Source organism: Corynebacterium sp. HMSC29G08, assembly GCF_001806875.1.
In the GTDB taxonomy this organism is placed as follows: Bacteria; Actinomycetota; Actinomycetes; order Mycobacteriales; family Mycobacteriaceae; genus Corynebacterium.
On record NZ_KV786241.1, the window covers coordinates 1 to 56346 of the forward strand.

Here is a 56346-nt window from a genome sequence, read left to right on the forward strand (position 1 = left end):
CCCCAGCGTCGCCCTGCGCGGGCCGGCGGGGGCGTTTGGCGGCGCCCGGCGCGGCGCCTTTTCCGCGTTTGCAGCTACCTACACCCGGCTACCAAGCGAAAAAATGGCAGGTAGCTGCATGTAGGTAGCTGCATTTGGTGTGGCGGGGCGGTCGGACCGTTTGCGGGTGGGGCCCGGCCCGGCCCCCACGTCAGGGCGCGCAAAAGAAAACCCCCGGCGTTGAAACCGGGGGGAGTGGTGCGCCATGACGGGCTCGAACCGCCGACCTACTGGGTGTAAACCAGTTGCTCTTCCAGCTGAGCTAACGGCGCGCGCTAGGAAAGACTAACAGACGGTATGCGAGAGAACCAAATAGAGGGGGCTTCCTGCGGTCTCTGGGCTAGCACCGGGGTGACGCGTGGAAGCTGTTGAACATGGACTCGACCTGATCAACGGTCGCATTTTTGAAATAGGGAACGGGGATTTTCACGCTGCTGCTTCGTGTGGTCCGGTACGGTTTGCCGCGCCAGTAGGAGGTTGTCTCGGTGTTGCCGTAGAGGCGTAGGAAGCAGGCGACGGGCATTGGGTCGTCGTGCTGCCAGAAATGTGTGGCGTCGATACGCAAAATGCGGTGCTCCTGGCGGTGGAATGGGAACCCCCGAGAGCTGTACGTGAAGGCGTTGTCATGCATTTCAGCGGCCACATCCGTGGCTAGGAGCTTCACTACGAGATACAGCGCTAGGAAGATCAACAGCCCCCCGATGTACGGCATGATGGGACCGCGTCCGGTGTCGGAGCGAAACGCGGTTAAAGACACTATCCCTAAGCCCAGGAGTAGGGGGCCAGCGAACCATGCTCGGATCCATTCGTTGCGGGCTGTCACGGACCATTGATAACCACTGTCGGATACGTGGAGGACTGGCTGTACCGCCTTCAGCGTGTATTTCTTGCCGCTGGAGTTGATCGCGGGGCCGAAGAACGGCGCGATGATGACGTGGACCCCTAGGAAAATAGCGCCCGCTACGCCGAGAACGCCGATGTCCCTGCGCTCACTGATCGCTAGATATACCCCGATGACTGTTGGGACGAGCAGAGACAGCCAGATCAATACCAACTTTATCCAGTGTGATGTACGCATTAGTATCCCAAGCCTTTCTTGGTTATTTCGTTACCCGCATAAGAGGAGAACGCTCCCGCAACCAATAACGCGAGCAACCCTGGTGCGGTGAGAACCGCTGATCCCCCGATTAGAGCCAATGCAGCACCGGTGCCAATTCCTGCACTAGCGCCCACCCCTGCAGCAATGGCAGATGTTTGCTGCGAGTAGCCCTCATTACGCGACACGTTGTAATCAAACAGCGCACCGCCAATGGATGTGACTGCGCCGCCGCCGCGTGCCACAAATTTGCTTAGGTGGTCTGCCTCTGCCAGGTGGGAGAAACGGTTGGCGTGCTTCAGGCTTTCCTTGTGGGAGGCATCGGCCATGTCGAAGCCAAGTGCAAAGGTGCCAACGAATGCGTTGGTGGCCATGCCTTGGCCGTGGCGTGCTGCAAAGGTTTGGAAATTGGCTGGGTTATCCAGCTGCATTGAAGAAAAGTCGAAGGCCGCCGCCTGGTCAGCCGTGCGCACATTGTTCATGAAGCGTTGGGCGTTTTCCTTAAACTCTGTGACAGCTCCTCGGACCAACACCAGGTAGGGCGTCCACTTCTCATCAAAGTCCTGCACGGCTTGGAGGATGTGCTGGCCGCGGATGCTGTCAACCCCGGCGAGCTCTTGAAGCGCGTCTATGGCAGGGGTAAGTGCGTGAAGGGCTGTGGCAAGTTTGTGGATCGCATCCTCAGCGCCAGCTTGATCAACCTGGCAATTTGTGACCTTGTCGGGTGCCTGGAACGCGATGGGGGAGCTGGGGTCCTTAGCTGCGCTGATGTCGTTTGCAATGTCATCAACGGCGTGGGCGTGTTTTTCGCGGGTGCGTTCAACGACACCAAGTGTCTGGTCCCACTCCCTCTGGACTCCCGAAAGCACCTGGGCACAAGCATTGAGGTTAAGCAGTGTCGCAGGGGAGCTCGTTGCCAAGTGGAGCTGGTAGGCAAGGTTGTATGCGTCCACGGCAGCTCTGTGTCGCGCATGGATGCTTTGCGCCAAGCGCCGCAGGTTTTCCAGCTTGCGTTGCGTGCCATCCACTTTGTCGGCGTAGCGGGAGATCTTCTTGCTCAGTACCTGTTGGGCATCACCAACCGAATCCACGGCATCCCGCAGGCGCTTCGCGTGAGCGCGCATGGCGTTGAACACCTCACCGTCGCTGCCACCAAACATGGCGCTGGCAAGGTCATCCTCAACATCACTAAGCCGCTTCTGGCAGGATTTGCGCTGATCCGCACTGCTTTCTATGAGAGCAACCGAGCCGCCGGCGCTAAAACGTGGTGCGAACGCTTCAAAGCCTGGCAGATGTTGGGCCCACCCCATACGTATTTCCTTCCCCCTAAAGGTGTTCAAGTTAGGGAGAAGCTTAGCGGAAGTTAAGCCTTGGCGAACTCGGTTTCAATCGCGTCCATCAAGGCGTTCACACCTGCCGTGTCGGCGTTGGATGGAAGGAACACGGTGACGTCGCGCCCGTCGGGGGTAGGGAAGGTGGCGGCGGTGGCGTCCATAGGCAACACCGCGGAAATTAGGTCGAGTTCGAAAGCGCGGGTGGCGTCCTCGAAGTTGTAGTTGATGTCGGCCACGTCCCAATCGCCGAAACGTACGCGCAAGGAACCGGTTGCGCCACGCGTGCCGGGATCCGGCATGACGGCGATGTCGGAAGCAGTGGTGCCTGCGGCGCGCGCAAGCTGGTGGATAGCGGGGGTGAAGTCCGCAGCACCGGAAAGACCAGCACCGATCACCGTGCCAGCGAGCAGGGGCTCGCCATCCGGGTCAGTCAAACCGGCAAGCGTGGTCAGCGGGAAGCTGCGGAAGCTAGCGGGCTCATCCAACACGGCATCTTCCACGTCATCCGGTTCAACACCAGGCGCAAGCGTCACGCCTGCCTGGGCATACAGGGCCAAAGCATTACGAAGAAGATCAGTCACGCCCCTCATCCTAGGCCCGCTAGCGCTCCTCGTCGCGGTCAGTGGCCCAGGGGTTTCTGCGCCCACCGCCATAGCGACTCCGCGCCGACGCAGGAGCTGGCGCAGAAGCGGCAGCAGCCGACGCAGAAGCAGCTGTGGGGGCGGGGGTGGGGGGCGTTGGGGCGTCGTCAAGCAAAAGCTCCTCCTGCTCCTCGCGGAAGCGGCGGCGCTCACGAGTCTCGCTGACAATGAAATAGATCAGGCCAGCGGGGGCGAGCAGGCCGAACGCGATCCACTGCAAGCCGTAGGACAGGTGGTTGCCGGTCTCGAGCTGCGGCAGCGGGATCGCGTTGATCACGCCGGGGGAGTCGCTGAGGAGCTGGATGTACGGGCTGATCAGGTTCGTGTCGGTGAGCTCGCCGATCTGGCCGGGGCTGATGGAATAGACCATCTGGTGGCCGTGGATGATGTTGGGGTTGGTGGGGTGGACGCCTTCGTCTGCAAGCAGCATGCCCGTGATTGTCACCTCGCCGGTCGGGGCGGGCTCGATCGGCGGTACTTCGGAGGCTTCCTTGGCAGGCACCCAGCCGCGGTTGACCAGGACTGTGCGGCCATCGTTGAGTTCAAACGGCGTGAGCACCTGGAATGTGGCGACGCGATCAACGGAGCGCAGACGCAGCAACACCTCCGCGCCCTCAACGTAGCGGCCGGTGGCGACAACGCGGGACCAATCGGCGCCGTCGTTCAACGAACCGTCCTGGCCAATGCGCGTAGCCAGCGGCACCGGGTCCTGGTCAAAGGCCTCCACAATGTGCTCATTGCGCTGCTCTAACCGCTCATTTTTGCCCAACTGCCAGGGCGCAAGCGTGGTAAACGCGAAGTAAGAAAACAGGATGATCAGCACGGCTGACAGCACCCAACCAGGGGTCAAAAACGTCTTCCACCACGGCTTACCGGAATTCTTCACAGTAACTACCTTAGTGCGGCGCGCACCCAGTCAATAATGCCGTCCGCGGCGGCCTCGATCTGCTGGCGAGTCACCGCAAAGCCCTCCGGGCCGCCGTAGTACGGGTCAGCCACGCCTAGATCATCGGCGCCGGCCTGCGGGTCAAAGGAACGCAGCAGCCGCACCTTGGATTCCGGCACGCCGCGAGCCACCAGCTCAGAGACGTGGTTGTGGTCTAGGGCAACGATCAGATCAGCGTTGAACTGAGCGGCGCCGAATTGCTGGGCGCGGTGGGCTTCACCGTCGTAACCGTGGGCGGCAAGCTCAGCACGTGCACGGTGATCTGCCTGGTGGCCAACGTGCCAGTTGCCAATGCCGCTGGAGGTCACGCGCACGGCGTTGACGGCGTTGTCAGTATCCTCATCCACAGCGAAACCGGCCTCGGCCAGCTTGTCGCGCACAATCACCTCCGCCATGGGGGAGCGGCAAATGTTGCCTGTGCAGACAAAATCAATGTGCAGCATGTGTCCTCACAATCGTGTCCAAATCTTCGGGTGTGCGTGCCACATGCGTGGCACGCGCCCACTCACTTTCATCACCGTAGCCCCACGTCACCGCAACTGAGGGCAAACCGAAGTGCGCCGCGCCATCAAAATCGTGCACGCGGTCGCCCACCATCAGGGGCCGTGCAGGTGTGGTATGTGTGAGCACGTGGTCAATCACTTCGATCTTCGTGGCCCGGCCAACCTCATGGTTGGCGGCGCCTAAGAAATCCACGTGCTGCATCAACCCGGCGTCCTCCAACGCAAGGCGGGCGAAGCGCTCGCTCTTGCTTGTCGCGGTACAAATGTGTAGCCCTAGCATCTTCCACCCTTTGAGTAGCTCATCCACGCCTGGAAACATTGTGAACTCACGCCAGCCAACAGAAGACATGTAGTCCGAATACGCTTCCATGGCACGCTCAACATCCGCCGCCTCTAAACCCGCGGCCGCAAAGGAATCACGCATTGGCGGGCCCGGGATCTTGCGCAGGAAATCCTCACCCGGCACCGCCAACCCGAGGGCCTCCATACCCGTGATAAACCCCGCGCGGATGCCGGGGTAGGAGTCGATGAGGGTGCCGTCTACGTCTAAAAGAATGCTCACCACACCAAACCACCATGCCGGATTTGTAGGCTGGGTGCCATGACTGTCTCAAATACAGCCACCGTGGCTGACTGCGTCCGCGTCCTAGAAACCGCCTACCCGCCGCAGCTTGCAGAAAGCTGGGACAAGGTCGGCCTGATTTGCGGCGACCCCGAAGCCCGGGTAACCAAGGTGGCGTTTGCGCTGGATTGTACGTTGGAGGTGGCGCGGCGGGCCGTCGAAAAGCAAGTGCAACTGCTGGTTGTGCACCACCCGCTGTTGCTGCGCGGCGTGCATTCGGTGGCGGCGAACACGCCGAAGGGCAAGGTGATTCACACGCTGCTTCAAGGCGGGGTGGCGCTGTTTGCCGCGCACACGAACGCGGATTCCGCACGCCCGGGCGTGTCCGACAAGTTAGCTGAGCTGGTGGGCATTGAACCCGGCCGCCCGATTCGCCCGGTGTTGCTGGATGGCATTGACCACTGGGGCATCCACATTCCGCCGGCGGATGTAGACACGGTGATGGGCCCGCTGTTCGAAGCCGGCGCCGGCGAGATCGGCAACTACCGCAAGTGCGCGTTCAGCTTTGAGGGCCAGGGGCAGTTTTTGCCTATCGACGCCGCGTCGCCCACCACCGGCACCGTCGGCGAACTCCACCGCAGCACCGAGACCCGCGTGGAATTCGTCGCTCCGACCCGTCTGCGCCGCACGCTCATTGACGCGTTGCGTGAGGCTCATCCGTACGAGGAACCGGCCTTTGACGTTGTCCAAATGGCCGACACCACCGACTTATCCCAGGCCACGGGGCTCGGGCGTATCGGGGAGCTGCCTGAGGCGATGACGTTGCGTGAGTTCACCCAGCAAGTCGCCGACGCGCTTCCCACCACCGTCTGGGGCGTCCGCGCCGCCGGCGACCCAGACCAGATGGTCAAGCGCGTCGCGGTCTCCTCGGGCTCAGGGGACAGTTTTCTTGACGACGTCTCACGCCTCGGCGTCGACGTCTACGTCACCTCAGACCTGCGCCACCACCCAGTCGACGAACACCTGCGCGCCGGCGGACCCGCAGTCATTGACACCGCCCACTGGGCCAGCGAGTTTCCGTGGACCGAGCAGGCCGCGGGTATCGTGGCAGAGCTAGACGTGGAAACCATTATCCTGCCGGTACGCACCGACCCGTGGACCGTTTCCGCACACCCCACCGCCAACTCAAACGTGGAGGATTAACACCCATGCACCTGTCGCAGGAACTACAACCCGTGCTGCTCAAGCTGGCTACTGCAGAAGCAGCAGCCGCACGCCCGGTCGCCCGACCGGAGGTTGCGGAGCTTCAGCGCGCCGGGAAGGAACGCGAGCGTATTGCCGCGGCCGCCTCTGCCGCACAGATGGCGGTAGATGACATGGAGCTGGAGATCCGCCGTATTCAGGAGGACCAGCGCAAGCTTGAGAGACGCAAGAAGGACAACATTGCCCAGCTTGGTGCGGCAACGGACGTTGAGGTGCGCCGTGATCTGCAGCATGACCTGTCCACCACGGAGGCGCGTCTGACGGATCTGCGTTATGAGCTCAAGGAGGCGCATAACGAGATCGCGGCGCTTCGCAACAACCGTGAGGTCCACGGTGCGCAGCTTGATGAGGCCACGCGCAAACTCGAGCAAGCCCAACGTGCGGTGGACGCCCTGCCGGAGGAAACCCCGGTAGACACCGGCGCGCTGCGGGCTCAGCTGCCGGCAGATATCCTGGCTGTGTACGACAACGTCGGTGCGGCGTCGTTTAACAGCCGCACCTGCGGTGGCTGCTTTTTGCAGCTGCCGCCTTCTGAGCGCGCCGAGGTCATGGCCGTTGCGGACGATGAGCTGCCGACCTGCCCCAACTGCGGCACCCTCTTGGTGCGCGTGACGGAGCGCTAGCCATGCGTGTTTCGCTGTTTTGCGACGGCGGCTCCCGCGGCAACCCCGGCATCGCCGGCTCCGGATCCGTCCTATATAACGAGGCTGGCGACACCTTGGTGGAGATCGCCTACGTAGTCGGCGCCAAGTCCACCAACAACGTCGCTGAGTACTACGGGCTGCTGCGCGGCCTTGAAGCCGCCCGCGACCTGGGCGCGACGCGTGTGGACGTGTCGATGGACTCCAAGCTTGTCGTCGAGCAGATGACGGGACGCTGGAAAATCAAGCACCCCGACATGCAGAAACTGGCCCGTGATGCACGCGACGTAGCCAAGTCCTTTGACAAGGTCACCTACACGTGGGTGCCGCGCGCCAAGAATAAGAAGGCCGACGAGCTTTCCAACGTTGCCATGGATGCCGCCACGAAAGACGGCACGCCGCGCATCCTCGACGGCGGCGTGCCTGCCTCGAAACCTGACGAAAAAACTGCCTCGAAACCTGCCGCGAAGTCGCACGTTGTTGCAAGCCCCGCGCACTGGTCGGGCACGGCCGCGCCGCGTACCCGCTTCGTCCTCCTGCGGCATGGGCAGACGGAGCATTCGGCGCAGCGCAGGTACTCGGGTTCTTCTGACCCTAAGCTGACCGAGATTGGCCGTGAGCAGGCGAAACGCACCGCAGGCGCCATCGCGGCGATGGGCAAGATCGACGTGATCGTCTCCTCCCCGCAGAGCCGCGCTCGCGAAACCGCCGAGTACTGCGCGGAGGCACTCGGCTTGGACGTGGAGATTATCGACGGTTTCCGCGAACTCAACTTCGGCGCCTTCGAAGGACTGACCCGCGCTGAAGCCATGGAGCGGTATGGGGAAGAGTTTGGTCGGTGGGAGGCGTCGTTTAGCACGAGCCCCCCGGACGGCGAATCAACGACTGCACTGCACCGGCGCGTCACCCGCGCTCGCCTGAAGGTGCAGGAGGCGCACGAGGGGAAGACGGTGCTGGTGGTCACGCACATGACGCCGATTAAGTCCGTGATCCGCCAGGCACTCGGTGCGAGTGCGGAGACGTTTCGCCACATGTTCTTAGACCTGGCCAGCATTTCCGTGGTGGAGTTCTACGGTGATTTTGGTGTGGTGCGTACCTTCAACGACGTCGCGCACCACCGCTAAACACACCCCACGGTACGTTTGCAGCTACTTACACCCGGCTACCAAGCGAAAAATCGTTGAGTAGCTGCGTGTAGGTAGCTACAAACACCGATTGGGCGCATGCGCTGACCGCGCACTAGAATGAGCTACCGCGAATGAGTTGGCTGGGTGATCGCGGCGGTGTGAACCGCCCCAAACTTGGGGTAGGCGCAGGTCGAGGAAAGTCCGGACTCCACAGGGCACGGTGGTTGCTAACAGCAACCCGGAGCGATCCGCGGGAAAGTGCAACAGAGAGTAAACCGCCACTGTCCTAAGGCAGGGGTAAGGGTGAAAGGGTGCGGTAAGAGCGCACCGGCGTTTGTGGTGACACAGGCGGCCAGGTAAACCCCACCGGGAGCAAGGCAAGAGCCCCCGCCCGTTAAAAGGCGGAGGTTGTCGGACGCGATGAGGCTGCCCGCCCAGTCCGAAGGTAGCTGCTTGAGGCGCCCAGCAATGGGTGGCCCAGATGGATGATCGCCGCCCGAAAGGGTACAGAATCCGGCTCATAGGCCGACTCATTCGCCCTTGGTCTGGCATGCTGGCAAAGCATGAAGCTCTATGCCGCGCCGCTGAATTTCCGTGCACTTGCGCAAGAGTTCGATGTGCCCACGGATTTCCCGCCTGAGGTGCTGGAGGAGGCGCAGCACCTGCAGTTTTCGCCTGGGCACAAGCGTATGGACGCCCGCGACATCCCCATGGTCACCATCGACCCACCCGGGGCCAAAGACTTGGACCAGGCGTTGTGCATTGAAACGCGAGGGGATGGCTACCGCGTGTACTACGCCATTGCGGATGTCGCGGCGTTTGTGGAGCCGTCTTCGCTGGTCAAGCAGGAGTCGTTGCAGCGTGGGCAGACGATTTACCTGCCGGATGAGCCGGCACGTCTACACCCGGCGCCACTTTCAGAAGGCAGCGCGTCGCTGCTTCCCAATGTTGATCGCCCCGCTGTCTTATGGACGTTTGATCTTGACGCCGCCGGCGAAGTCGAACACGCCCACGTCGAGCGCGCCCTGATCCATTCCGTGGCCAGGTTGGATTACGCGCAGGTGCAGCAGGCGTTTGATAGGGGAGACGCGATGGCGCAGATACGCCTCCTGCCCGAGGTGGGCAAACTCAGACAGCAATCTTCTTTTCGACGCCAAGCCGTCAACCTACGCCTGCCCGCAGTGCGCGTGGTGGAAAACTCCGACGGCACGTTTGAGCTGGTCATTGAGCCCAGGTTCGCCGCGATGGACTACAACTCTGAGCTCTCCCTACTCACGGGCATGGTGGCTGGGCGCATGATGGTGGAGGCGGGCGTGGGGTTCTTGCGCACACTTAAGCCTGCATCCGCGGAGGCGGAAGCGGAGTTTCGCGCGGAGGCGCACAACCTGGGCTTTGACGTGGAGGGGGAGATCGGCGCATTTTTAGCGGGCGTAGATGCAGACACCCCGCGCGGCGCGGCCGTGATGCGTGAAGCACAGAAGCTTTTGCGCTCCTCCGGGTATGTGGATTTGTCCCAGGGTGCACCGGAGGTGCATGCCGGGATTGGCGGATACTACTCGCACGTCACAGCGCCGTTGCGCAGGCTGATTGACCGCTACGCAACCGAAGTGTGCCTGGCTATCTGTGGAGGCTACGAGATCCCAAGCTGGGTGACGGATGACGCCGAGGCAGTCCTGCAAACCATGTCCCGCACCTCACAACTGGCTAACACCGTAGACAAGGCGGCGCTGAACCTCACGGAGGCAACCGTGCTTAAGCCCTGGGTGGGGCACAACTTTGAGGGCGTGGTGCTGCAGCACCGTTCGCAGCGTGCACACATTTTTGTGACGCAGCCGCCGTTGCTCGCGCCGTCGATAGGCGGGCCTGCCGAAGGCACCCAAAGCGTGTTCTCCCTGATTCGCGCGGACCCCGAAGCGCGCAAAGTGGAGTTTGCCTGGCCCGCTGACTAGGCGTTATCTTCCCTAATCGTCCAGCCGTGCGGCCTCACCCGGGCGGATCTCCAGCACGTGGAAGTCCTTGGCAAACACCTTGGCAAACTCGTCTGCCTCCTTAAGCGGCACAAACGCCACCACGGCCTGCGAAGTACCCGCCGCCGCCGGCCGCGCCGCCGTCGCGCCGCGCTGCAGCGCCAGTGCCACCAGCGCGTCCGGGGTTTCCAGATCGTGCGCCTCGTTTGGGGAGTTCAGCAAGGTAAACAGCTCGTTGCCTCGGCGTGAGCGCAGTGCCTTAGCCGCGGCCAGGCTGCGCAGCGTCTCTGTCTCGCAGAACTGCACCCAACGCCGCGCGGTTTGCGGCTCCGGCGCCTTCTCATCGCCCGCGTCGCGCCGCGCCTCCACCCACTCCACTACCCGGTCCACGTTATCGGGCAGTTCGCGTAACGACGCCACGCCAAAGTTCCCCACCGCATCATCAATAAACCCACGCCACGTTGCAATACGCTCTTTTTGCTTGCCGTGCGGCTGTCCCCACGCTTGTGCAATGGAGAAGATACGCACACCCAACCTGCCCGGGTGTGGAGCAGGTGCGACCGAGCCGTCGGCGTAATCCACCACCGTGACCTGCTCAGGCGTGCCGCGAAGCGCCACCGTGTGACGCGCGCGCAAAACCGCAAGCGAGGAATACGTACCAACCGCGTGCGAGCAGATCTCCGCCAGGCGTGTGCGTATCGGCGGATCATTCACCTCCGCGTTGCCCCCGGCAAGGGCCAGCGCAATCGCCGCGTCCGCCGCGTACAACGCGCCAAGACCAGCACCAACCGGGATCTCGGAGACCACCGTGATGTCCAACCCGGCCGTATCGCGCGAAAGCACTTGGCGGGTAATCATCGTCTGCACCAAACCAACCACGCGGCGCATCAGCGGATCCTCGATCGCGCCTTCTGCAAGCTGCACCAGCGTCGCCTCACCCGTAGTCACAGGGGAGTGGGGGCTTTCGGCGTGCAGCGTAATCAGGTCGTCATCACGCGGACTGACCGCAGCCGCCGCACGTAAATCCCCCAACCCAACAACGGTTACGCCCCCGAAGTGATCCACGTTCTCACCGATCAACACCCACGTTGCCGGCGCCGTCGCCACATACGCAGGCTGCACCCCGGTACGCTGCGCATGCTGTGCGCGTACTGCTTTTGCCGCCTCTGCCGCCTCTGTCAGCTTTGCCATGCGGCCTACAGTACCAACTCATACAGGTACACTTTTGGCCATGAGCGACGACAAGTTCTACTACAACCCCGAAACCGGCGAAGTCACCCAAGGCAAGGTTGCCTCCTGGGACAACCGCATGGGCCCGTACGACTCCCGCGAGGCCGCCGAGCACGCCATCACCATTGCGAAAGAACGCAACCGGCTTGCCGACGCCGCCGACGACGCCGACGACAACTGGGGCGAACCCGCCTCCTGGGAGAAGTAAGCCGACCTACTTCGAAATCTTCTTAAACGCCTTCTTCAGCTCTCGCATGGAGGCGTCGTAGGGGGACAACGCGGCATCGCCAAGCATGAGCTCCCGCTGGTAGAGCAAACCGTAAGCGAACGTGTCCTCGCCGCGCTCGCGGGCCTCATCAGTCAGGCGCAAAATACGATCGCGCGAGGTCACAGCGTCCTGGAAATCACCCAACACGGTCTGCAGCGCCTTCGCCGCCTTAGCCAGGCGCCCCGTCTTAATGCCCGCAGCCTCCGCAGCCGCCGTGGCGTAACGCAACTTCTTCACAGCTTTACGCACATCATGCACGTAATCCTCGCGCTTGTGCAGCGGCAAATCCGTGTCGTGGTAATGCTCCGCAACCTTCGCGTCGCGCTTGCGCACCTTCTTAAACGCCTTCTCCAGGTGCTCCATGAGGATCTTTTTGTCCGTCTCACTCTCCTCGGACTCCTCTTCGGGGCTGGAATGCACCGGCGGGGAGGCGAGGAGATCATCGATGGCGTCCAGCATGTTCAAGAAACGCTCACCGTCCAGCATCGCAACGATTTCGGCGTGCGCGGCGGTGTAGTCCGACCGCATGTCGCCGGCGATGTGGGCACGGGTGGCGTCATCGATCAGACCGCTTTCATCGGTCTCCAGCAGCTCAATGAAGCGCTCCTCAACCACCTCGGCATCACGCGCAACGCCCAACACCGCGGCGGTTTCCTTCAACTCCGCCTCAAGCGTTGCAAGCTGCTCGCCTTCGAGGATGCCTTCAAACGTCTCCAACAGCGAGCGCATCTCGCGCGTAGCCACCCGCAGCTGGTGCACCGAATCGAACTCATCCGCGCGCACCTTCGGGTCCCACGCCACGATCTCAGCACGCTGCGCGCGCACTGCCGCGATCACAGCCGCGGCCGGCGAGCCCTCCTCCAACTCCGGCTCCTGCAAATGCGGCGGCAGGGGAGCGGTGTGCACCGAATCGCCCAGCGCCGTGGCCAGTTTCGACGGCGACGACGACTTCCTCGCACCACTATTAATAAGGAAAGACGTGGCCTGACGGATCACCGCGTGACCTTCCTCGGTGCCGGCAATCGACTCCGCCAGCTCAAGCTCCCACTCGCGCCACGAGGTGCGCTCGCCGCCGGGAAGTAGTGACCAGGCGGTGACGTGATCGTCGCAAAACTCCGCGATGACCTCGCCTTCTTCGTTAGCAAGCTTGGACTCCACACGACGGTTGTCCACCTGCGCCACCGGCTCCAACGGCACATTGCGCACAATCGCACGCACCTGATCCAGCAGCTCAGAAGGAATCGTGGCCGGATCTTCCAACGGCGCGCGCAGCTCATGGCGCCCATCACCGTCCGCCGGCAGCTTCATGTGCCAGCCGTCGTCCACCCCTCCTTTACGACGCCTCAACGTAACCTTCTGCCTACTCAACCTGAGATCAGGCGTGTCGTAATACACCGCGGACAGGTTGTGCTCCGTGGTGCCCTTCATTGCGCTCACCCCCGGCAGTTGCGTCAAGTCCGGCACCGCCGTCGAATCATCCACGGCAAGCTTGATCTCCACCTCGAGGTGGCGTTCTGCCTGCTTGTTCTTCTTCTCGCCCATGGGTGGCCTCCTTTAGTTGGGTATTAGTTACAACGATAGTCGCGGGTGTGGCGGGTCGCCCGGGGTGTGCTGTGTGGCGGGTCGCCCGGGGTGCGGGATCACGTTTCACCACGCTCGGTCGCGATGGCTCCCGGCGCTGCCCGCTACACCCCGACGCTGCCCGCTACACCCCGAACACAACACCCCGAACAGACCATGGAAATGTGGTCTATCCGTACTCTTCCGTTCGGGGTTTAGGGAACAACGGCAAAATAGCGGCGCGCTAGGCGGCCTTAGGCGCTGGGCTGGTAGCGCCAGTGCTCGCCGGAGCGTGGGCGTTCGCGTGTTGCTTTTGTCAGCGGTTCGCCGAGCAGCTCGGATCGCGCCTTTATTTCGAGGAGGCGGCGGACGCACGCGGCTTCGTCGCGAAGAAGCTCGGGCACCGTGATGCGGAGAACCTCATAGAGCTGGGAACGAATCCAGTTTTCACGCTGGAGCTGCTCCAGGGCGGCTCGTTTGGGATCTTCGTCAAATTTGACCGCACCATCGATCTCCGCAACAAGCTGGCCCCATACGAAGTCCGGCCGGACGTGCTTACCAATCCACATCTGCTCCTGGACCACAATGCCGCACTCTCGAAGAATGACGCGGAAGAGCGATTCGTACGGCGACTCTGACCAGGTCGAACTCCACTCCAATGCCTGCCTGGCCTTGTTGATGCCTCGTTTTCGTTCCATCCGTCGAATCGTGGCTTCGAGGTCTTCACGCATCTGTTGTTGCTCCCACGGCTTCTGCATTTTGTGGAACAACGAGTCCATAGCCACAACTCCGTGGCGAACCCCGTGGAAACGCGCAATATCCACAGCGGTTCGGACGGGACTGGTCACGCGGAGCTTGTCTGTCGTGCCTGTGGGCGTGAACGCGATGGTATCCATTTCGGGGATGCACATGCCCGTATATCTCACGCCTGGCGGCCAACGCTTTGGGCTCGCGGGTTTCGGGTGAGCGAGATACACAGGAGCGTTGTTGTCGGGAAGCGTCCAAATGCTGTGTATAGCTGCGGCTGAGCGGCCGATCAAGACTGCTCTGCGAGAGGCCGCACCTACGGCATAGCAGCGAAGAAATTCCTGCTCGTGGCGCTTGAGCGCTTGCCAATCCGACGTTGCGATGAACTTCGTCGCTGACAACCTTTCGCACACCTGCTGTTCCGACTGACCGGGACGGATCAGACGGTCAATGAGTGAGTAAATGTCCACAATTTCCCCCCGAAAATGTTGCATGTGTTGAGGGGAGTCTAACGCATGCTGTTGGTTCACACTAGGGGGACCACAGGGCCGCGGTGTCCCACACGCTAGACCCCGAACGCAACACCCCGAATACACCATGAAAACGTGGCCTATCCGTACTCTTCCGTTCGGGGTGTAGCCGCGGCGGCGTTGGGGACGGCCAAACCCGGCGCGTCAAGCCAAACCCGCCAAACCCACCAAACCCAGCACAAAAGCTAAACTGCCACCATGAGCTCTCAAACGGACAACGTGCTGCGCTTGGTGGAGCAGCAGGACATCGCTTTCATTCGTCTGTGGTTTACGGATATTTCGGGGAGTTTGAAGACGGTGATGATGTCGCCTGCGGAGTTGGAGTCGGCGTTTGAGGAGGGGGTGGGTTTTGATGGGAGTTCGATTGAGGGGTTTAGTCGTGTGTCTGAGTCGGATACGTTGTTGAGGCCGGATCCGTCTACGTTCCAGATTTTGCCGTTTGATGAGGATGCGGGCCTGCAGACGGCACGTATGTTTTGTGACATTACGATGCCGGATGGGGACCCGCTCTTCGCTGACCCGCGGCAGGTGCTGAGGCGTCAGATGAATGCGGCGCGTGAGATGGGCTTTGAGTTTTTCGCAAGTCCTGAGATTGAGTTTTATGTGGTCAAGCCGGGTGAGGATAAGATCACGCCGGCGGATAAGGGTGGGTATTTCGACCAGGCGAAGCGTAATGAGGCGCCGAAGTTGCGCAGGCAGGCGATTGCTGCGCTTGAGTACATGGGCATCACTACGGAGTTTTCGCACCATGAGGCGAGCCCGGGCCAGCAGGAGATTGATCTGCGGCATACGGATGCGTTGACTATGGCGGATAATGTGGTCACGTTTCGCTACATCGTGAAGACGGTGGCGGAGGCGACGGGTGTGCATGCGACGTTTATGCCGAAGCCTTTTCCGCATTTGGATGGTTCGGCGATGCATACGCATTTCTCGTTGTTTGAGGGTGAGACGAATGCGTTTCATGATCCGGATGATGAGATCAGTTTGTCGCGGGTGGGGCGTCAGTTTATTGCGGGGATTATTGAGCACGCGCCGGAGATTTCGGCGGTGACGAATCAGTGGGTCAATTCGTATAAGCGTTTGCAGTTTGGTTCTGAGGCGCCGACGGCTGCTACGTGGGGTATTTCGAATCGTTCGGCGATGGTGCGTGTGCCTACGTATCGGCTGCATAAGGCGGATTCGCGTCGTATTGAGGTCCGTTCGTTGGATTCGGCGTGTAATCCGTATTTGGCGTTTGCGGCGGTGTTGGCGGCGGGTTTGAAGGGCATTGAGGATGAGTATGAGCTTGATGAGCCGGCGCGTGATGATGTGTTTGCGTTGACGCGTCGTGAACGTCGCGCGATGGGGTATCGGGATTTGCCGGGTTCTCTTGATCAGGCGCTTCGCCATCTTGAGCGTTCTGAGTTTATGGCGGAGGTGTTGGGTGAGCAGGTGTTTGAGTTCTTTTTGCGCACGAAGTGGGATGAGTGGCATGAGTATCAGTCGCAGGTTACGCCGTGGGAGATTGAGACTGGGTTGGATCTATGATCAGTCCTGCGAAACTTGGTTTAACTAGCCGTCGCGCTGCTGGGGATCTTGAAGAGCTCGGTTTGCACGATGAGGCGTCGTTGTGGACGCTGGCAGGCTCGGCCGATCCTGACCTTGCTTTGAACAATGCGCATCGTTTCGCTCGCGGCAAGAGCCTTTTGCTTGACGACGCCCAGCGCACCCCTTTCTTCGCCCTCATGGGCGGGTCGACCGCGTTGGCGGATCACTTGATTGCACACCCTGAGCTTGTGGAGACCTTGACGCTGCCGTTGCCAAGCGCCGAGGAGGCGGACGAGTTCATGGCGAAGGCTGCTACGGATGAGAAGGCGTTGAAGAACGCGCATCGGTCGTTGGTGATGCGGGTGGCTGCGAAGGATTTGGCGGGTACGTTTTCCGCGGTGAAGGGCTTCGGTGAGGGTGAGCCGTTGGGGTATCGCGCGGTGACGGAGGCGCTGACGAACATTGCGGACGCTGCGTTAAAGGCCGCGCTGACGCTTGCCACTGAGCGGGTGTATGGCGAGGAGGAGCCGGACGCGAAGTTGGCTGTGATCGCCATGGGTAAGTGTGGCGCTCGGGAGCTGAATTACATCTCTGACGTGGACGTCATCTTTGTGGCTGATGAGGTGACAACCAGGATCACGCGGGTTGCGGCCGAGTTCATCAAGATTGGCTCTGCGGCGTTTTTTGAGGTGGATGCGGGGTTGCGTCCTGAAGGAAAGGCGGGCGCGTTGGTGCGCACGCTGGATTCGCACGTGACGTATTACAAGCGTTGGGCGCAGACGTGGGAGTTTCAGGCGCTTCTGAAGGCGCGTCCGATGGCGGGCGATATGGAGCTTGGCCAGCAGTATGTGGACGCGGTGGCGCCTATGGTTTGGGAGGCCTCCCAGCGCGACAGTTTTGTTGAAGACGTCCAGGCTATGCGACGCCGCGTGCTAGCCAACGTGCCGGAAGGTGTGCGTTCGCGCGAGCTGAAGTTGGGCTACGGGGGCCTGCGCGATGTGGAGTTCGCGGTGCAGCTGTTGCAGTTGGTGCATGGGCGTATCGACGCTACGCTGCGCACCCCCGCCACCCGCAACACCATCGACGCTTTGGAGGCGCTCTCACAGGGCGGCTACGTGGGCCGTGAGGACACCAAGGCCCTGATCGGTGCGTATGAGTTTTTGCGCTTGCTTGAGCACCGGCTGCAGTTGCAGCGCTTTAAGCGCACACACCAGTTGCCTGAGGCTGATGATGAGCGTCGGATGCGGTGGTTGGCAAGGTCGGCGGGATTTGTGGCGTCGGCAAGCAAAAGTGTCATAGGGGAGATGGAAGCTGAGCTGAAGCGGGTCCGCGACACGGTATCCACCCTGCATGAGCGGCTGTTCTACCGGCCGCTGCTCGGTGCTGTGGTGGATCTGACGGTGGGCGAGGCGGCGCTGTCGGCGGATGATGTGAAGGCGCGGCTGGCGGCCCTTGGTTACCGCCACCCGGCGCGTGCTTACGATCACTTGGCGGCGCTGGTGCAGGGCACGTCGCGCAAGGCGAAGCTGCAGGCGATTTTGCTGCCAACGCTGATGACGTGGCTGGCCAGTACCGCGGACCCTGGGGCGGGCTTGTTGAACTACCGCAAGCTGTCTGAGGCGGCGGAGGATAAGCCGTGGTTCTTGCGGATGCTGCGCGATGAGGGTGTGGTGTCCATGCGTCTGATGAAGATCCTGGGCAACTCGCCGTACACGTCTGATTTGATCATCGCGGCGCCTGAAGTGGTTAAGCTGCTTGGGGACGGCTCCGCTGGCCCCCGCCTCATCGAACCCGCACCCGACCAGGTGAAGAAGGCGATCATTGCGGCCTCCAAGCGCTACCAGGATGATGCGGATAAGGCGGTGAGTGTGGCGCGTTCGCTGCGGCGTGCGGAGCTTGCGCGTATAGCTTCGGCGGATCTGCTGGGGCTGATGGAGGTGCGCCAGGTCTGCCTGGAGCTGACCATTATTTGGGACGCCGTGCTTCAAGCCGCCCTGTTGGCTGAGATCCGCACTGATCTTGCCCAGCGCGGTGTGACCACGGAACCCGCGCGCATTGCGATTATCGGCATGGGTCGGCTTGGTGGTGGGGAATTGGGCTACGGGTCGGATGCGGACGTGATGGCGGTGGCCGAACCTGTTGAGGGGGCCAACGAGGAAGAGGCGTTGGCGTGGGCGAGCCGCATGATTGAACAGGTGCGTGCGCGCCTGTCCAAACCTTCGGGCGACCCGCCGCTTGAGGTGGACTTGGGCCTGCGGCCGGAGGGGCGCTCTGGACCTGTCGTTCGCACCATTGCTTCCTATGAGCGCTACTACACACAGTGGGGCGAAGTTTGGGAGTACCAGGCGCTTTTGCGCGCGACCGTGATCGCGGGTGATGAGGAAGTTGGTGAACGTTTCCTGCACATGGCGGATGCGTTTAGGTACCCGGAGGGTGGTACCCCGCAATCTGCCGTCCGCGAGATCCGGCGTATTAAGGCGCGCGTGGATGATGAGCGGCTGCCACGAAACGCCGACCGTTCCGTGCACACCAAACTGGGCCGCGGCGCGTTAGCGGACGTGGAGTGGACGGTGCAGCTTTTGACTATGATGCACGCGCACAAACACCCGCGGCTGCACACCACCTCCACACTGGAGGCGTTGGACTATCTGGCGGAGTTGGATGACCCAGATGTGCTTGCCGCCGCCAAAGCCCGGACGCTGCGCACCGCGTGGCTGACCGCCACGCGTGCACGCAACGCGCTGGTTTTGGTTTCCGGCAAGCGCACCGACCAGCTGCCCGCGCCGGGCCCGCACCTGGCACAGGTTGCCGGATCAGCCGGTTATGATCCGGATGATCAGCAGCAGTTTTTAGAGGACTACCTGCGCATTACCCGCCGCGCGCACCGCGTGGTGGAGGAGGTGTTCTGGGGCGAGGCGCCTTCGCTGGAGCACGAGTAGCCTTGTGACATGGCTGTGAATATGACGATTGATCTGGCTGAGGCTACCTACGCCGATTTGGTTGCGTTGGTGGAGGCCGCACGCGTTGCCGGTGTTGCCCCTGACGCGAAGCTTGTGCTGGATGGCGAGACGCTCACGCTGCAGGTAGAGCCTGGTGCCAAGCTGGCCAAGGAGGTGCCGGAGGCGGAAGCGGCGGCGCATCGTAGCTTGCCGCCGCTTGGGGATGCTGCGATTCGCTCCGTGGTGGACATCCTCACTGGCCGCCAAGAGCCACCACGGCACTAGCACCACGTAGACTGTTGCGTTGTGGATTACATCTCAACGCGCGACCCGCACTCGACTGCCAATTCGTTTACTGACATCCTGCTGCAGGGCCTCAGCCCGGACGGCGGGTTGTACATGCCTGCCGCATACCCGCAGATTAGCGGCGACATGCTTGATCAGTGGCGCACGCTGCTGGCTGAAAAGGGCTACGCAGCGCTGGCTGCCGAGGTGCTCAAGCTGTACGTGGATGACATTCCGCCGCACGTCATTGAGCAGCTCACGGCAAAGGCCTACACCACGGAGGCAGGCAAGTTTGCCCACGAAGAAATCGTGCCAGTGACCTGTTTGGAAGATGACAAGCTCTACATCGCGCACCTGTCTGAGGGGCCGACCGCGGCGTTTAAGGACATGGCGATGCAGCTGCTCGGCGAGCTGTTCGAGTTTGAGCTGGGGCGCCGCGGCGAGGAGATCAACATCTTGGGTGCCACCTCCGGCGATACGGGGTCTTCTGCGGAGTACGCCATGCGTGGCCGTGACGGCATCCGCGTATTCATGCTCACCCCGGCGGGCCGCATGACGCCGTTCCAGCAGGCGCAGATGTTTGGCCTGGATGACCCGAACATTTTCAACATCGCGCTCGATGGCGTGTTTGATGACTGCCAGGATGTGGTCAAGGAAGTCAACGGGGACGCCGCGTTTAAGTCCAAGTACTCGATCGGTGCGGTCAACTCCATTAACTGGGCTCGTTTGCTTGCGCAGATTGTGTATTACATCTCCAGCTACCTGAAGGTGACGGAGAACAATGACCAGCAGGTTTCGTTCAGCGTGCCAACTGGCAACTTTGGTGATGTGTGCGCAGGCCACATTGCCAAACAGATGGGGTTACCGATTGACAAGCTGATCGTGGCTACCAACGAAAATGACGTGTTGGATGAGTTCTTTGTCACCGGCGAGTACCGTCCGCGTTCCGCGGAGGAGACGTTTGCAACGTCCTCGCCGTCGATGGACATTTCCAAGGCCTCCAACTTTGAGCGCATGATTTTCGACGCCACACTGCGCAACCCCACCCTTACCGCCGAGCTGTTTGGCACCAAGGTCAAGGAAGGCGGCTTCAGCACTGATGATTTCGGTGCGACAGGCGAGGAGGTTATGGCGCGGATTCGTGATGAGTTCGGCTTCCTGTCCGGCACCTCCACCCATGAGGACCGCTTGGAGATTATCCGCCAGTTGAAGGAAGACTTCTGGATTGTGGTGGATCCCCACACGGCGGATGGCGTGGCGGCTGCCCAGCAGCACAAGTTGGATACCCCGGTGATCGTGCTGGAGACCGCACTGCCGGTGAAGTTCAGCAACACCATCTATGAAGCGATTGAGGAGTATCCGCGGGTGCCGGAGCGGTTCAAGGGGATTATGGACGCGGATCGCCACGTCACCGACCTGCCCAATGATGCGGAGGCGGTCAAGCAGTTCATTGCCAACGCTATTGATACGACGGACACGACAGTTAAGACGGAGGCCTAACCATGGCACAGGAGCAGTTCGCAGGACCGGAGCAGTACACGGAATTTGACCCGGAGAAGTTCATCCGTGACCTAAAGATCCAAGCGGAAGAGGCCGCGAAGGACAAGGCTGCGCAGCAGAACGAGGACAAGGCTGGGCAGTAAGCACGAACCCGCAGGACCCGGGGCAGCGTGATGAGTTCGGCGCTGCCCGGAAATATCAGACTGGCGCGAGCCCTGCGTGGGCATTTCCTGAGCAGGGCCCGCCTCAGCATGCCCAGTCTGCTCAGCCTGCCCAGCACAGGCCGGGTGTGGCGTGGCTGTTTGCCGTCGTCGCGGTTTTAGCGCTGGTTGCGGGTGTGGTGTGGCTAGGGGTGAGCACATCACAGGTGCCAAGCCAAACGGATCAGGAGCGCCAGGCACTCGAGGAGGTCCGCACACCACCTAGTGAGGAACACTCCGAAGGTGAGACTCAGCTGCCGGCGAACAAGGTGCTGGTGCCGGAATATGCGGTGTGGGCGCCGGGCACCAAGATTCAGACCACGGACCATTACCCGGCGCCGGGGGAAAGTTTCACCGCACAGTCATGTACGGTGGCGTTTTCTTTCAGTGACATTCACGGCCGGAACTTCGCGGTGACCGCTGGGCATTGTGGCCACGAGGGAGATCTGGTGTGGCCCACGAATGCCACGTTTGCCTCTGACTATGAGCGCGAGGCTGGGCGTTTCATCTACTCGGGCCTGTTTCTCCCGGGGGCTGAGCGCGTGGACATTGGCATCATTGAGATCACCGACCCACAGCGCGCTATGGAGGTTGTGGGCGATCCTATCCCCACCGGTATTGCGCAGGATATTCCCGCCCCAGTCCGCGTGTGCAAGACAGGCGGGACCACCGGTTATACCTGCGGCGAGTTCCTAGAGACCCAGCGCGTGCAGATCGTAGACACGATGGTGGAAGAACAGCTGCCCACGTTCGGCGATATCGCGGGTGTATGCGTCTCGCCAGGGGATTCCGGCGGGCCTGTGTTTAGTGAGGTCAACGGCCGCGCCGTCATCATCGGCGTGGTCTCTGGCACGGAGGCTGGCCGCTCCGACGAGGAGTGCTTCGAGGGGATGGAGAACCCCAAGCGCATGAGTTACTCCAATATTGAGCAGCTCATGGGCGTGATCCACGCGGTGGTGCCGGAGCCAGCCTGGGTTACTCAGTCGTGGTAAACAGCCCGTCGCGGCGGGTCTCCATGTATTTGCCGCGAACGCGTTGCCCGGCAGCAACCTCCTCGTTGGTGTAGGCACTGGTTCGCAGGCGGTCCAAGCCAGGCTCCAAAGGCAGGCGCTTCCAGGTTTGCTCCAGTTCGCTGAGCTTGCTTTCCGACGCCACGTCCAACCACCCCAACGCCACCTCAACACCAGCCGCACTGTTGTGGTTCACAAACGCCACTGAGTCTGCGTCCTCTTCCGCAGCTAACGTGGTGTATTTCTCAATGCTTGCCGGCGGCAGCGTGGAGAAGCAGAAACCCAAAAAGCTGATGCGCATGTTGTTTGGGGTGGTCAGCACAAGGGTGTCCAGGCAGTTTTGTTCCAAGAGACGGGAGAGGTGACCAGTGAACTCTGTAGTGGAGGCCATTGCGGTCTCGGTGGCTTTTCCACGCACGATGACCCCGGTTTCGCCGACGGCGCTTTTCACATCTGTGATCAAGTAGGGGCGGATGCTGGCGAGTACATTTGCTTCGTCCCGAAGCGGCGGGTTCCACGCCTGGCGCGGATCCTGCTCGGTTGTGGTTGTGGTGCTTGCTGTACCGGTTGCAGCGCTGCCGGCTGCAGCGCTGGTGTCCGCTTCTGCATCCACGTGGTAGCTCACCAGCATGGCCATGGCTACCACGAGGGTGAGCACGATTGCTCCGTAGCCGATGGCAAAAATCGGGGTGGGGAGGCGTTTGTTCGTGCTCATGATTAAAGGAAGTCTACACTTGGCAACCATGCCAATCCCGGAGTTCATTGTTCAGACACGCGCAAAGATCGGTACTGACCTTATGTGGCTGCCTTCAGTGGCCGCGGTGGTGTTGCGAGATTCGACGGATAATTCTGCCTGGGCTGTCCCAGAGGTGCTGTTGGTCAAGCGCGCCGACAACGGCCAGTGGACCCCAATTACCGGCATTGCGGATCCGGGGGAGGAGCCGCATGACGCGGCCGTTCGCGAAGTTTTGGAAGAAACCGGCGTGCGCGTTAACGCAGCCGCCTTGTTGGGTGTGGGGGCGGTTGGGCCCGTCACCCATGACAACGGTGATAAGGCCAGCTACATGTCGGTGCAGATTCGTTGCGAAGCCGAAGATCCGGACCAAGTACCCGTTGTGGGCGATGATGAATCCACCGAGGTCGGCTGGTTCCCGATCTCAAACATGCCGGTGACCGACCCGAAGTGGCGTTTGGTGATTGGGGACGCCGCAGCGCAGCGCAAACACCCCACCTCATTTACCCCCCGCTTTGGTCTGAAGAAGCGCTAGCTACTAACTAACTTATCTGCTAGCAGGCAGCCTGGTTCATGATGGTCTGCTAGCACACAACACAGAAACGGTGCTGTGTCTATACATTCCACCTGGGGTTTTGCAAGCCTGTTTTCGTTATCTGCTAGTAGGCAGCCTGTTTCCGGGGGTCTGCTAGCAATGTCCAAGAACACCATGGATTCCGTGTCCAAAAAGACACCGGACTCCATGTCCAAAAACCCTATGGACATAACAAAGAAGCGCTAGCTACCCCACATAGCTACTTCGCAACGAGGGTGAAGGTGTACACCTCGCCGGTATCCGGGTTGGTCAGCTGCGCGCTGGTAGTGCCAACACCAACCGCGTGGAAGCTGGGGCCCGGTTCAAAGGCTGCCACCGTCTCGTTATCAACACTGCCCTCCGTCCACGCATCTGCATCCAGGTTCTCGCCAACGGGAACAACCAGAGGCTGATGCTTGGTAATGGTTACCTTCGCGCCGTCGAGGCTGTCCACGGTGACATACACCGGCGCTTCAAAGTCCACTTCGGATTCGTTGGTGCAGGCGGTAGGGAGGGTTAACGTGAGCGTCGTTAAGAGTAAAGCCCCAAAGCGCTTCATATTTACCAGCCCCGACCCTGCTGGGGCATTGGCTGCGGCTGCCCAAACGGGGACTGCGGCGCCGGTGCGGGACGCGTGCCCTTGACCAACATCCAAACGGCAATGCCAATGGCAATCAGGGAGCACAGCAGCCACAGGTACCAGCCGGCGCCCAAGGAACCGTACATGCCGTCAATCTGAAACGCGGTGGAGATGGTGGTCAGCAGCTGCGCACCACCGGCAACCGCGGCGACAATCGCCGCAACCTTGTCGCGGCCGAAAAAGCCGAAAACCGTCGCGCCGATGTACAGCAGGATCACCGCGATGGTGCCGATCAGCATGCCAGCATCTGGCCCGCCGAGCCCCTCTCGGAAGTACTCCTCGCCAACAGAGGTCAAGCCGGTGCCTTCATAAGACATCGATCCCCACCAGTTGAAGGTGAGCGCGGCGCTACCAAGACCCTCCCACGCAAAGCCGACCACCGCCACCGGCAGGAAGCTGCTCAACAGCGACACAACAGTCAACGCCAGATACGACCACGTTGGCCAACCCGGACCACGACGCTTCGGCGCCGGCTGGCCGAGCTGCTGACCGGGAAACGGCTGGCCCGCAAACTGCTGGCCTGGGCCTTGAGCAGGGCCAGGGCCTTGCATTGGTCCCGGCCCAAACTGCGGCTGACCCCCAAACTGCGGCTGCTGGTTTGGATTAAACGGCGAAGACATACGCACCCCTCACGTCAAAACTAGCTTGTTAAATGCCCAAAGCTTACAACGGGAGTGCACCGGTTTCTACAGCTGGCTGCCAAACAAGGACCCCACAAGGAAGGTAGCTCCCAGCGCTAGGGTGCCGCCGAGCACTACACGGATAACGGGGCGCCCAACGGCGGCTCCGCCCAGCTTTGCGGACAGTGCGCCGGTCAGTGACAAAGACACCAGCGTCAACGTAAAGGTCGCCGCTACGCGCAGGGATACCGGTGTCAGCACCGCTGCGGCGAACGGTAGCGCCGCACCCAACAAAAACGCCAGGAACGATGCGATTGCTGCGGACCACGGGTTGACCTGGTGCTCGTCTGCAAAACCGCGGACTCTTTCAGAGTCGCGTTGGGAGGACACGGAGACGTACTCACCCAACGCCATCGAAATCGCGCCACCGACAACCGCGGCAAGACCCGCGGTGGCGATAGCGGAGGTGCTGTCGGTGGCACCCGCAACACCCACTACCACGGCGGCGGTGGACACGATGCCATCGTTGGCGCCTAAGACGCCGGCGCGCAGTCGGTTCATACGCTCGCCATGTCCAGCCTCAGACTGAGGCTGAGGCTGAGGCGCAGCGGCAGGCTCCTGCGCGACGTAAGTGCTAGTGGTGGGTTCTACTACAACGGTCATGCGTCCCATGGTGCACGGGATAAAACCCCTGTACAAGCAAGCAAAGGCTGCCTTTGTGCAGGTCAGGGTAGCTTTCCATAGGGCAGGCTCAGCAGCGCTTCGCACATGTTTACACAGCTAGAGCGAGAAATGCGGTTTAGAGCGATTCCGGGCCAAATGAGTAGGGCAGCAGTTCCTCGTTGAATATAAATGAGCGTAAACCTTCCCCGTCTTCCACAATCACGCGCTCGCAGCCGAACTCTCGGAGCACCTGGCGGCACGCGCCGCAGGGGAAGCACGGCTCGCCAGCCTTGCCCACAATTGCTACGGCTTCGATGATGAACCCGGCGTGGGTAACCTCGCGCGGTCCAGAGCCCACGATTGCTCCCGCGACGGCGTTGCGCTCGGCGCACATGCTCAAGCCATAGGAGGCATTTTCGAGGTTGCAGCCGGGGACCACGTGGCCGTTGTCAAGCAGAAGCGCACTGCCAACCGGAAATTTGGAGTACGGCGCGTACGCACGTGCCTGCGCCTTACGTGCGTGCTGGATCAGCTGAGCGTCAGTGACTGCGGAGGTGGCCATGGGAACACCTGGTTTTCTACTACCGTGATGGATTGACACCGAAATCATAACCAGAAGGAATCCACCATGGCCGAGCGTTTTGACGCCGTTGATGTCATCCGCACGAAACGCGACAACCAGCCCTTGAGCAAAGAACAGATCGACTGGGTGATGGATGCGTATACTCGCGGCGTAGTTGCCGAGGAGCAGATGTCGGCCCTGGCCATGGCTATTTTTCTCAACGGGATGAGCCGTAAAGAGATCGCGCAGTGGACCCAGGCCATGATCAACTCGGGCGAGACCATGAGCTTTGCCTCGCTTACGCGCGTTACCGCGGACAAGCACTCCACCGGTGGCGTGGGTGACAAGATCACCCTGCCCCTAGCACCCCTGGTGGCCACCTTCGGTGTGGCGGTCCCGCAGCTTTCTGGCCGCGGGTTGGGACACACCGGCGGCACGCTGGACAAACTGGAATCTATCCCCGGCTGGCAGGCCGCGATCTCAAACGAGCGCATGATGGAGATCCTCGAAGAACCCGGCTGCGTCATTTGTGCCGCAGGCAGCGGGCTTGCCCCGGCAGATAAGAAGCTTTACGCGCTTCGAGACATCACTTCGACTGTGGACTGCATCCCGTTGATCGCAAGCTCCATCATGAGCAAGAAGATCGCCGAGGGTACTGCGAACCTGGTGCTAGACGTCAAGGTGGGAACTGGTGCGTTTATGAAGGATATTGACGCCGCGCGCGATCTCGCCCAAACCATGGTTGACCTTGGAACCGATGCCGGAACGAACACGGTTGCCTTGATTACTGACATGTCCACCCCACTCGGCCGCAAGGTAGGCAATGCGCTTGAGGTGGAAGAAGCAGTTGAGGTCTTAGCCGGCGGCGGTCCGAAGGATGTTGTGGAGCTGACACTTTCGCTTGCCGACGAAATGCTCACTGCCGCCGGCGTCCCCGACGCTGATACTGCAGCGGCGTTGAAGGACGGCCGCGCCATGGACACGTGGAGGAAGATGATCCGCGCTCAGGGTGGCGACCCTGATGCCGCACTGCCCACAGCTGCGCACACGCACACCGTGACCGCGGATGTGGACGGTTATCTTGCGGAGCTGGATGCTTTGGCAGTCGGGGTGGCATCCTGGCGCCTCGGCGCGGGGCGTGCCCGCAGGCAAGATCCCGTGCAGTTTGGCGCCGGCATTGAACTCCACGCGGTGAAGGGCGAGAAAGTTACCGCTGGCCAGCCGCTGTTTACCCTGCATGCTGATGACGAGCGCCGCTTCGAACGCTCCCTGGAAGTTTTGCGCGACGGCTTCACCATCAGCGCCGAGGCGCCCGTACGCCGTGAATCCGTGGTGCTTGAGCGCGTCACCGCACGGTAGCGGGGTCTGACTGGTTTCGGGCTATGAAGTTCGCGGATGAGAAATACCCTGACTAAATAACTCTGAAGTACTGGCTAACTGTAGATACTCATCCAAGAAGCCTTCGCGCAGCTTGGTGGTGAACAGGAAATAATCGAGTGCAACGATCACAGCAAACACTGAGCTTCCTGCGTACGTACCGTTTAACCTTTCTGCGCGCCGTTTTACCCCTTCCGGCACCCGAGGGGGGTCGACGACGAAACAGTTCCAGAGGCGGGAGGAGTGGGCACATTTGTTTCTTATGAACGTGAAAGAACGCAACTGCGGCGACAAGTATGGCTTCCCTACCCCGAGGGCCGTGCAGGTTCCTTGATAAACAGCATTCCCGTCATTGCGGAAACTGATCGCTTTAGACAGTGTCCCTAGAGACAAGGCTTCTACTGCAGCCCATACGGGGACGTCGTCGGTCCACCGCTGGTTTACGTCTGTGCAGCCTTTCCGAAACTTTGCGATATATGGCTCACGTGAGCGGTTCAGCTCGTTGAGTATCAGCTCGTTGGTTGCCTTCATAGCGGGGTTGGGCGGACGCCTGTAAGCATCAGAGTCAAGATACTTTTCATAAGGAGAATGGATATCAGCTTCGCTGTATGCGAAAGCCGTTCTTGCCGATATTTCTGCAAGGTGAATGCCTTCAAGCAACAGAGTACGGAGTTCGATATCGAGGTTATAAATCTCCACTATGTCGTCCCAGTGAATATTGGGTTCGAAGTCTTCATTGCCATGTGAAGGAGCAACCTGGAAGTACCTCATGTAGCCAGAAAAGCGGTAATAATTGTGCTGCTTTAGAAAACTGGCCACAGCTTCTCTAGCGGGGAGCGTCAGACCCCGGCTAGAGAGCAAATCTACTTGACGGGGAATGGGAAGAAAAGGCTTCCGGCGATTCATCGTCTTAGAATAACAAGCCCCCCTCTCATATTTCGCTGATCTTACGAGAAGCTTGGAGGGGGTATCTGTTAAAAACAGAATAGCTTGAGGTGGGTAATTACAGCAACTTTTTGGGCAATTAATTACTCGGGGGTGCACTTTGGCGTCGTGAAGCAAAAGCCCATGTGAGAAACCTGCTGGAGCACAACGCCCAGTGCACGATAAGGAGTGCTGGGATGCTCAGCGCAACTGCGTCGAGCCAGTGTGAGCCGTTGACCTGGGCCACCTGGTGGCCGCCCATGCTGACCGTGCCGGTGGGGAAGGTGCACGACCACCACGCCGGCGAGTAGTCCACCCAGCGTGCCACGTTGGGGTAGAACTGCACCATCGCCCAGATGGCCAGCGGGATGGATAAGGTGAGCGCCACATAGCCGTACCACACCGAAAAGGTGCCCGGGTACATGATCTGGACGGCGGTTGTGGACTGTCCAACCACCCCCAGCGGCACCCATGCGGTAGCGGAGTTGGCGCCGGTTAAGTCCACACGTTTGTGCCACGCAGCCCAGTAGACGTAAGCGAAGGTGGGTACAGCGGTGAGGATGGACATGAAGAACAGTACGGTGCCGACGACGTGGTAGAACTGGCCGTAATCACGAGCCAGCCAACCCGCCACAGACGCGGAGATCATCGGGCCAACCAGGGGAAGGCCCCAGGTGAATTGGGGCTTGCCCTCGAACTTTCTCAGCTGGATGGTGTAGGTAAGGATGGTCAGCGGCGCACCGATCCAAAAGCCGATGAGACGGAATGCTCCGTTGCCGGTAAGACCCGAAAGTGCGGCACCCAAGGCGAGGATGCCGATGAAGTACATTGACCACGCAGCCATCGTGGTTCGCTCGAACCGGGGGAAGTGGTAGCGGAGAAAACCTGCGGTCAGCACGAGCAAAATGGCGCACGCGATTGCGGCAAACACGCCAGCGGCGACCATCATTTCTTCTTCAACCAGCAGGCGGGCGACGATTGAGGTGCCCATGAGGCTGCCGCCCCAAGCGGGGCCGGGTGGGGGAAGTTCGCGGAACTTGTCAGTCACGCCTGTATGGTAATCCCTTTGGCGTGTTCGGGGAACTTCGGGTGCTAGGTAGCGGGTTTGGCCAAAACTCCCGCCCGTACGCAGTCCGGCACCTCGAGTTTGCTTAAAGGTTGACGTTTCTGTGCTCTGGGTGCCTAATGGTCCAATGGGAAACTCGTCCAAGCGACCTACTTCTATGCGCCCTTCTAAGCGCCGCAACACAGCGGCTTTGCTGTCGGCGCCGCTGTTGTTTGCCGCCGTCGTGGCGGGGGCGATCAACCTCCGCGCGGGCATCGCCTCGGTGGGGCCGGTGCTGGAGGAAGCCCTAGCCTCGTTCGGTGCCGGCGCGTCACAGGCGGGCTTGATCACGGCGATGCCCGGCTTCCTCTTCGCGTTGATGGGCTTAAGCGCGGTGCCGATTGCCATGCGTTTGGGACTCACGCGCACCATCGCGCTTGGCGCCACATGCACATTTATCGGTTTGGCAGTGCGCCCGTGGGTTGGCCAGATGGCAGTATTTATCGTGCTCACCGGCCTTGTCGTTGCCGGCATCGCTGTGGCCAACGTGCTGCTGCCAGCCTGGATTAAGCAGCACGGCGGACGGCACGTGGTGGCGTTGATGACGGTCTACGGTGCACTGCTCGGCCTGTCCGGTGCCGTGGGCCCGTTGAGTGCGCTGGTGTTTTCTGGCAACGGCGCCTGGTCGTGGGCACTCGTCGTCTGGGCTGTGCCGGCAGCCGTGCAGGTTGTGGTGTGGACCGTGGTGGTAGCCAAGCTTGGTAATGACGCACCCCAGCACAACACCAACGGCGCTGAGCATGACCATGTCCTCGATGTTCCCCTGTGGCGTTCCCGAACGGCACGGTTCCTGCTGCTGTTTTTCGGTCTGCAGTCCATGAACGCCTATATCCAAATGGGATGGCTGCCGCAGATCTACCGCGACGCCGGCGCTTCCGCCACAACCGGCACAGTCGCGTTGGCGCTCCTCGGCAGCCTCAACGTGTTCGGCGGGTTGGTTATGCCGATACTGATTGCCCGCGCCCGCACACTCACCCCGTTCGTGGTTGCCTTCGCCGTTGCCACAGCAGCAGGGTATTTGGGGCTTTTGCTTACCGACGCCCACCTGCCCTACCTCTGGGCCTTCCTCCTCGGCGTCGGCGGATTCTGCTTCCCAACCGCCATCGCACTGATCCCGGCACGCAGCAGATCACACGTGGTCACAGCGAAACTGTCCGGATTTGTCCAGCCCTACGGGTACCTGATGGCAGGAGCAGGGCCATTGCTTGTTGGCGCCGCCTATGACGCGACGGGGCACTGGCACGGTATCCTCATCGCGCTCGTTGCCAGCGCTGTGCTCATGGGCCTTGTGGGTATTCGCGCGACGGCGGCTACCACCATCGATGATGAGTTGGCAGCCGCCGCGCGGAACTAGTGGGCATTTTCGGATAACTCTTTGACCAAGGGTAACTCAGGCGAACTTCATGCCCTCTCCCACGAAACCCTCACCTGTTTTCCCACAGTGTCAAACGGTCGTCGAACAATCGTCCTCAGATGAGTCGATTAGGTCTGCAAACTCGTCCACTCCCATGGTTGGCACACCGAACTCTGATGCAAGATTAATTGCGGCCTTATCATTGGTGACAATTACCCATTCTGGGTTGAACAGGCTTTGTTCGGTCTCCTCTATCTTTGCTAGTGCGCACGCCACTATGAGCGGGTCCGCTCCACCTTCATTACGGAAAGGTCGATGAGCTCAAGATCGCCGGGTTTGACTGTTTTGAGTATCTCTTTGAGAATCTCCAAAACCCGGATTGATGTTGGTGTTCATACTGCTGGAGGGCAAAACCTCGAATGTGAAGATGGTGAAGGAAGGTTGTCTTGGCTCACAGCGTTGACGCCCGAGCGAGTGGAATGAATCAGTTCCATAGTGGGCAGGGGTGCCGGGGATGGCCCGGTGATTGATGACGAAGCTGAGTCACAGTGGAATCTATCGTCCTACCTGTTGCTTTCGAGTTCGTGGCGTTGATCATTCCCGTTTAATTGGGATTTCCAAGCGAAGAGGGCCTTGACCAGAGTGGTTCCCGGCCAAGGCCTTGAATGGGCGGAGCGCTTAGTCCTTGCTATTGCGTCTTGACGTGAGGCTCCAGTAGATGCACATTGCTCCGATTACGGCGACAGTTCCAGCAGCCGCCATAACCGTAACTCCGCCCGTGCCCCGAGAGATTGCCAAGAGCACGCTCAGCAGCGAGAGCACGATAGCGATGACGCCAGCTCCAAACCCTACACGTTCGGAAACATTCATTTTCAACACCTCCTAGCTGGGGTCAGTAGTGCTTAGTTGAGCAGGCCGCGATTAGCCTTGCAAGCAGCGTTCTGTTGCCATGGCAGTTCCAATATAGGTCGTGGCGGCCCCTCCGATAACCAAGCTACCGCCGAGTGTGAGCGGTGCCGTTGCAGCTGCGCCGATAGCTGCCAGTTTCGCGATCATAGTTTTCTGAGTCATTTCAATACCTTTCTCGATTTCCGGTTGGGGTATTTAGGTTGGCAACAGATCACCGATCAAGTTTGCTTGCAATCCTGATCACTAATCGCTTGCATCATCCAGGTTACGGAAGCACTCTCCTATGTCTGTGAGACACGTCACGCAGACGATATTCCTCCTCTATATGCCAAATAAATTCGTTGAATCAAACTGTGATGACGGCACCGGCCGAGCTGGAGAGCGCGTTCGAGGAGGGCGTGGGCTTCGACGGCAGCTCGATTGAGGGCTTTAGCCGCATCTCCGAATCGGACACCCTCTTGCGGCCCGACCCGTCGACGTACCAGCCGCTGCCGTTCGACGAGGACACCGGCATCCAAACCGCGCGGATGTTCTGCGACATCACCATGTCCGACGGTGACCCGCTCTACGCCGACCCGCGCCACGTGCTGCGCCTTGGAGTACATGGGCATTGTCATCGAGTTCTCGCACCATGAGGGCTCGCCCGGCCAGCAGGAGATCGACCTGCGCCACACCGACGCGCTCACCATGGCAGACAACATTGTCACCTTCCGCTACATCGTGAAAACGGTCGCGGAGTTCAACGGGGTGCACGCCATCTTCATGCCAAGCCGTTTGCCAACTTGGACGGCGCGGCGGTGCACACGCACTTCTCTCTGTTCGAGGGCGACTCGAATGCTTTCCACGACCTGGACGATGAGATCAGCTTGCCCACAATGGGGCGGTGGTCTACAAGCCGTTGTTGGGTGCTGAAAAACGGCTCATTCGGACATGAAATCTCGGCCAAAATGGCCCTGAAATAGCGCCAACCCCGAGAATCCGCGTGGAATCTCGGGGTTTCGTCGTGCGAGGCGAGTCTTCCGAATATCTGCTGTTCAGAAGTCCGAAAGTGTCCCGAGGTCTAGCAGTCGAAGTAGAGCTCAAACTCCAGCGGCGTCGGACGCAGACGCGACGGGGCGATCTCATTGTCAACCTTCAAACGGATGTAGGTCTCAATGAGATCCTCGGTGAACACGTCGCCCTCGGTGAGGAAGTCGTGGTCCGCCTCCAGTGCGGCCAGGGACGCCTCCAGCGAGGTCGGTGCCTGTGGGATGTCCTTGGCTTCCTCCGGCGGCAGTTCGTAGAGGTCCTTGTCCACCGGTGCGTGCGGCTCAATACGGTTCTTAATACCGTCCAAGCCTGCAAGCATCATTGCGGCGAAGCCGAAGTAAGGGTTGCCGCTCGGGTCCGGCGCACGGAACTCGATGCGCTTGGCCTTCGGGTTCGTGCCTGTGATTGGGATACGGATCGCCGCGGAGCGGTTGCGCTGGGAGTACACCAGGTTGATCGGTGCCTCAAAGCCCGGCACCAGGCGGTGATACGAGTTCAGCGTCGGGTTGGTAAACGCCAACACCGCACCGGCGTGCTCCAGGATGCCGCCGATGTACCAGCGTGCGATGTCGGACAGGCCGCCGTAGCCCGATTCGTCGTAAAACAGCGGCTCCCCGTCCTTCCATAGGGACTGGTGTGCGTGCATGCCAGAGCCGTTGTCACCAGCCAGCGGCTTCGGCATAAACGTCACAGTCTTACCAAACTGCGTGGCGGTGTTCTTCACAATGTATTTGAAGTCCTGCAGGTCATCCGCGGCGTGCAGCAGGGTGTTGAAACGGTAGTTGATCTCCTGCTGGCCGCCGTTGCCCACCTCGCGGTGGAAACGCTCGATGCTAAATCCGCTCTTGGCTAGGTTGTGCACCATCGCGTCGCGGACTTCCACCGTCTTGTCGTGCGGCGGGACAGGGAAGTAGCCGCCCTTCCAGCGGTTCTTGTAACCAAGGTTCGGGCCACCGTCTGCCTCAACCTCGTTGCCGCGGTTCCACCAGCCTTCTTCAGCGTCGATCTCGTAGAAGGCGCGGTTGCCCTCAACCTCGTAGCGGATGTTGTCGAAGAGGTAGAACTCTGCCTCAGCACCAAAGCTGCACGTATCTGCAATGCCGGTCGACGCCAAGTACTCCTCGGCCTTCTTTGCCACGTTGCGCGGGTCGCGCGAGAACGCCTCGTGCGTAAACGGGTCATTGACAAAGAACTTCATGTTCAGCGTTTTCGAGCTGCGGAACAGATCAAGGCGTGCCGTTGCCAGATCCGGCATCAGCGTCATGTCGGATTCTTCGATGGTGGTGAAACCACGGATAGAAGAGCCGTCGAAAGCTAGGCCTTCCTCCATAACGTCTTCATTGAACATGGAGGTGGGGATGGAGAAGTGGTGCTCAATGCCCGGAACATCGGTGAATCTAACATCGATGAACTCGACTTCTTCGTCGCGGATGAATTTTTGAACGTCTTCGATGTTTTCGAAGCCCACGTGTATCTCCTTCAGGTGTAAAACAGTGCTCTCAATTTTAGACAAACGGCGGCCAGCTAGGGTGTGAGACATGTACGAAGATGACGCGGTGCCCTCATATCCGGGTGAATTTTTGGGTATGCCGAAAAACGGCTCTGGCTCACAGGCGTCCGTGATGCGACGCATGGTGGCGGTTTTGATCGATTGGCTGATCTGTCTTGCCATTGCAAGCTTCGCGGTCACCCAAACCGACGTGCTTGGGGACAGGGCCACGCTGACCTACTTGTTGTGGATAGCCATGGGGATTCTGTTTGGCTGGCTGTTCGCCCGTACCCCGGGGATGATGGTGCTGGGCATGGGGGTAGCCCGCGTCGATGCGGAGGCACCCGTGGGCTTCTGGCGGGCTGCGGTGCGCACCATCCTGACAGGGTTCATTTTGCCCGCGGCTCTTGTCGACGCTGATGGGCGCGGCATGCACGACCGCGCAACCAACACCACCGTGATCAGGCTCTAGGTGTTAATTGGCAGTAACGTCTCACAATCGAGCGGGTATTTTTACCGGCCCTTGCGCTCCTGCATACGACGCATCTTGCGGTTCATACCCGCTATGTTCTGTGCTTGACGAGGCAGCGGACCACCCGGCAAGCCCGGCATATTGCCGCCACGGGTACGCGCATCCATCGCATCCAGCTTTGCAGCCAGTCCGTACACGTCATTCTTCTGGTAGTTCTTCGGCAGCTTCAGCAGGTGCTTCTGCAAGTCACGCACGCGCACCTGGTTTTCGCCCTCACCGGCGTACACCTCATAAATAGGCACACCGGCAAGCAGACGGTCCACGCGCTTGTGCTCCTTCGCCATCAGAGTTTTCAGGCGATTCGGGTTGCCTTCACCCACCAGCACCACGCCAGGGTTGCCCATCACGCGGTGCACCGTGTCCATGTGCGTGTTTGCCTGCACGCCCGTCTGGGTCAGCCAGACAATGCCCATGGTGTTGCGCATGTTCTCCAGCGTCCAACCGGCAGCACCAGGGGTGTCACCAACCTCGTCATACATCGAGGCCTCAAGGCGACGAGAGAACACGAACATGGCCAGCACCACGCCGAGCAGCAGGCCTAGCACCAGCATGTACCACTGGCCGTTCCACAGCATGCCAAGGAGGAAAAACACAAGCGCTACGCCAAACACACACGCAAGCATGATCGGGATCAGCTTCGTATCCCGCTTGCGCTGGATGTTGAACGCTTGGATCAACTGCCCACGCGTCTGCTTGCCTTTCGCGCGCTTCGCGGCGCGAGCTTCTTTCTTGGCTGCCTTAGCAGCAGCCTTCGAATCCTCTTTAGCCATGCGACTCATGTTAGCGGGTGGTCACCGGGTGCTCTTTGCTCTCCCCGTACTTCGCCAGCAGGGTCGAGGCTTCCTGAGCAGTTTCGCCTTGCGACGTCTCCGCCAAGTGTTTCAAATTCTCCGGCAGTTCAAGCCCACGGTGCTCCATTGCCTCCACGTAGAGCTTGCCTGCGCGGTACGAGGAACGCACCAGCGGGCCGGACATAACAGCGCCAAAGCCCATCTCGTAGGCAGCATCGCGGTATTCGATGAACTCCTCAGGCTTCACCCAACGCTCAATCGGGTGGTACATGGGGCCCGGGCGCAGGTACTGGGTGATCGTGATGATGTCACAGCCAGCATCAACCAGGTCATGCAGTGCCTCCATAACCTCCTCACGCGTTTCACCCATACCTAGAATCAGGTTGGATTTGGTGATCAGACCAAAGTCACGAGCCTGGCGGATTACGTCTAAGGAACGCTCATAACGGAACGCCGGGCGGATGCGCTTAAAAATACGCGGCACCGTCTCCAAGTTGTGAGCGAACACCTCCGGGCGAGCCTCAAACACTTCCTGCAGAAGATCCGGCTTACCGGAGAAATCCGGAGTGAGGTTTTCCACACCGGTGTGCGGGTTGAGCTCATGAATCTTGCGCACAACCTCTGCGTAGAGCCAAGCGCCCTCATCCTCTAAGTCATCACGAGTCACGCCCGTAATCGTGGAGTAATTCAGATTCATCTCACGCACGGACTCGGCTACACGCAACGGCTCACCGCGGTCCAGCGGTTCTGGTTTTGCGGAGTTAATCTGGCAAAAATCACAGCGCCGCGAGCAATTAGCGCCACCGATCAAGAACGTGGCCTCACGGGATTCCCAGCACTCATGAATATTGGGGCAGCCAGCCTCCTGGCACACCGTGTGCAGCGAGGCGCCCTTGACCTTCTGCTTCATGTCCTCATACTCAGGACCGGTTTTTACAGCGTTACGGATCCAACGCGGTTTCGTTTCAATAGGGGTCTGCGCATTTCTTTTCTCAATGCGCAACAATTTTCTACCTTCAGGTGCTACAGTCACGCCCCCGACTGTAGTGGATATGTCAAGAGTGACGTTTTCGCAAACCTTTCGACGGGTCAGGGGCAGAACCAAACGAGTGGTCAGCGACGACGAGGTCGCCGGCGAGGGCGCGAATTAAAGCGTCGATAAGCAAAGGCTCCATCGAAGATGGGGTGACGTCACGACCAAGCTCAAGGCTCATCGTGGTCACATCCGCGTCATCAATACCGCAGGCCACGATGTGGTTGTAGTGCTCAAGCGTGTTGTCGCAATTCAGGCTCAGCCCGTGCATGGTCACCCCACGTGTGATGCGGATACCAAGTGCTGCAACCTTCCGGTCCCGTGACGGGGCAGCCGGATCCACTGCCTTTGTTGAGGCGGGCACCCACACCCCGGAGCGGCCATCAATACGCCCAGCCGTGTGCACACCAGCCTTGCGGACGGCCTCAATGATGGCCTCTTCAAGCCTGCGGACGTAATCAACCACATCCACCGGCTCAGCAAGCTTGACAATGGGGTAGACAACCAGCTGGCCCTCCCCATGCCACGTAATACGCCCGCCGCGATCCACAGTGACCACCGGCACCGGATACGACGGATCCGGCATATCCTCCGGCTGCGTGCGCTTCCCGGCCGTAAACGTCGACGGATGCTCTAGCACCAAAAACGTATCCGGCACCTCATCTGCAGCGCGTTTCGCAGCCAAATCAGCCTGCAGCGTCCACGTTTCGCGATAATCCACCATGCCCAGTCTGCGCACCTCAATCGGCGCGCTGGAGGCGCGAATGGACTTGTCAGCCGGGAAAAATGGATCGCGAGGGGCAGTCATGGATGAAAGTGTAATCAGTTCATTGCAAGCAGCGGCCTAGGAGGCCGCAGGGGTGTGGTTTCGGATATGGGGCGCAGCTTCACACGCAACGGGGTTGCCATGGGCGCGCATACTCCCGACACGCGTGAGCTGGCAGGTGAGTCTTCAGGAGGCGGTAATAAACCCCACCACCGAATAACAACTTAGACGCCGTTGGCTGCAGCGTACTCGTTTGCAGTCATCAGCTCTCCAACCTCTTCCACCTGGACCTCAAACAGCCAGCCTTCGCCGTAGGGGTCATTGTTGATGGTCTCGTATGCGCCATCGATGTCCTCGTTGACGGCGGTGACGGTACCGGTGACGGGGGAGTAGAGATCGGACACGCTCTTGGTGGACTCGATCTCACCACAGGTCTCACCAGCGGTCACAGTGTCGCCCACAGCTGGCAGCTCAGCGAAGACAACCTCGCCCAGGCGGTCAGCAGCAACGTCAGTGATGCCAACGCGCACGGTTGCGCCCACAGCGGTGTTCGGGGTGGCGTTGATCCACTCGTGGTCTTCGGAGTAGTAGAAATCAGGGTTCAAAGCCATGGCTTATGCGTCCTTTCGCTTGTAGAAGGGGGTTGCACTAATGGTAAACGGGTAACGCTTCCCGCGGATGTCAATTTCAACAGCGGTGCCAATTTCCGTGTGCTCAGGGTTGACGTGTGCAAGAGCAACGGGGTGGCCCAACGTTGGTGAAGGCTGGCCGGAAGTGACCACGCCGATCTTGTCTTCCGTGCCGGGCAGGAAGATCTCGGATCCCTCGCGGGCTGCACGGCGCTGCTCAGAGGTCAGGCCGACGATGACCACACTCGGCTCACGGCCCGTGAGAGCGTCCTTGCCTACAAAGTCGGCTTCCTTTTTTGCAAACGCACGTCCCATGCCTGCTTCAACGGGGGTGATCTCGGTGGAAAGCTCATGCCCGTAAAGGGGCATGGATGCTTCAAGACGCAACGAGTCACGCGAAGCCAGACCACACGGTGTGCCGTGATCAATCACGGCGTCCCACACTTTCTGGGCGTCGTCGCTTGCGCAGAACAACTCAAATCCGTCCTCGCCGGTGTAGCCGGTACGGGCAACGAATACCTCGACGTCTTCGCCGGTTGCACGCAGCGTGTTCCACGCACCGGAGTAGTAAGGCAAGTCCGTAGGATCGTTTGCAAGCTGGTCCTTGATCGCCTCAAGCGAACCCGGGCCCTGGACGGCGACGAGGCCGAACTGATCGGTGTTGTTGCTCAGCTGCACGTCAAAACCCTCAGCGCGTGCCTGGAACGCTTCCCACACCGCAGGGGTGTTTGCGGCGTTCGGCACAACCATGAAGTGATTGTCGCTGAACTTGTAGGTGATCAGGTCATCGATGATCCCGCCGTCGGCGTTGACAATCATCGAGTACTTCGCCTTGCCGTCCTTGAGCGTGCTCATGGTGGAGATCAGTGCGTAGTCCAGAAACGCACTGGCATCTAGGCCCTGCACGTTAATTTCACCCATGTGGGAGAGGTCAAAGATACCAACACCATTGCGTACGGCCCTGTGCTCATCAAGCTCATTGCCGTACTTCAGCGGCATCTCCCAGCCACCGAAATCAGTAAACGAAGCGCCAAGCTTTTCATGCGTGGCGTGAAGTGGGGTTTGTGCCATGTCAATCCTCCTTAGGCTTCAGCAGCCGGGTCTAGTTCCAAATCCAACACAATGTCGAAGGCCTCAGGCGGCGGGCAGGCGCACTGCAGGTTGCGGTCGCCGAATGCCTCGTCGATGCGGCGCACCGGCGGGAAGTACTTCGAACGCGCCAAGGTGTCCACCGGGTAGGCGGCCTTCTCGCGGGAGAATTCGTACGGCCAGACATCACGGATGACGCTTTTCGCGGTGTACGGGGCGTTGTGGATAACGGAGCGCTCGTACTCCACGTCACCGTCGATAATCTCCTGGATCTCCGTGCGGATGGAGCGCATCGCGGCAATGAAGCGATCCAGCTCAGCCTTGTCCTCAGACTCGGTTGGCTCCACCATCAGCGTGCCTGCAACCGGGAACGCCAGGGTGGGGGCGTGGAAACCGTAATCAATCAGACGCTTGGCCACATCGGCCGCCGTCACGCCGGACTGGTCGGTCAGCTCACGCAGATCCAGGATGCACTCGTGGCCAACCAGGCCATTCGCACCGGTGTAGAGCACTGGGAAGCTGTCGTGGAGCTTACGCGCAATGTAGTTGGCGTTGAGCACTGCGTGGGCGGTGGCGCTGCGCAGCCCCTCGGCGCCAGACATGGCGATGTAGGACCAAGAGATCGGCAGTACGCCCGCAGAGCCGTACAGGGTGGATGCCACCGGTACGCCACGGGTGTCCTCTGGGTCAGTCGGGTCGCCTGGCAGGAACGGAATGAGGTGTTCTGCCACGCCGATCGGACCAACGCCCGGGCCGCCGCCACCGTGCGGGATGGTGAAGGTCTTGTGCAGGTTCAGGTGGGACACGTCGCCACCAAAATCGCCCGGTCGGGCAATACCGGTCAGCGCGTTCATGTTCGCGCCGTCGATGTAGACCTGACCGCCGGCCGCGTGCACCTTGTCGCATACCACTCGTACATCCTTCTCGTACACGCCGTGCGTGGACGGGTAGGTCAGCATGATGGCAGCAACGTGGGAGCCGTACTTATCCAGCTTCTCTTCCAAATCAGCCAGGTCAATAGAACCGTCCTGGGCAGTCTTAACCACAACCACACGAAGATTCGCTAATGTTGCCGACGCCGCGTTCGTACCGTGCGCAGATGCCGGAATCAGGCAGATGTCACGCTCCGTGTCACCATTAGCAACGTGGTATGCGCGGATAGCCAAAAGGCCCGCCAGCTCACCGGTTGCGCCCGAGTTCGGCTGCACGCTGACCTCGGCGTAGCCGGTGATCTCCACCAGCCAGGATCGGATCTCATCGATCAGCTCACGCCAACCAGCGGTGTACGCATCCGGCGTGTACGGGTGGACGTTGGCAAAAGCAGGCCACGTGATTGCCTCAAGACCTGCCGTCGGGTTGAGCTTCATCGTGCAGGAACCAAGTGGGATCATCGTGCGATCCAGCGCCAAGTCCTTGTCACCCAGCGTGCGGATGTAGCGCATCATCTGGGTCTCAGAGTGGATGGTGTTAAACGTCACGTGGGTGAGGAACTCGGTTGCGCGCTCAAGCGACTCCGGAAGGCGCGCCGGGCTATCCGCGGCGGGGAAGTCCACACCAAAGCCGCGCAGCAAGGCGGCAACGTCTGCATCCGTGGTGTCTTCACCGAAAGACACGCCCACGGTGGTCGCATCAATCGGGCGAACCAAGTATCCCGCCTCAGCCAGTGAGTCCACAACGCCCTGCGCGTTATCCACCGCAACCGCCACGGTGTCAAAGAACTGCGCATGCTTCACCTTCACGCCGCCCTTTTCAAGCGCGGTAGCGAAGTCAGCTGCACGCTGGTGCACAGCGCGCGCAATCTTCTTCAGCCCTTCAGGGCCGTGGTAGACCGCATACATGGAGGCAGTGACCGCCAAAAGAGCCTGTGCGGTACAAATGTTGGAGGTTGCACGCTCACGACGAATATGCTGCTCACGCGTCTGCAACGCCAGACGGTAGGCCGGGTAGCCTTCCGAATCCTTGGACACACCCACGAGTCGGCCCGGAAGCTGGCGCTGCAGCTTTGTATTCACCGCCATGTATGCTGCGTGCGGGCCGCCGTAGAACAGCGGCACACCGAAACGCTGCGTCGAACCAATGGCAATGTCTGCACCAAGCTCACCCGGGGACTCCAGCAGCGTGAGAGCGAGAATGTCTGCGTCCACGGCAACCAGGCCGCCGCGCTCATGGATCGCCTCAATCACCGGGCGTGGGTCAACAATGTCGCCTTCCGTGCCCGGGTACGCAAGCACCGCACCAACCAGGTCTTCACCAACCACACCCTGGGTCAGGTCGGTGACCTCAACCTCAAGATCAATCGCGCGAGCGCGCTCAGTGGTCACCTTGATTACCTGCGGGTGCAGACGGGAATCCAGCAGTACTCTGCGACCCTTCTTCACCGCGCGAGACATCAGGCCGACGGCTTCGGCGGCGGCCGAGGCCTCGTCCAAAAGCGAAGCATTCGCAATATCCAGCCCAGTCAGGTCCTGGACCATGGTTTGGAAGTTCAAAAGAGCCTCCAGGCGGCCCTGGGAAATCTCAGCCTGGTACGGCGTATATGCGGTGTACCAGCCCGCGTCCTCCACAACACCACGGCGAATCACCGGCGGCGTCAGCGTGGAGGAAAAACCCTGCCCATAGAAGGCTCGCAGCACGGTGTTCTTGTCAGCGAGTTCCCGAAGCCGGGCCTGCGCCTCATATTCCGTCAGCGGGTCCGGAAGATCCAGCGGCTTGTCTGCCAAAATGCCTGAAGGCACCGCCGCAGCAATCAGCGCTTCAAGCGAGTCATACCCCAGTGCATCTAACAGCTGGTGCTGTTCATCCTGGTCCGGGCCAATATGTCGGGAAATGTAGTCCAACTAGAACTCCTTATCCAAGGCGTACAAATTACGCACCAGCATAGCGATTTGCGCAAGGCGCTTGCGGGGTTTCGGATTCTCTGTAGACAGCTCACAGGTAGGCCGAAGATGCAGCGTACGGCAGGTTTTGCATAGTATGCAGCAATGCGAAAACCCGGCACCGAAAGCGGTACCGGGTCTGCGTTTTCTAGGACGTATCTAGGACGTAACTAGGGCTTAGATGTCCAGGTCGGACTCGAAGTTGCCTTCCTCAATGCGGTCCTTGATGGTGGTCACGAAACGACCAGCATCCGCACCGTCAACCAGCTGGTGGTCGTAGGTGAACGGCAGGTAGCACATCTGGCGGATCGCGATGGAGTCAATGCCGTCCTCGGTCACAATGACCGGGCGCTTCTCAATTGCAGCGGTGCCCAGGATGCCTGCCTGCGGCGGGGTCAATATCGGGGTATCCAACAGCGCACCCTCGGAACCGATGTTGGTCACCGTGAAGGTAGCGCCAGACAAGTCGTCCGGACGCAACTTCTTGTTGCGTGCACGCTCAGCCAGGTCTGCAATCGCCTTAGCAATCTCAGCCAGGTTGAGGTCCTGAGCCTTCTTGATCACCGGAACCAGGAGGCCCTGCGGGGTATCCACAGCGATGCCGAGGTTGACGTCCTCGTGGTAGGTGATCTCCTTGGTCTCCGCGTTGAAGGACGCGTTCACGTTCGGGTGGGAGACCAGAGCCTCAGCCGTAGCCTTCACAAAGAACGCCAGGTAGGTGATGTTGGCACCATGCTTCTCGACGAATGCCGGCTTGACCTTCTTACGCAGCTCCGCAACACGAGTGACGTCCACTTCCTGCACGTGGGTGAGCTGTGCGGTGGTCTGCAGGGACTCGACCATCTTCGCAGCGGTGATCTCACGGATGCGGTTGACCTTCTGCGTGGTGCCGATGAGCTCCTGCTTTGCCGGATCCACGGACTTGGTGGACCAGTTGGCACGAGCACCCTTCGGCGCATCCTTCGTTGCAGCCGAAGCATCAGCAGCGGAGCCGCCCTCAGCAGCAGCCAGAACGTCCTGCTTGCGAATGCGGCCGCCAACACCGGTGCCCTCAACCGTGCTCAGGTCAACGCCGTGCTTCTCAGCCAGCTTGCGGACCAGTGGGGTGACGTACGGAACCTTGTCGCCGCGGTCCTCCAGCTTGGTAGAGGTGTTCACGGTTTCCTTCGGTGCTTCCTCCTTCGGTGCTTCCTGCTTCGGCGCTTCCTGCTTCGGCTCCTCGGCAGGCTTCTCTTCCTGCTTCGGTGCTTCCTTCGGCTCGTCTGCCGGCTCCTCAGCAGCTGCGTCAGCGTCGCCGATCACCACGATGGCCTGGCCAACGTCAACGGTGTCGTCTTCCTCAGCCAGGATTTCCAGGATCGTGCCTGCAACCGGGGACGGGATCTCGGTGTCAACCTTGTCGGTGGAGACCTCCAGCAGCGGCTCGTCCACCTCAACGGTGTCACCAACGGACTTCAGCCAGGTGGTAATCGTGCCCTCGGTTACGGATTCGCCCAGCTCCGGCATATCAACGGTGGTGGACTTGCCAGAGGCCTTCTTCGGTGCAGCCGCAGGCTTCTCTTCCTGCTTTGGCTCCTCCTTCGGTGCTTCAGCCTTGGGCTCTTCGGCCTTCTCCTCAGCCTCGTCTGCGGAGGACGCAGCAGCGTTCGCGTCACCAATGCGTGCGATGACTTCGCCCACCTCTACGGTGTCGTCTTCCTCGGCCAGGATCTCAACCAAGGTGCCTGCAACTGGGGATGGTATCTCGGTGTCAACCTTGTCGGTGGAGACCTCCAGCAGCGGCTCGTCCACCTCAACGGTGTCACCAACGGACTTCAGCCAGGTGGTAATCGTGCCCTCGGTTACGGACTCGCCCAGCTCCGGCATAGCAACGTCGGTTGCAGAACCGGAATCAGCAGGCTTTGCAGGAGCCTCTTCCTTCTCTGCCGGTGCTTCCTCTGCCGGTGCCTCAGCCTCAGCCTCTTCAGCCTCAGCCTCTTCAGCCTTGTCGGAGGAAGCGCCAGCTGCTTCGCCCTCTTCGCCGATGATGACGATCACGTCGCCCACCTCAACGGTGTCATCTTCTTCAGCCTTGATCTCCAGGATCACGCCGGCGACGGGGGAGGGGATTTCCGTGTCAACCTTGTCGGTGGAAACCTCCAGCAACGGCTCATCCACCTCAACAGTGTCGCCGACTTCCTTTAGCCAGGTCGTAATCGTGCCTTCGGTTACTGACTCGCCCAGCTCGGGCATCTCTACTGAGTGCGCCATGGTTGCAACGTCTCCTCATAATCTTTGTGGAAGTTATACGGTCTCACAGACTACCCGCTATCGCTTCGGCGCGTTGCTATTTGCACCCCCTGAACTAGGATGTTTCGACGTGTTCAACCTTTTCGGCAGAGGCAAACGCCATTCTCAGTTCGCCCCACCTCGTGCTCCAGGGGAGACAATCCGCCCCGACGATGCTGCATATTTGCGTGATTGGGTCCAGGGGCGCACGTTTGTTGAGGGATTTGTTGAGCCGGAAACCATGATTAATGAAATGTCCGTGGTCCTGGTGGATGAAAAGGGGAACTACACCCGCCGCCGCATCGGTGGGCCGAAGGGGATTGATGAGGTCGCTCGCATGTTGGGCATCTCGCTGTATGACGTCGAGGAGACCGGCTACCCTGACCGCATGCGCAAGAAAATTGAGCAGGAGCGCATTTTGCGCAAGCGGGCGGAACAAAAGGAACGCCGCGCTAAGTTTGAGCGCGGCGAGAATCCCTATAGCTAGGCCCAAAAACTAGGCCAAGAATGTTATGTCCATAGGGTTTTTGGACACGGAATCCATGGTGTTCTTGGACATTGCTAGCAGGCCACCCGGAAACAGGCTGGCTGCTAGCAGATAACGAAAACAAGCTTGCAAAACCCCAGGTGGAATGTGTAGACACAGCACCGTTTTCGTGTTGTGTGCTAGCAGACCACCTGGAAACAGGCTGCCTGCTAGCAGATCACGAAAACAAGCTTGCAAAACCCCAGGTGAAATGTGTAGACACAGCACCGTTTTCGTGTTGTGTGCTAGCAGGCCACCCGGAACCAGGCTGGCTGCTAGCAGATAACGAAAACAAGCTTGCAAAACCCCAGGTGGAATGTGTAGACACAGCACCGTTTTCGTGTTGTGTGCTAGCAAAACTAGGCCTGCAAAACTAGGCCCAGAAACTAAACCTGGTCAGCAGCGATACGGCTGATCGTCTCAACGATGGTGCGTACCGGCGCGCCGGTTGCGCGTGCAGGCACGTAGCCGTAGGCAGAGCCGCCGTTCCATGCCGGACCGGCGATGTCTAGGTGTACCCACTCAACGTCTTCCGGCACGAACTTAGAGAGGTAGAGGCCTGCGAAGCTGGTGCCGCCGGTGCGCTTGTTGTGGACGTTGCGCATGTCGGCAACTGGGGACTTCAGCTCCTCTTCCTGCTCTTCAAGCAGCGGCATTGCCCAAGCTGGTTCGCCGACACCGCGGCCGATCTCAGCAACCGTGTCACGGAACTCATCGGAGCCGATCACGGCGGTGGTACGTGCGCCGAGTGCGACAAGCTGTGCGCCGGTCAGAGTTGCGGCTTCGATCAAGTAGTTCGGGTTGTCCTCGCAGGCGCGCGCAATTGCGTCGGCAAGCACAAGGCGCCCCTCAGCGTCGGTATTGAGTACCTCGGAGGTCTTGCCGCCATAGTGCGTAATCACATCGCCCGGGCGGGTTGCGTTGCCGGAAGGCATGTTCTCAGCCATCGGCAGCCATGCATCAACACGCACAGGCAGCTTCAGCTTTGCTGCGGCAACGATCGCGCCCAACTGCGCTGCAGAACCGCCCATGTCCGAAATCATGTCTTCCATGTTTGCGGACGGCTTCAGCGAGATGCCGCCGGTATCAAACGTGATGCCCTTGCCAACCAGGGCGATGTGCTTGTCACCGCCACCGTCGTAAGACACGTGCACCAGCTGCGGACCCTTCTTGGAGCCCTTGCCAACTGCCACGATGCCACCGAAGCCCTGCTCAACCAGCTGGTCGCCCGAGATGACCTCTACCGTCAGGTCAACCTCATCCTTCCATTCTTCGGCCAGGTCCTTGACAATGCCGGCGTAGGCTTCCGGGTAGAGGAACGCAGCCGGGGTGTTGACCAAGTCGCGAGAGAAGTTCACAGAATCGGCCACAGCAACCGCGCGTTCAAACTCCTCCTGGTCAGCACCAACCACGGTCACGGTGGCGGGGGAGCTGTCCTTGTCACTGTCCTTGTCAGTGTCCTTACCACTGTCCGACTTGAAGCCTGCGTACTTGTAGCTGCCCAGAAGCAGACCCTCAACAACGGCTTGGGTGCCAAACTCGCAGGATGCGGCGGCTTCCTTGAGATCGCCAAGCGCGCGGGCTGCGACACCGTAAGCGCGGCGTACCGCCTCATCATCGATGTCGTCGGCGTTGCCCAGGCCGGTGGTGAGGTAGACGGTGCCGTTGATAAGCAGGCGAAGCGTCTCGCCCGCGCCACCCTTGGCGCCGAGAGCGGACAGGGCATCGAGGAGACCTTCCGGCGCCAGCGTGGTCACTGGAAGCTCAAGGCCGTCAGTGCCTTTGGCAATGGGCACGATGCGTGCAGCAGTAGTAGGAGCAGAGTCAGCAGTCTTAAGTGCCACGGTTGTGCCGCGGACACTGAAATTGTTCAACTTCATAGGAGTAAGGTTAGGTCATGTCTTCGATTGAATTCAGCATTACGAAAACCGACAACCCTGTGAGCGACGTGGAGCGTCAGGCGATTCTGGAGAACCCCGCCTTCGGCCAGACGTTCACCGACCACATGGTTTCCATTGAGTGGACCGAGGAAGACGGCTGGCACGACGCACAAGTGCGCCCCTACGGTCCGATTTCTTTGGACCCGGCAACCAGTGTGCTGCACTACGGCCAAGCGATCTTCGAGGGCCTGAAAGCCTACCGCCATGAAGATGGCTCCATCACCACGTTCCGACCGGAGCAAAACGCTGCACGTTTCCAGCACTCCGCGCACCGCTTGGCCATGCCGGAGCTGCCGGAAGAGACATTCATCGAAGCGATCAAGCAGCTGGTGACCGTGGACCAGGACTGGGTGCCGGCAGCCGGCGGTGAGGCTGCCCTGTACCTGCGCCCGTTCATGATTTCTACGGAGCCGACCCTGGGGGTCAAGCCGAGTAGCTCCTATACCTTCTACCTCATTGCGTCACCTGCCGGTGCCTACTTCTCCGGCGGCATCAAGCCGGTAAGCGTGTGGATTTCCAAGGAGTACGTCCGTGCAGCACCTGGTGGTACTGGTGATGCCAAGTTTGCTGGCAACTATGCCGCCTCCCTGCTGGCTCAGGCTGAGGCTGAGGAAAAAGGCTGCGACCAGGTTGTGTGGCTGGACGCAATCGAGCGCAAGTACATCGAGGAAATGGGCGGCATGAACCTCATGTTCGTCGAAGGCTCTGGGGATAACGCCAAGCTGATCACCCCCGCCCTGTCGGGCTCCTTGCTGGCCGGTATTACCCGCAAGTCCCTGCTGCAGGTTGCGCAGGACCTGGGATATGCGCCGGAGGAGCGCAAGATTACTGTCGACGACTGGCGCAACGGTGCCGAATCCGGCCAGATCACCGAAACGCTGGCCTGTGGTACGGCGGCGGTTATCACGCCTGTGGGCCGTGTGCTCTCCGCAGATGGTGAGTTCACCATCAACAACAACGAAGCAGGCCCAATCACCTTGCAGCTGCGTGAGCGCCTGCGCGGTATCCAAAACGGCACCGTGGAAGACACCCACGGCTGGAACTGCCGCCTGGTTTAAACCGGGGTTAGGCCCGGTTGAAACGGACCTACGCGGTATCGGACAGGGCGTCAGCAACCAGCTCGGCGGCGAGGTTGATGGTTGGCAATGCTGCCAACCCGCCAGCCGCTTGGCCGACGGTGCAGTCCAACGCCAACACCGGCGTAAGTTCGAGCGCCTCCAAGCAGGTCACGTGGCAAGGCTCAGCGGTGAGCTGGCTGGCAATCAGCCAGCGCTTCGTGCCGGGCGCCATGCGCTCAGCCACGTAGGCAGCAACGGCGGCGTATGCCCCGTCAATAACCACGGGGGTACGGCGAGCAGCCGACTGCGCAATTACCCCCACCAGGCAGGCGAAATCTGGCCCGCCAATCGCTGCGATTACGCGCTCTTCATCATCGCGGAAGGACCGTACACGAAACATCGCGTCCCTGATCGCGGTGACTTTGACCTTCCACACTTCATCATTAATCCCGGAACCCCGGCCGATCGCCTTCACGGGTTCCGTGCGGGTGAACACGCCAAACAGGGCAGCGGCAACCGTGGTGTTACCCACGCCGCAATCCCCCGGAATGATCAGATCTGCGCCAGCATCAATCTCTTGGTCAGCAATTGCGATGCCGTGCTCGAATGCCGTAGTGCACTCCTCGGGCGTCATCGCGGGTTCGGTATCGATAGGGCGGGTGGGGTGGTTCACGTAGGCATCGATAAGCCTGATGCTTCCACCAGCAAGCCTGGCAGCCGCATTCACCGGACCGCCCCCTGCAGCGATCTGCTGCACCTGCTGCCGTGCTGCATCCTGCACCCACGCCGAGACTCCACGCTGGGCAATCCCATGATTGCCAGCCACCACAACCGCACGCGCACGCGTAAACGGCTGCGGCACATCCTCACCCTGCACTGACGCCACCCACGCGCCGAACTGCGCTAAACGGCCCAACGAACGGCCAGGGACCGAAGCCTGCAGGCTGTCCAGAATCGTCTGCCTGCGCGACGCACTCGGCGCCTCAACGGGAGGGAATTGCACAGCCACAGCCTAGACCTTTTGGCCCAACTCAACTTGCGGCTTCGGAGAACGCCAGCTGCGCATCTGCGACGCACGCGTCCATGCGTACATGCCCAGCGCAAAACCAGTGTCCGAGGTCCCCGGGAACTTCTTGCGCACATCACTATTCACACGCTTGCCAACAATGAACGCCTCCAAGAAGATTGTGACCACAAAAATGAACGTCACAATACTCAGCGCCGCAGCAAGACGTGGCAAGAACGTGCCAATAAACATCACTGCCAGCAGCACCATGGCAAACGGCATGGCGTAGTTGTTAAACAGACGGCGGGAATCAACCCAGTCGCGCACGTAACGGCGTACCTCGCCGCGGTCACGCTCCATCAGATAGCGATCATCGCCCGCGTCGATGCGCTGCTGCATTTCACGCGACGCCTTACGACGCTCCTCGCGCTCCTGCTGCTTGTACGCCTTCCACTCGTCCTTACTCATGGACTGCTTGAGTTCTTTTCTGCGCTGCGCCTCCTGCGCCGGTGTGGCCGCATTCGGATCACGCACCACGCCGCGCTTGACCTCTTGATCATGACGCTTCGGCGTAGGCTTGCCTTTTGGCGGGGTGTAGCCCTTCGGGTGTTGCGGCTCCGGTTCGGTCGCCGCGTGAGCGTCCGTATTCGTGCCCGTCTTCAACGTATCGGCATCAGCTGCCGTTTCAGATTTCTGCCAGGGAAGTTTCACGTGTCCTAGGCTACAAGGCCATCCCTACAGTCCAAAGGCAGGATGCTGGAATAGTTCGGGTGTGCATGACGTTGCATGGCGTAGTTGGAGTACGCTGGGCGCAAACTCCACCAGAAACGTGAGGAGAAAACAATGACTGCACCAACTTCCGCAACAGGAGTAACCCTGACCGAGGCAGCAGCTGGCAAGGCAAAAGCACTGCTAGACCAGGAAGGCCGCAACGACCTTTCCCTGCGTATTGCTGTGCAGCCGGGTGGCTGCGCAGGCCTGCGCTACCAGCTCTACTTTGATGACCGTGAGCTTGACGGCGACAAGGTCGATGAGGTTGGCGGTGTCCGCCTCGTCGTAGACAAGATGAGCGTGCCATACCTGAGCGGCGCAACGATCGACTTCGCTGACACCATCGAGCAGCAGGGCTTCACCATTGACAACCCGAACGCAGGTTCCGCTTGCGCTTGTGGCGACAGCTTCAACTAAGCCGCTGCTAGTTTGCAGCGAATAGTTTGTAGCGAATTCCGCTGCGCGGAAAACTTCCCTGGGATTGTTGAATGACCTTAGGGGAGAGTTTCCGCGTGGCGGAATTTTTTGATGGGGGCTTAGGAGGTGTACTCGAGAGAATCGCGGATGATTTCAACACCTGCAACCTGGTCGCTGTCGTCATTAGGCAGCAGGAACCAGACACCATCGATATCAGTGTCGGCCTAGGTCGTCGCTGACGCGAATGATAATCGTTGGGTTTTCAGGGTTGTCGGTGTAGGACTTCGTCCAGCCGTCTGTAGGTGAATAGTCCGTAACCTCGCTTACTCCTTCAGGTAGGGCAAACGTGATGGTGGAGGTGCCGCCGCGCTGGGCGACGCTTGAAGTTGCTGTGCTGGTTTCCGTTTGGGCAGCTTCCTCGCCCGACCCGCACGCCGAAGCGAAAAGTGTCATTGATGCCATGATGCTGATGATGCTGATGCCAAGGGTTCGCTTCTCACTTGCCAAGTATCGCGTGTAATCGGCGATTGCGCAGTGCGTCTGCTAGCACACAACGTGTTTTCCGTCCAATGTATTGACATGCGACCTGCGGGAATGCGGGAGGAAATTTTTTATCTGCTAGTGAGGGAGTGCTTTTGCTTATCGACGCCTCCTCGACGCCAGGAATATTCCCGCGCTAAATTCGTTAAGATAGTTGACATGTCACATAAATAAAGGAGTAGGCATGACGACGCTGGACCCATCCGCTATTCAATTTGGACTAGATACCTTCGGTGACCTGCCGCGCCACGAAGACGGCACACTGTTTACTCACGCAGAGGCAATCCGCGCGACGTTGGAGGAAGCCGTACTTGCAGACAGCATCGGCGTTGATGCCTTCACTGTCGGTGAACACCACCGGCCGGACTACGCAATCTCCTCTCCGGCGACCATGCTGGCAGGTATTGCTACCGCAACGAAGCGCGTCAAGCTCGCAAGCGGTGTGACAGTGCTGTCCTCGGACGACCCAGTCCGGGTGTTTGAGCAGTTCGCTACTCTCGACGCACTGTCTAACGGCCGCGCGGAGATTATTCTCGGGCGCGGCTCGTTTACGGAGTCCTTCCCGCTGTTCGGCTACAAGCTGGAGGACTACAACCGCCTGTTTGAGGAAAAGATCAACCTGTGGGCGGAACTGGTCAAAGAGGAGCCGGTGACTTGGTCCGGTGAGACCCGCCCGGCGCTGGAGAACGCTGATGTGTTTCCCAAGACCGAAAACGGACTGACTACTTGGGTAGGCGTGGGTGGCTCGCCGGAGTCGGTGGTGCGCACCGCTCGCTACGGCTTTGGTCTCATGCTGGCGATCATCGGTGGGGCGCCAGCGCGGTTCAAGCCGTTTATTGACCTGTATAAGCAGGCAACCGCGCAATTCAGCACCACCGCACACCCGGTGGGCGTGCACTCACCGGGCTTTGTTGCTGACACTGATGAGGAAGCCAAGGATCTCATCTTTGAGGAGTACGCCGCCGCTCAGCACCGTATCGGGATTACGCGCGGATGGCCGCGGCTGACCCGCGGCAGGTTTGAGGCGGAGATCAACCACGGTGCGCTCACGGTGGGTTCACCGGAGACGGTGGCTAGGAAGATCGCGGACACGGTTCGCACGCTGGACTTGGGTCGCTACGACATGGTCTATTCCACCGTTGGTCAGATCCCGCACGCTGCGCGGATGCGTTCCGTGGAACTTTATGGAACCAAGGTTGTGCCCATGGTGCGCGAGATGCTTGCAGAAGGCTAGAGCTTGACGGGGTAATCCTTGTGCTCGATCTGGGGGTCGATGCGGTGCTCCACGAAAATGCCGTGCCAGATCATGAACGCAAGGACCGTCCACAAGCGACGCGAGTGATCAGAGACTCCATCACGGTGCTCCTTGAGCATTTCCAGGACCTGATCCTTGGCAAAAATGTCATCGGTCTGGGACTCACGGATGGTGTCCTGAGCCCAGCCGAAGAGCTCGTCGCCGGCCAACCAGTGGCGCATCGGCACCGGGAAGCCCAACTTCTTGCGGTGCAGCACATGCGGCGGCACGATCTGCTCCATCGCCTTGCGCAGGGCGTACTTGGTGGTGCCGTTGGCAATCTTCTGGTCGTATGGAATCGTCTGCGCGACCTCGAAGACTTCCTTGTCCAGGAACGGAACACGAAGCTCCAGCGAGTTGGCCATGTTCATCTTGTCTGCCTTGACCAAGATATCGCCACGCATCCAGGTGAACAGATCCAGGTTCTGCATGCGCGCGACAGGATCCATCTCAGTAGAAGTGGCGTAGATCGGCGCGGTGACCTCGCGGTGGTCCCACTCGCGCTTCGCCCACGGCAGCACACGTTGGAGCTGTTCGAAGTTGAAGGAGCGGGCGTTACCGTAGTAGCGCTCTTCCATCGGGGTTGTGCCGCGTTCAAGCAAGCTTTTGCCCTTGACTCCGTCTGGCAATACCCGCGAAAGGCGGTTCAGCCCACGGTTGAACGCTGCCGGCAGTTTCTCAAACGGTGCGAGTGACAGTGGCTCCTTATAAATGGTGTAGCCGCCAAACAGTTCGTCTGCACCCTCGCCGGAGAGGACCACCTTGACGTGTTTGCGTGCCTCCTGGGCTACGAAGAACAGGGGCACCAGGGAGGGGTCCGCCACGGGATCGTCCAGGTACCACATGATTTTCAGAATGGCGTCGGCGTATTCCTCAGGCGAGACAATCTTGACAATGTGCTCCACGCCGATCGCTGCGGCGGACTCGGCGGCAACGTCTACCTCGGAGTAACCCTCGCGCTCAAAGCCGGTGGTAAATGTCAGCAAGTCTGGGTTGTGGCGTTTGGCCAGCGCGGCAATGGCTGTGGAGTCAATGCCGCCAGAGAGGAAGGAACCGACGGTGACGTCGGCGCGCATGTGTTTCGCCACAGAATTTTCAAGTGCCGCAGCGATACGGTCGTAGAGGTCCTGCTCTTTTCCCTTCGCAACTGGGGTAGGGGAGAAGTGAGGTTTGAAGTAGCGTTTGGACTCCACCGAGCCGCCAGGAGTCAGGGTGACCGTGCAGCCGGATTCCACACGACGAATTCCGGCGTGCAGGCTCTCTGGCTCCGGAACGTACTGCAGGTCCACGTAGTGCTCGATTGCGCGGCGGTCCAGATCCAGTGAAAGGCCAAGCTCGGGCGCCATTTCCAGGATGGATTTCTTCTCAGAAGCGAAGACGGTGCCAGCTTCGGTCGTTGCGTAGTACAGCGGCTTGATGCCAAACTGGTCACGGGCGGCAAACATCGTCTTTGTCTCCGTGTCCCAGATGACAAAGGCGAACATGCCGCGCAGGTGCTCCACTACTTTCTCGCCCCAGTGGTGGAAACCAACGACGATTGGTTCACCATCGCCTTCCGTAGCAAAGCTGAAGCCCACCTTCTGCAGCTCTTCGCGCAGTTCGATGTAGTTGTAAATCTCACCGTTGAATGTCAGCGCGTAACGCTGCGGATTGTCCTTAGGGCCCCAGCGCAGCGGCTGGTGGGAATGCTCGATGTCAATGATGGCGAGGCGGTTGAAACCGAAAACCGCGTCCGCGTCGTTCCATGTGCCGGCGGCATCGGGGCCGCGGTGGTACATGCAGGGCAGCGCCCGCTCAACAGGCTCAACAAAAGAGGCGCCGGAGCCACCTGCAGTGAGCATTGCTAGAAGACCGCACATAATTTGGAAACCTCTCCTATATATAAGGTGCGCGTGTTGCTTCCCTCCACAATAGAGACGCGTGCCCAACATCCGGCAACCGCGCCGGTCCATCTTTTGCCGTGCCCCGAAAGGGGGCCAACTTTTGGACGAAGGAAGAGCTTTTGCTTATCGACGCCACGCCAAAAGCCCAGCACGCACCCCAGCAAGCGGGAGTTTTTCCGGTTTTGACGCCACCCCCGAGCAGGCATCCCAAGTGAAGCGCTTGGAATTCCAACTCGAGAATTCATTTGAACTATTCTGACTGGGTAGGAATGTTCTGGCAGTTTAATGCACTTTTTCGCGAAGACTGCGAAGAACCGTGAATTGAGCGGCCGGAACATGAACATGAAGTGTGGACAGGAAGGCAAACACACGTGGAAAAGCACACGAACCGCAGCTTTGCCAAGAAGGCTGGCATCGCGGCTTCGCTCCTGCTTGGTGGGCTCACGCTCACCGGCTGTGACGTAGCAGCGCCGGACGCGGTCAATCGACTCATGGACATGGGCTGGCCGGACCCGGTCACCCCTGAGGGTGCTCAGATGTACAACTTCTGGGTATGGACCTGGGTTGCCGCTTGGATCATTGGCATCATCATGTGGGGTCTGTTCCTCACCGCGATTTTTGCTTGGAACAACAAGAAGCGCGAGAAGCAGGGTGCTCCGGAGTTTCCGAAGCAGCTGCAGTACAACGTTCCGCTTGAGCTGATCCTCACCATCGTGCCGATCGTCATCGTCATGGTGCTGTTCTTCTTCACCGTGCAGTCGCAGACGCATGCTACGGCGCTGAACAAGGATCCGAAGGTGACGGTTGACGTCACCGGCTACCAGTGGAACTGGAAGTTTGGCTACGCGGCCATTGACGGTGAGTTCACCCCAGACGGCCAGGCGTACGACGGCGTTGATGAGGAGCGCCAGGCGCTCGCGGACGCCACGAAGTTCGACCCAGAGGGCACGCGCAACGCCAACCCGATTCACGGCATGTCCACGGGTGATATCTCCTACCTGAACTTCAATGAGATCGAGACGATCGGCTCCACCGAGGAAGTACCGGTTCTGGTTCTGCCGACCGAGACCGCAATTGAGTTCCGCCTCGCTTCTGGCGATGTGAACCACGCGTTCTGGGTTCCGGAGTTCCTGTTCAAGCGTGACGCTTACGCTCACCCGGAATCCAACCAGCAGCAGCGCGCATTCCAGATTGAGCAGATCGACCGTGAGGGCGCATTCGTTGGCCGCTGTGCCGAGATGTGCGGTACCTACCACGCAATGATGAACTTCGAGGTTCGTGCTGTGAGCCCGGAGAAGTTCCGCGACTACGTTGCATTCCGTACTGCTAACCCGCAGGCGCCGAACTCTGACGCTCTGCGCGCCATCGGTGAGGCACCGTACGCAACCTCCACCCGCCCGTTCGTGAGTGACCGTACCGGTACCCGCGACGGCATCAACTACCAAGACCCGAACGCGAACGTTTAAGAGAGAGGTGTAAAAAATGGGAACTGGCGCAAGAGTTTTCTACGCAATTGGCACCTTCTTGGGGTTGATGGCGGTGTTCTACATCATTTCCACTGCCTGGATTGGTGAGGACGCGTGGCTGTTCGGCACCGAGTGGGTTGGTTCTGTCGCACTGGTACTGGCTACCGGACTGTGCTTCATGCTTGCGGTGTACCTCGACTTCACCGAGCGTCGCATGGATATCGTCCCGGAAGACTGGGAAGAGGCTGAGATTGAGGACGGGGCTGGTGTGCTGGGCTTCTTCTCCCCAAGCTCCATCTGGCCGCTCGCGATGGCCGGTGCGATCTTCTTCCTGGGGCTGGGCATTGCCTTCTATCAGTTGTGGCTGGGTGCCTTCGGTGCAGTGTTCCTGATCTGGACGACCACCCAGCTGAACCTGCAGTACGGCATTCCGCGCGAGAAGCACTAATGTCGGTATAGCCTTCACCGACTGGGAATACCCCGCCCGCTCCGAGTACATTTCGGAGCTGGCGGGGTTTTGCTTTGTCGGCTATGGGCTGGGGTCATCCGAAAGGTGGACCCTTAAAGGTGGGAGAGTCGGTCGTGTGATGTTGGGCACATACGGGAACTATTTCAAGAGCATGAGACGTAGTGTTGGCAGCGCTCTGCAAGGGGCTAAATTGCGCCCATTCCAACGTGATCTCTCCGGCCTTTGCGGGTGACCTGCATGGATGCTGGTCGGATATGAGGGCTAAATAGTTCCCGGGTTTTGAAAAAAGTTTTTCTGCAACACGTTTATGACTAAAAAGAGCTGGTTGTAGTCCTACATGCAGAGAAATTTCGGGGGTAATCAAGGTGACTTTACGGCTCTTTCGGGGGATAATCACATGCGTGACGACCGCAATTTCTAACCAAGGTATGGCGACACCGCATGATCGCGTCGCAGCGCTGAACCGTCCCAACATGGTCAGCGTCGGCACGATTGCGTTCCTCGCCCAAGAATTAATGTTCTTCGCCGGCCTGTTCTCGATGTACTTCGTGTCTCGAGCCAACGGCTTGACGGCTGGCGATTGGGGCAACCAGACGGCGCACCTGAACGTGGCCTTCGGCGGAATTATTACCGTCGTTCTTCTGACCTCGTCGGTGACGTCCCAGCTGGGTGTCTTCGCTGCTGAAAGGGGTGACGTTTTCGGGCTGCGCAAGTGGTTCGGTGTCACCATCGCGCTCGGCTTCGTCTTCCTCGTCCTCGTCGGTATTGAGTGGACGGAGATGATTCATGCGGGTGTGACCATTCAGTCCAGCGTGTATGGCTCGATGATCTACATCATCACCGGCTTCCACATGGCTCACGTGACGGCAGGCATCATCGCCTTCATCGTTGTGATGATGCGTGTTTCGAAGTCGAAGTTCACTCCTGCACAGGCAACCGCCGCAATGGCAACGTCCTACTACTGGCACTTCGTTGACGTGATCTGGGTTGGCGTGTTCATCACGCTGTACCTGGTCCAGTAGTCAGGCGAACTGACGTACTTCTCAAAGCATTTCTTTTAAAGGAAACAAGATGGAAAACACACCTAAGAAGACGCGT

52 protein-coding genes, 1 tRNA gene, 1 other RNA gene and 1 pseudogene (1 of these 55 only partly in view) are annotated in these 56346 nt (G+C 60.0%); 25 read left to right on the plus strand and 30 right to left on the minus strand.

What is annotated here, in order from left to right; genetic code table 11:
• Positions 1 to 235: 235 nt before the first annotated feature.
• The 7 genes from HMPREF3101_RS05245 to HMPREF3101_RS05275 form a co-directional block, all read right to left on the minus strand.
• Positions 236 to 311 (minus strand) — tRNA-Val (locus HMPREF3101_RS05245).
• Between the two features lie 68 nt (positions 312 to 379).
• On the minus strand, positions 380 to 1117 hold the full coding sequence (locus HMPREF3101_RS05250) for a hypothetical protein (RefSeq protein ID WP_070463400.1): 738 nt from the start codon (positions 1115 to 1117) through the stop codon (positions 380 to 382).
• Positions 1117 to 2445, minus strand: coding sequence for a hypothetical protein (locus HMPREF3101_RS05255; RefSeq protein ID WP_070463403.1), 1329 nt, complete (start codon positions 2443 to 2445; stop codon positions 1117 to 1119). The genes HMPREF3101_RS05250 and HMPREF3101_RS05255 overlap by 1 nt, the downstream gene beginning before the upstream one ends.
• Positions 2446 to 2498: 53 nt before the next feature.
• A complete protein-coding gene (locus HMPREF3101_RS05260) occupies positions 2499 to 3050 on the minus strand; it encodes a hypothetical protein (RefSeq protein WP_070463405.1) in 552 nt (183 codons plus the stop codon).
• Between the two features lie 19 nt (positions 3051 to 3069).
• Positions 3070 to 3996, minus strand: a complete 927-nt coding sequence (locus tag HMPREF3101_RS05265; protein WP_210386173.1) for an SURF1 family cytochrome oxidase biogenesis protein — start codon at positions 3994 to 3996, stop codon at positions 3070 to 3072.
• A gap of 5 nt (positions 3997 to 4001) precedes the next feature.
• Complete coding sequence (locus tag HMPREF3101_RS05270) at positions 4002 to 4499, minus strand: low molecular weight protein-tyrosine-phosphatase (RefSeq protein WP_083280102.1); 498 nt, start codon at positions 4497 to 4499, stop codon at positions 4002 to 4004.
• Positions 4486 to 5121, minus strand: a complete 636-nt coding sequence (locus HMPREF3101_RS05275; protein WP_246816656.1) for an HAD hydrolase-like protein — start codon at positions 5119 to 5121, stop codon at positions 4486 to 4488. The genes HMPREF3101_RS05270 and HMPREF3101_RS05275 overlap by 14 nt, the downstream gene beginning before the upstream one ends.
• Positions 5122 to 5160: 39 nt before the next feature.
• Between HMPREF3101_RS05275 and HMPREF3101_RS05280 the strand changes: the two genes are divergently transcribed.
• The 5 genes from HMPREF3101_RS05280 to HMPREF3101_RS05300 all read left to right on the plus strand — a co-directional run bounded on the left by HMPREF3101_RS05280 (position 5161) and on the right by HMPREF3101_RS05300 (position 10101).
• The gene (locus HMPREF3101_RS05280) at positions 5161 to 6324 is read left to right on the plus strand and encodes a Nif3-like dinuclear metal center hexameric protein (protein WP_070463409.1); all 1164 of its coding nucleotides are present in this window, start codon (positions 5161 to 5163) and stop codon (positions 6322 to 6324) included.
• A gap of 5 nt (positions 6325 to 6329) precedes the next feature.
• The gene (locus tag HMPREF3101_RS05285; RefSeq protein ID WP_070463410.1) at positions 6330 to 7007 is read left to right on the plus strand and encodes a zinc ribbon domain-containing protein; all 678 of its coding nucleotides are present in this window, start codon (positions 6330 to 6332) and stop codon (positions 7005 to 7007) included.
• 2 nt (positions 7008 to 7009) lie between these two features.
• Positions 7010 to 8149, plus strand: coding sequence for a bifunctional RNase H/acid phosphatase (locus tag HMPREF3101_RS05290; protein ID WP_070463412.1), 1140 nt, complete (start codon positions 7010 to 7012; stop codon positions 8147 to 8149).
• Between the two features lie 135 nt (positions 8150 to 8284).
• Positions 8285 to 8689, plus strand: an RNA gene (gene rnpB, locus HMPREF3101_RS05295) — RNase P RNA component class A.
• Positions 8690 to 8715: 26 nt separating this feature from the next.
• The gene (locus tag HMPREF3101_RS05300; protein ID WP_070463414.1) at positions 8716 to 10101 is read left to right on the plus strand and encodes an RNB domain-containing ribonuclease; all 1386 of its coding nucleotides are present in this window, start codon (positions 8716 to 8718) and stop codon (positions 10099 to 10101) included.
• A 12-nt stretch (positions 10102 to 10113) separates the two neighbouring features.
• Here the strand turns inward: HMPREF3101_RS05300 and HMPREF3101_RS05305 are convergent, their stop codons facing one another.
• Positions 10114 to 11310: a galactokinase family protein gene (locus tag HMPREF3101_RS05305; protein ID WP_070463415.1), complete on the minus strand. Its 1197-nt coding sequence runs from the start codon at positions 11308 to 11310 to the stop codon at positions 10114 to 10116.
• A gap of 40 nt (positions 11311 to 11350) precedes the next feature.
• Here HMPREF3101_RS05305 and HMPREF3101_RS05310 point away from each other — a divergent pair, with 40 nt between their 5' ends.
• Positions 11351 to 11557 (plus strand): hypothetical protein, encoded by a 207-nt coding sequence (locus HMPREF3101_RS05310; RefSeq protein ID WP_070463417.1) that lies wholly within the window; start codon positions 11351 to 11353, stop codon positions 11555 to 11557.
• 6 nt (positions 11558 to 11563) lie between these two features.
• On the opposite strand, the gene HMPREF3101_RS05315 is transcribed toward HMPREF3101_RS05310, so the two are convergent.
• Together HMPREF3101_RS05315 and HMPREF3101_RS05320 are read right to left on the minus strand one after the other, a co-directional pair.
• Positions 11564 to 13159: a CYTH and CHAD domain-containing protein gene (locus tag HMPREF3101_RS05315; RefSeq protein WP_070463418.1), complete on the minus strand. Its 1596-nt coding sequence runs from the start codon at positions 13157 to 13159 to the stop codon at positions 11564 to 11566.
• Positions 13160 to 13431: 272 nt separating this feature from the next.
• Positions 13432 to 14418, minus strand: coding sequence for a hypothetical protein (locus HMPREF3101_RS05320; RefSeq protein ID WP_070463419.1), 987 nt, complete (start codon positions 14416 to 14418; stop codon positions 13432 to 13434).
• A gap of 234 nt (positions 14419 to 14652) precedes the next feature.
• Between HMPREF3101_RS05320 and HMPREF3101_RS05325 the strand changes: the two genes are divergently transcribed.
• From HMPREF3101_RS05325 to HMPREF3101_RS05345, 6 genes are all read left to right on the plus strand, one after another.
• Positions 14653 to 15981 carry a glutamine synthetase family protein gene (locus HMPREF3101_RS05325; protein WP_070463421.1) on the plus strand — a complete coding sequence of 443 codons (1329 nt, stop codon included), beginning with the start codon at positions 14653 to 14655 and terminating at the stop codon, positions 15979 to 15981.
• Positions 15978 to 18920: a bifunctional [glutamine synthetase] adenylyltransferase/[glutamine synthetase]-adenylyl-L-tyrosine phosphorylase gene (locus HMPREF3101_RS05330; protein ID WP_070463422.1), complete on the plus strand. Its 2943-nt coding sequence runs from the start codon at positions 15978 to 15980 to the stop codon at positions 18918 to 18920. Before HMPREF3101_RS05325 ends, HMPREF3101_RS05330 begins: the two co-directional genes overlap by 4 nt.
• A gap of 9 nt (positions 18921 to 18929) precedes the next feature.
• Positions 18930 to 19205, plus strand: coding sequence for a hypothetical protein (locus HMPREF3101_RS05335; RefSeq protein WP_070463424.1), 276 nt, complete (start codon positions 18930 to 18932; stop codon positions 19203 to 19205).
• Between the two features lie 21 nt (positions 19206 to 19226).
• Positions 19227 to 20705: a threonine synthase gene (gene thrC, locus HMPREF3101_RS05340; RefSeq protein WP_070463426.1), complete on the plus strand. Its 1479-nt coding sequence runs from the start codon at positions 19227 to 19229 to the stop codon at positions 20703 to 20705.
• A gap of 2 nt (positions 20706 to 20707) precedes the next feature.
• On the plus strand, positions 20708 to 20848 hold the full coding sequence (locus tag HMPREF3101_RS12110) for a hypothetical protein (RefSeq protein WP_168160164.1): 141 nt from the start codon (positions 20708 to 20710) through the stop codon (positions 20846 to 20848).
• Between the two features lie 146 nt (positions 20849 to 20994).
• Positions 20995 to 21897: a trypsin-like serine protease gene (locus tag HMPREF3101_RS05345; protein WP_070463428.1), complete on the plus strand. Its 903-nt coding sequence runs from the start codon at positions 20995 to 20997 to the stop codon at positions 21895 to 21897.
• On the opposite strand, the gene HMPREF3101_RS05350 is transcribed toward HMPREF3101_RS05345, so the two are convergent.
• The gene (locus tag HMPREF3101_RS05350; RefSeq protein ID WP_141737366.1) at positions 21881 to 22630 is read right to left on the minus strand and encodes a hypothetical protein; all 750 of its coding nucleotides are present in this window, start codon (positions 22628 to 22630) and stop codon (positions 21881 to 21883) included. The genes HMPREF3101_RS05345 and HMPREF3101_RS05350 overlap by 17 nt on opposite strands.
• 28 nt (positions 22631 to 22658) lie before the next feature.
• On the opposite strand from HMPREF3101_RS05350, the gene HMPREF3101_RS05355 reads away from it, so the two are divergent.
• Entirely contained in the window at positions 22659 to 23183 is a 525-nt protein-coding gene (locus HMPREF3101_RS05355; protein ID WP_141737374.1) for an NUDIX hydrolase, read from the plus strand.
• A gap of 259 nt (positions 23184 to 23442) precedes the next feature.
• Here the strand turns inward: HMPREF3101_RS05355 and HMPREF3101_RS05360 are convergent, their stop codons facing one another.
• From HMPREF3101_RS05360 to HMPREF3101_RS05375, 4 genes are all read right to left on the minus strand, one after another.
• On the minus strand, positions 23443 to 23781 hold the full coding sequence (locus HMPREF3101_RS05360) for a hypothetical protein (RefSeq protein ID WP_070463435.1): 339 nt from the start codon (positions 23779 to 23781) through the stop codon (positions 23443 to 23445).
• Positions 23782 to 23783: 2 nt separating this feature from the next.
• The gene (locus HMPREF3101_RS05365) at positions 23784 to 24482 is read right to left on the minus strand and encodes a hypothetical protein (protein WP_070463437.1); all 699 of its coding nucleotides are present in this window, start codon (positions 24480 to 24482) and stop codon (positions 23784 to 23786) included.
• Positions 24483 to 24548: 66 nt separating this feature from the next.
• Positions 24549 to 25145: a VIT1/CCC1 transporter family protein gene (locus HMPREF3101_RS05370; RefSeq protein ID WP_083280103.1), complete on the minus strand. Its 597-nt coding sequence runs from the start codon at positions 25143 to 25145 to the stop codon at positions 24549 to 24551.
• A 136-nt stretch (positions 25146 to 25281) separates the two neighbouring features.
• Positions 25282 to 25707 carry a cytidine deaminase gene (locus tag HMPREF3101_RS05375; protein WP_070463441.1) on the minus strand — a complete coding sequence of 142 codons (426 nt, stop codon included), beginning with the start codon at positions 25705 to 25707 and terminating at the stop codon, positions 25282 to 25284.
• A 66-nt stretch (positions 25708 to 25773) separates the two neighbouring features.
• On the opposite strand from HMPREF3101_RS05375, the gene HMPREF3101_RS05380 reads away from it, so the two are divergent.
• Positions 25774 to 27066, plus strand: a complete 1293-nt coding sequence (locus tag HMPREF3101_RS05380; protein ID WP_070463444.1) for a thymidine phosphorylase — start codon at positions 25774 to 25776, stop codon at positions 27064 to 27066.
• A gap of 21 nt (positions 27067 to 27087) precedes the next feature.
• On the opposite strand, the gene HMPREF3101_RS05385 is transcribed toward HMPREF3101_RS05380, so the two are convergent.
• Both HMPREF3101_RS05385 and HMPREF3101_RS05390 read right to left on the minus strand, forming a co-directional pair.
• Positions 27088 to 27990: an Abi family protein gene (locus tag HMPREF3101_RS05385; protein ID WP_070463446.1), complete on the minus strand. Its 903-nt coding sequence runs from the start codon at positions 27988 to 27990 to the stop codon at positions 27088 to 27090.
• 118 nt (positions 27991 to 28108) lie between these two features.
• The gene (locus HMPREF3101_RS05390; protein WP_256365745.1) at positions 28109 to 29056 is read right to left on the minus strand and encodes a TDT family transporter; all 948 of its coding nucleotides are present in this window, start codon (positions 29054 to 29056) and stop codon (positions 28109 to 28111) included.
• Between the two features lie 175 nt (positions 29057 to 29231).
• On the opposite strand from HMPREF3101_RS05390, the gene HMPREF3101_RS05395 reads away from it, so the two are divergent.
• Positions 29232 to 30467: an MFS transporter gene (locus HMPREF3101_RS05395; protein ID WP_070463451.1), complete on the plus strand. Its 1236-nt coding sequence runs from the start codon at positions 29232 to 29234 to the stop codon at positions 30465 to 30467.
• A 1256-nt stretch (positions 30468 to 31723) separates the two neighbouring features.
• Positions 31724 to 32260: pseudogene (locus HMPREF3101_RS11725) on the plus strand (glutamine synthetase beta-grasp domain-containing protein); the annotation flags it as partial.
• 176 nt (positions 32261 to 32436) lie between these two features.
• On the opposite strand, the gene glnA reads toward HMPREF3101_RS11725, so the two are convergent.
• Entirely contained in the window at positions 32437 to 33873 is a 1437-nt protein-coding gene (gene glnA / locus HMPREF3101_RS05415) for a type I glutamate--ammonia ligase (protein WP_070463459.1), read from the minus strand.
• A 70-nt stretch (positions 33874 to 33943) separates the two neighbouring features.
• On the opposite strand from glnA, the gene HMPREF3101_RS05420 reads away from it, so the two are divergent.
• Positions 33944 to 34366, plus strand: a complete 423-nt coding sequence (locus HMPREF3101_RS05420; protein WP_070463461.1) for an RDD family protein — start codon at positions 33944 to 33946, stop codon at positions 34364 to 34366.
• Between the two features lie 41 nt (positions 34367 to 34407).
• Here HMPREF3101_RS05420 and HMPREF3101_RS05425 read toward each other — a convergent pair whose 3' ends face one another.
• The 7 genes from HMPREF3101_RS05425 to sucB all read right to left on the minus strand — a co-directional run bounded on the left by HMPREF3101_RS05425 (position 34408) and on the right by sucB (position 43860).
• On the minus strand, positions 34408 to 35196 hold the full coding sequence (locus HMPREF3101_RS05425; protein WP_070463655.1) for a DUF4191 domain-containing protein: 789 nt from the start codon (positions 35194 to 35196) through the stop codon (positions 34408 to 34410).
• Between the two features lie 10 nt (positions 35197 to 35206).
• A complete protein-coding gene (gene lipA / locus HMPREF3101_RS05430; RefSeq protein ID WP_070463463.1) occupies positions 35207 to 36250 on the minus strand; it encodes a lipoyl synthase in 1044 nt (347 codons plus the stop codon).
• 22 nt (positions 36251 to 36272) lie between these two features.
• Entirely contained in the window at positions 36273 to 37058 is a 786-nt protein-coding gene (gene lipB, locus HMPREF3101_RS05435) for a lipoyl(octanoyl) transferase LipB (RefSeq protein WP_070463465.1), read from the minus strand.
• A 182-nt stretch (positions 37059 to 37240) separates the two neighbouring features.
• Complete coding sequence (gcvH, locus tag HMPREF3101_RS05440) at positions 37241 to 37627, minus strand: glycine cleavage system protein GcvH (RefSeq protein ID WP_070463467.1); 387 nt, start codon at positions 37625 to 37627, stop codon at positions 37241 to 37243.
• 3 nt (positions 37628 to 37630) lie between these two features.
• Positions 37631 to 38716 carry a glycine cleavage system aminomethyltransferase GcvT gene (gene gcvT / locus HMPREF3101_RS05445; RefSeq protein WP_070463469.1) on the minus strand — a complete coding sequence of 362 codons (1086 nt, stop codon included), beginning with the start codon at positions 38714 to 38716 and terminating at the stop codon, positions 37631 to 37633.
• Between the two features lie 11 nt (positions 38717 to 38727).
• Positions 38728 to 41571: an aminomethyl-transferring glycine dehydrogenase gene (gene gcvP / locus HMPREF3101_RS05450; RefSeq protein ID WP_070463471.1), complete on the minus strand. Its 2844-nt coding sequence runs from the start codon at positions 41569 to 41571 to the stop codon at positions 38728 to 38730.
• Between the two features lie 216 nt (positions 41572 to 41787).
• Positions 41788 to 43860, minus strand: coding sequence for a 2-oxoglutarate dehydrogenase, E2 component, dihydrolipoamide succinyltransferase (sucB, locus tag HMPREF3101_RS05455; RefSeq protein WP_070463473.1), 2073 nt, complete (start codon positions 43858 to 43860; stop codon positions 41788 to 41790).
• 109 nt (positions 43861 to 43969) lie between these two features.
• Here sucB and HMPREF3101_RS05460 point away from each other — a divergent pair, with 109 nt between their 5' ends.
• Positions 43970 to 44365, plus strand: a complete 396-nt coding sequence (locus tag HMPREF3101_RS05460; protein ID WP_070463475.1) for an oxidoreductase — start codon at positions 43970 to 43972, stop codon at positions 44363 to 44365.
• A gap of 425 nt (positions 44366 to 44790) precedes the next feature.
• On the opposite strand, the gene HMPREF3101_RS05465 is transcribed toward HMPREF3101_RS05460, so the two are convergent.
• Positions 44791 to 46284 carry a leucyl aminopeptidase gene (locus HMPREF3101_RS05465; protein ID WP_070463477.1) on the minus strand — a complete coding sequence of 498 codons (1494 nt, stop codon included), beginning with the start codon at positions 46282 to 46284 and terminating at the stop codon, positions 44791 to 44793.
• A 17-nt stretch (positions 46285 to 46301) separates the two neighbouring features.
• Here HMPREF3101_RS05465 and HMPREF3101_RS05470 point away from each other — a divergent pair, with 17 nt between their 5' ends.
• Positions 46302 to 47402, plus strand: coding sequence for a branched-chain amino acid aminotransferase (locus tag HMPREF3101_RS05470; protein WP_070463479.1), 1101 nt, complete (start codon positions 46302 to 46304; stop codon positions 47400 to 47402).
• Between the two features lie 28 nt (positions 47403 to 47430).
• Here the strand turns inward: HMPREF3101_RS05470 and HMPREF3101_RS05475 are convergent, their stop codons facing one another.
• Positions 47431 to 48405 carry a nicotinate-nucleotide--dimethylbenzimidazole phosphoribosyltransferase gene (locus HMPREF3101_RS05475; protein ID WP_371327070.1) on the minus strand — a complete coding sequence of 325 codons (975 nt, stop codon included), beginning with the start codon at positions 48403 to 48405 and terminating at the stop codon, positions 47431 to 47433.
• Between the two features lie 9 nt (positions 48406 to 48414).
• A complete protein-coding gene (locus tag HMPREF3101_RS05480) occupies positions 48415 to 49119 on the minus strand; it encodes a DUF3043 domain-containing protein (RefSeq protein ID WP_070463483.1) in 705 nt (234 codons plus the stop codon).
• Positions 49120 to 49251: 132 nt separating this feature from the next.
• Between HMPREF3101_RS05480 and HMPREF3101_RS05485 the strand changes: the two genes are divergently transcribed.
• Positions 49252 to 49596, plus strand: a complete 345-nt coding sequence (locus HMPREF3101_RS05485) for a HesB/IscA family protein (protein WP_070463485.1) — start codon at positions 49252 to 49254, stop codon at positions 49594 to 49596.
• A 213-nt stretch (positions 49597 to 49809) separates the two neighbouring features.
• Here HMPREF3101_RS05485 and HMPREF3101_RS11885 read toward each other — a convergent pair whose 3' ends face one another.
• Complete coding sequence (locus HMPREF3101_RS11885) at positions 49810 to 50058, minus strand: hypothetical protein (protein ID WP_141737367.1); 249 nt, start codon at positions 50056 to 50058, stop codon at positions 49810 to 49812.
• Between the two features lie 262 nt (positions 50059 to 50320).
• Here HMPREF3101_RS11885 and HMPREF3101_RS05490 point away from each other — a divergent pair, with 262 nt between their 5' ends.
• Positions 50321 to 51370: an LLM class flavin-dependent oxidoreductase gene (locus HMPREF3101_RS05490; protein ID WP_070463487.1), complete on the plus strand. Its 1050-nt coding sequence runs from the start codon at positions 50321 to 50323 to the stop codon at positions 51368 to 51370.
• On the opposite strand, the gene asnB is transcribed toward HMPREF3101_RS05490, so the two are convergent.
• On the minus strand, positions 51367 to 53289 hold the full coding sequence (gene asnB, locus HMPREF3101_RS05495) for an asparagine synthase (glutamine-hydrolyzing) (protein WP_070463490.1): 1923 nt from the start codon (positions 53287 to 53289) through the stop codon (positions 51367 to 51369). The two genes, HMPREF3101_RS05490 and asnB, sit on opposite strands and share 4 nt — an antisense overlap.
• 395 nt (positions 53290 to 53684) lie before the next feature.
• Here asnB and HMPREF3101_RS05500 point away from each other — a divergent pair, with 395 nt between their 5' ends.
• From HMPREF3101_RS05500 to HMPREF3101_RS05515, 4 genes are all read left to right on the plus strand, one after another.
• A complete protein-coding gene (locus HMPREF3101_RS05500) occupies positions 53685 to 54779 on the plus strand; it encodes an aa3-type cytochrome oxidase subunit II (protein ID WP_070463492.1) in 1095 nt (364 codons plus the stop codon).
• A 16-nt stretch (positions 54780 to 54795) separates the two neighbouring features.
• Positions 54796 to 55227, plus strand: a complete 432-nt coding sequence (locus HMPREF3101_RS05505; RefSeq protein WP_070463494.1) for an aa3-type cytochrome oxidase subunit IV — start codon at positions 54796 to 54798, stop codon at positions 55225 to 55227.
• 422 nt (positions 55228 to 55649) lie between these two features.
• Positions 55650 to 56270: an aa3-type cytochrome oxidase subunit III gene (locus tag HMPREF3101_RS05510; RefSeq protein WP_201821134.1), complete on the plus strand. Its 621-nt coding sequence runs from the start codon at positions 55650 to 55652 to the stop codon at positions 56268 to 56270.
• A 49-nt stretch (positions 56271 to 56319) separates the two neighbouring features.
• Positions 56320 to 56346, plus strand: the 5' end (the start) of a protein-coding gene (locus HMPREF3101_RS05515) for a cytochrome bc1 complex diheme cytochrome c subunit (RefSeq protein ID WP_070463496.1). Its footprint extends 822 nt past the window's final position; 27 of the gene's 849 nt are visible here — the first part of the coding sequence; it begins with the start codon at positions 56320 to 56322; its stop codon lies off the right edge, out of view.

Excerpts from the sequence above, each read along its gene's own strand:
- HMPREF3101_RS05380 (WP_070463444.1), top strand. The coding sequence starts at position 25,774 with ATGGCCGAGCGTTTTGACGCCGTTGATGTCATCCGCACGAAACGCGAC.
- HMPREF3101_RS12110 (WP_168160164.1), top strand. The coding sequence starts at position 20,708 with ATGGCACAGGAGCAGTTCGCAGGACCGGAGCAGTACACGGAATTTGAC.
- HMPREF3101_RS05315 (WP_070463418.1), bottom strand. The coding sequence starts at position 13,159 with ATGGGCGAGAAGAAGAACAAGCAGGCAGAACGCCACCTCGAGGTGGAG.
- HMPREF3101_RS05355 (WP_141737374.1), top strand. The coding sequence starts at position 22,659 with ATGCCAATCCCGGAGTTCATTGTTCAGACACGCGCAAAGATCGGTACT.
- HMPREF3101_RS11885 (WP_141737367.1), bottom strand. The coding sequence starts at position 50,058 with ATGGCATCAATGACACTTTTCGCTTCGGCGTGCGGGTCGGGCGAGGAA.
- HMPREF3101_RS05385 (WP_070463446.1), bottom strand. The coding sequence starts at position 27,990 with ATGAATCGCCGGAAGCCTTTTCTTCCCATTCCCCGTCAAGTAGATTTG.
- HMPREF3101_RS05325 (WP_070463421.1), top strand. The coding sequence starts at position 14,653 with ATGAGCTCTCAAACGGACAACGTGCTGCGCTTGGTGGAGCAGCAGGAC.
- HMPREF3101_RS05365 (WP_070463437.1), bottom strand. The coding sequence starts at position 24,482 with ATGTCTTCGCCGTTTAATCCAAACCAGCAGCCGCAGTTTGGGGGTCAG.
- HMPREF3101_RS05255 (WP_070463403.1), bottom strand. The coding sequence starts at position 2,445 with ATGGGGTGGGCCCAACATCTGCCAGGCTTTGAAGCGTTCGCACCACGT.
- HMPREF3101_RS05395 (WP_070463451.1), top strand. The coding sequence starts at position 29,232 with ATGCGCCCTTCTAAGCGCCGCAACACAGCGGCTTTGCTGTCGGCGCCG.
- HMPREF3101_RS05330 (WP_070463422.1), top strand. The coding sequence starts at position 15,978 with ATGATCAGTCCTGCGAAACTTGGTTTAACTAGCCGTCGCGCTGCTGGG.
- HMPREF3101_RS05490 (WP_070463487.1), top strand. The coding sequence starts at position 50,321 with ATGACGACGCTGGACCCATCCGCTATTCAATTTGGACTAGATACCTTC.
- HMPREF3101_RS05290 (WP_070463412.1), top strand. The coding sequence starts at position 7,010 with ATGCGTGTTTCGCTGTTTTGCGACGGCGGCTCCCGCGGCAACCCCGGC.
- HMPREF3101_RS05285 (WP_070463410.1), top strand. The coding sequence starts at position 6,330 with ATGCACCTGTCGCAGGAACTACAACCCGTGCTGCTCAAGCTGGCTACT.
- HMPREF3101_RS05505 (WP_070463494.1), top strand. The coding sequence starts at position 54,796 with ATGGGAACTGGCGCAAGAGTTTTCTACGCAATTGGCACCTTCTTGGGG.
- HMPREF3101_RS05370 (WP_083280103.1), bottom strand. The coding sequence starts at position 25,145 with ATGACCGTTGTAGTAGAACCCACCACTAGCACTTACGTCGCGCAGGAG.
- HMPREF3101_RS05305 (WP_070463415.1), bottom strand. The coding sequence starts at position 11,310 with ATGGCAAAGCTGACAGAGGCGGCAGAGGCGGCAAAAGCAGTACGCGCA.
- gcvH (WP_070463467.1), bottom strand. The coding sequence starts at position 37,627 with ATGGCTTTGAACCCTGATTTCTACTACTCCGAAGACCACGAGTGGATC.
- gcvT (WP_070463469.1), bottom strand. The coding sequence starts at position 38,716 with ATGGCACAAACCCCACTTCACGCCACGCATGAAAAGCTTGGCGCTTCG.
- HMPREF3101_RS05465 (WP_070463477.1), bottom strand. The coding sequence starts at position 46,284 with ATGAAGTTGAACAATTTCAGTGTCCGCGGCACAACCGTGGCACTTAAG.
- asnB (WP_070463490.1), bottom strand. The coding sequence starts at position 53,289 with ATGTGCGGTCTTCTAGCAATGCTCACTGCAGGTGGCTCCGGCGCCTCT.
- HMPREF3101_RS05335 (WP_070463424.1), top strand. The coding sequence starts at position 18,930 with ATGGCTGTGAATATGACGATTGATCTGGCTGAGGCTACCTACGCCGAT.
- HMPREF3101_RS05280 (WP_070463409.1), top strand. The coding sequence starts at position 5,161 with ATGACTGTCTCAAATACAGCCACCGTGGCTGACTGCGTCCGCGTCCTA.
- HMPREF3101_RS05360 (WP_070463435.1), bottom strand. The coding sequence starts at position 23,781 with ATGAAGCGCTTTGGGGCTTTACTCTTAACGACGCTCACGTTAACCCTC.
- HMPREF3101_RS05310 (WP_070463417.1), top strand. The coding sequence starts at position 11,351 with ATGAGCGACGACAAGTTCTACTACAACCCCGAAACCGGCGAAGTCACC.
- HMPREF3101_RS05485 (WP_070463485.1), top strand. The coding sequence starts at position 49,252 with ATGACTGCACCAACTTCCGCAACAGGAGTAACCCTGACCGAGGCAGCA.
- HMPREF3101_RS05425 (WP_070463655.1), bottom strand. The coding sequence starts at position 35,196 with ATGGCTAAAGAGGATTCGAAGGCTGCTGCTAAGGCAGCCAAGAAAGAA.
- HMPREF3101_RS05250 (WP_070463400.1), bottom strand. The coding sequence starts at position 1,117 with ATGCGTACATCACACTGGATAAAGTTGGTATTGATCTGGCTGTCTCTG.
- HMPREF3101_RS05470 (WP_070463479.1), top strand. The coding sequence starts at position 46,302 with ATGTCTTCGATTGAATTCAGCATTACGAAAACCGACAACCCTGTGAGC.
- HMPREF3101_RS05270 (WP_083280102.1), bottom strand. The coding sequence starts at position 4,499 with ATGCTGCACATTGATTTTGTCTGCACAGGCAACATTTGCCGCTCCCCC.
- lipB (WP_070463465.1), bottom strand. The coding sequence starts at position 37,058 with ATGACTGCCCCTCGCGATCCATTTTTCCCGGCTGACAAGTCCATTCGC.
- HMPREF3101_RS05375 (WP_070463441.1), bottom strand. The coding sequence starts at position 25,707 with ATGGCCACCTCCGCAGTCACTGACGCTCAGCTGATCCAGCACGCACGT.
- HMPREF3101_RS05300 (WP_070463414.1), top strand. The coding sequence starts at position 8,716 with ATGAAGCTCTATGCCGCGCCGCTGAATTTCCGTGCACTTGCGCAAGAG.
- HMPREF3101_RS05420 (WP_070463461.1), top strand. The coding sequence starts at position 33,944 with ATGTACGAAGATGACGCGGTGCCCTCATATCCGGGTGAATTTTTGGGT.
- HMPREF3101_RS05320 (WP_070463419.1), bottom strand. The coding sequence starts at position 14,418 with ATGCAACATTTTCGGGGGGAAATTGTGGACATTTACTCACTCATTGAC.
- HMPREF3101_RS05350 (WP_141737366.1), bottom strand. The coding sequence starts at position 22,630 with ATGAGCACGAACAAACGCCTCCCCACCCCGATTTTTGCCATCGGCTAC.
- sucB (WP_070463473.1), bottom strand. The coding sequence starts at position 43,860 with ATGGCGCACTCAGTAGAGATGCCCGAGCTGGGCGAGTCAGTAACCGAA.